33 protein-coding genes and 2 pseudogenes are annotated in these 42,979 nt (G+C 41.7%); 22 read left to right on the top strand and 13 right to left on the bottom strand.

Annotation, left to right across the window (positions count from 1 at the left end):
* From O9316_RS07370 to glyA, 3 genes and pseudogenes are all read right to left on the bottom strand, one after another.
* Nucleotides 1-2,667 (bottom strand): annotated as a pseudogene (locus O9316_RS07370) (hypothetical protein); the annotation flags it as partial.
* A gap of 89 nt (nucleotides 2,668-2,756) precedes the next feature.
* Nucleotides 2,757-5,135, bottom strand: a complete 2,379-nt coding sequence (locus O9316_RS07365; RefSeq protein ID WP_298205508.1) for a LysM peptidoglycan-binding domain-containing protein — start codon at nucleotides 5,133-5,135, stop codon at nucleotides 2,757-2,759.
* 188 nt (nucleotides 5,136-5,323) lie between these two features.
* A complete protein-coding gene (gene glyA / locus O9316_RS07360; protein ID WP_298205506.1) occupies nucleotides 5,324-6,598 on the bottom strand; it encodes a serine hydroxymethyltransferase in 1,275 nt (424 codons plus the stop codon).
* A 113-nt stretch (nucleotides 6,599-6,711) separates the two neighbouring features.
* Between glyA and fahA the strand changes: the two genes are divergently transcribed.
* The 4 genes from fahA (at nucleotide 6,712) to O9316_RS07340 (ending at nucleotide 11,461) form a co-directional block, all read left to right on the top strand.
* Nucleotides 6,712-7,992 carry a fumarylacetoacetase gene (gene fahA / locus O9316_RS07355; RefSeq protein ID WP_298205504.1) on the top strand — a complete coding sequence of 427 codons (1,281 nt, stop codon included), beginning with the start codon at nucleotides 6,712-6,714 and terminating at the stop codon, nucleotides 7,990-7,992.
* Nucleotides 7,993-8,003: 11 nt separating this feature from the next.
* Nucleotides 8,004-9,188, top strand: coding sequence for a hypothetical protein (locus O9316_RS07350; RefSeq protein ID WP_298205503.1), 1,185 nt, complete (start codon nucleotides 8,004-8,006; stop codon nucleotides 9,186-9,188).
* 322 nt (nucleotides 9,189-9,510) lie between these two features.
* Nucleotides 9,511-10,386: a carbon-nitrogen hydrolase gene (locus tag O9316_RS07345; protein ID WP_298205502.1), complete on the top strand. Its 876-nt coding sequence runs from the start codon at nucleotides 9,511-9,513 to the stop codon at nucleotides 10,384-10,386.
* Nucleotides 10,376-11,461 carry an agmatine/peptidylarginine deiminase gene (locus O9316_RS07340; protein WP_298205501.1) on the top strand — a complete coding sequence of 362 codons (1,086 nt, stop codon included), beginning with the start codon at nucleotides 10,376-10,378 and terminating at the stop codon, nucleotides 11,459-11,461. Before O9316_RS07345 ends, O9316_RS07340 begins: the two co-directional genes overlap by 11 nt.
* A gap of 146 nt (nucleotides 11,462-11,607) precedes the next feature.
* Here the strand turns inward: O9316_RS07340 and ytxJ are convergent, their stop codons facing one another.
* Nucleotides 11,608-11,991, bottom strand: a complete 384-nt coding sequence (ytxJ, locus tag O9316_RS07335) for a bacillithiol system redox-active protein YtxJ (RefSeq protein WP_298205500.1) — start codon at nucleotides 11,989-11,991, stop codon at nucleotides 11,608-11,610.
* A 207-nt stretch (nucleotides 11,992-12,198) separates the two neighbouring features.
* Between ytxJ and clpB the strand changes: the two genes are divergently transcribed.
* The 3 genes from clpB to O9316_RS07320 all read left to right on the top strand — a co-directional run bounded on the left by clpB (nucleotide 12,199) and on the right by O9316_RS07320 (nucleotide 15,935).
* A complete protein-coding gene (gene clpB, locus O9316_RS07330) occupies nucleotides 12,199-14,787 on the top strand; it encodes an ATP-dependent chaperone ClpB (RefSeq protein ID WP_298205499.1) in 2,589 nt (862 codons plus the stop codon).
* Between the two features lie 97 nt (nucleotides 14,788-14,884).
* Entirely contained in the window at nucleotides 14,885-15,340 is a 456-nt protein-coding gene (locus O9316_RS07325) for an RDD family protein (RefSeq protein WP_298205498.1), read from the top strand.
* Nucleotides 15,341-15,416: 76 nt separating this feature from the next.
* A complete protein-coding gene (locus O9316_RS07320) occupies nucleotides 15,417-15,935 on the top strand; it encodes a DUF4199 domain-containing protein (RefSeq protein ID WP_298205497.1) in 519 nt (172 codons plus the stop codon).
* 41 nt (nucleotides 15,936-15,976) lie between these two features.
* Here O9316_RS07320 and O9316_RS07315 read toward each other — a convergent pair whose 3' ends face one another.
* Nucleotides 15,977-18,220, bottom strand: coding sequence for a M1 family metallopeptidase (locus O9316_RS07315; RefSeq protein ID WP_298205496.1), 2,244 nt, complete (start codon nucleotides 18,218-18,220; stop codon nucleotides 15,977-15,979).
* Nucleotides 18,221-18,304: 84 nt separating this feature from the next.
* On the opposite strand from O9316_RS07315, the gene O9316_RS07310 reads away from it, so the two are divergent.
* Genes O9316_RS07310 through O9316_RS07300 form a run of 3 tightly spaced genes read left to right on the top strand, consistent with a single transcriptional unit; the run spans nucleotide 18,305 to nucleotide 21,572 of the window.
* A complete protein-coding gene (locus O9316_RS07310; protein WP_298205495.1) occupies nucleotides 18,305-18,868 on the top strand; it encodes a GNAT family N-acetyltransferase in 564 nt (187 codons plus the stop codon).
* Nucleotides 18,865-20,025 carry an ATP-binding cassette domain-containing protein gene (locus O9316_RS07305; protein ID WP_298205494.1) on the top strand — a complete coding sequence of 387 codons (1,161 nt, stop codon included), beginning with the start codon at nucleotides 18,865-18,867 and terminating at the stop codon, nucleotides 20,023-20,025. The genes O9316_RS07310 and O9316_RS07305 overlap by 4 nt, the downstream gene beginning before the upstream one ends.
* Before the next feature lie 14 nt (nucleotides 20,026-20,039).
* On the top strand, nucleotides 20,040-21,572 hold the full coding sequence (locus O9316_RS07300) for a hypothetical protein (RefSeq protein WP_298205493.1): 1,533 nt from the start codon (nucleotides 20,040-20,042) through the stop codon (nucleotides 21,570-21,572).
* Between the two features lie 53 nt (nucleotides 21,573-21,625).
* On the opposite strand, the gene O9316_RS07295 is transcribed toward O9316_RS07300, so the two are convergent.
* Complete coding sequence (locus tag O9316_RS07295) at nucleotides 21,626-23,134, bottom strand: S8 family serine peptidase (RefSeq protein WP_298205492.1); 1,509 nt, start codon at nucleotides 23,132-23,134, stop codon at nucleotides 21,626-21,628.
* A 133-nt stretch (nucleotides 23,135-23,267) separates the two neighbouring features.
* Nucleotides 23,268-23,888, bottom strand: a complete 621-nt coding sequence (locus O9316_RS07290) for an outer membrane beta-barrel protein (protein ID WP_298205491.1) — start codon at nucleotides 23,886-23,888, stop codon at nucleotides 23,268-23,270.
* 137 nt (nucleotides 23,889-24,025) lie between these two features.
* Here O9316_RS07290 and smpB point away from each other — a divergent pair, with 137 nt between their 5' ends.
* Together smpB and O9316_RS07280 are read left to right on the top strand one after the other, a co-directional pair.
* A complete protein-coding gene (smpB, locus tag O9316_RS07285; RefSeq protein WP_073362598.1) occupies nucleotides 24,026-24,478 on the top strand; it encodes an SsrA-binding protein SmpB in 453 nt (150 codons plus the stop codon).
* 1 nt (nucleotide 24,479) lies between these two features.
* Nucleotides 24,480-24,845: a helix-turn-helix transcriptional regulator gene (locus O9316_RS07280; protein WP_298205490.1), complete on the top strand. Its 366-nt coding sequence runs from the start codon at nucleotides 24,480-24,482 to the stop codon at nucleotides 24,843-24,845.
* Nucleotides 24,846-24,883: 38 nt separating this feature from the next.
* On the opposite strand, the gene O9316_RS07275 is transcribed toward O9316_RS07280, so the two are convergent.
* A complete protein-coding gene (locus O9316_RS07275) occupies nucleotides 24,884-28,630 on the bottom strand; it encodes a transglutaminase domain-containing protein (protein ID WP_298205489.1) in 3,747 nt (1,248 codons plus the stop codon).
* Nucleotides 28,631-28,684: 54 nt separating this feature from the next.
* Nucleotides 28,685-29,326, bottom strand: a complete 642-nt coding sequence (locus O9316_RS07270; protein WP_073362602.1) for a protein-L-isoaspartate(D-aspartate) O-methyltransferase — start codon at nucleotides 29,324-29,326, stop codon at nucleotides 28,685-28,687.
* Between the two features lie 156 nt (nucleotides 29,327-29,482).
* Between O9316_RS07270 and O9316_RS07265 the strand changes: the two genes are divergently transcribed.
* From O9316_RS07265 to O9316_RS07220, 10 genes are all read left to right on the top strand, one after another.
* The gene (locus O9316_RS07265) at nucleotides 29,483-30,454 is read left to right on the top strand and encodes a Gfo/Idh/MocA family oxidoreductase (RefSeq protein WP_298205488.1); all 972 of its coding nucleotides are present in this window, start codon (nucleotides 29,483-29,485) and stop codon (nucleotides 30,452-30,454) included.
* A gap of 48 nt (nucleotides 30,455-30,502) precedes the next feature.
* The gene (locus O9316_RS07260; protein ID WP_298205487.1) at nucleotides 30,503-31,393 is read left to right on the top strand and encodes a 3-hydroxyacyl-CoA dehydrogenase NAD-binding domain-containing protein; all 891 of its coding nucleotides are present in this window, start codon (nucleotides 30,503-30,505) and stop codon (nucleotides 31,391-31,393) included.
* Between the two features lie 134 nt (nucleotides 31,394-31,527).
* Nucleotides 31,528-32,745, top strand: coding sequence for a DUF1015 domain-containing protein (locus O9316_RS07255; protein WP_298205486.1), 1,218 nt, complete (start codon nucleotides 31,528-31,530; stop codon nucleotides 32,743-32,745).
* An 11-nt stretch (nucleotides 32,746-32,756) separates the two neighbouring features.
* Entirely contained in the window at nucleotides 32,757-33,425 is a 669-nt protein-coding gene (locus tag O9316_RS07250; protein WP_298205485.1) for a YggS family pyridoxal phosphate-dependent enzyme, read from the top strand.
* Nucleotides 33,426-33,538: 113 nt separating this feature from the next.
* On the top strand, nucleotides 33,539-34,900 hold the full coding sequence (locus O9316_RS07245) for an exonuclease domain-containing protein (RefSeq protein ID WP_298205484.1): 1,362 nt from the start codon (nucleotides 33,539-33,541) through the stop codon (nucleotides 34,898-34,900).
* 46 nt (nucleotides 34,901-34,946) lie between these two features.
* Nucleotides 34,947-35,438, top strand: coding sequence for a hypothetical protein (locus O9316_RS07240; RefSeq protein WP_298205483.1), 492 nt, complete (start codon nucleotides 34,947-34,949; stop codon nucleotides 35,436-35,438).
* Nucleotides 35,439-35,592: 154 nt separating this feature from the next.
* Nucleotides 35,593-36,534, top strand: a complete 942-nt coding sequence (gene miaA / locus O9316_RS07235) for a tRNA (adenosine(37)-N6)-dimethylallyltransferase MiaA (protein ID WP_298205482.1) — start codon at nucleotides 35,593-35,595, stop codon at nucleotides 36,532-36,534.
* Between the two features lie 34 nt (nucleotides 36,535-36,568).
* A complete protein-coding gene (locus O9316_RS07230; RefSeq protein WP_298205481.1) occupies nucleotides 36,569-37,195 on the top strand; it encodes a hypothetical protein in 627 nt (208 codons plus the stop codon).
* Nucleotides 37,192-37,803, top strand: coding sequence for a hypothetical protein (locus O9316_RS07225; protein ID WP_298347095.1), 612 nt, complete (start codon nucleotides 37,192-37,194; stop codon nucleotides 37,801-37,803). The genes O9316_RS07230 and O9316_RS07225 overlap by 4 nt, the downstream gene beginning before the upstream one ends.
* A 1-nt stretch (nucleotide 37,804) precedes the next feature.
* Nucleotides 37,805-38,533: an acyl-ACP thioesterase domain-containing protein gene (locus O9316_RS07220; RefSeq protein ID WP_298205479.1), complete on the top strand. Its 729-nt coding sequence runs from the start codon at nucleotides 37,805-37,807 to the stop codon at nucleotides 38,531-38,533.
* Between the two features lie 189 nt (nucleotides 38,534-38,722).
* Here O9316_RS07220 and O9316_RS07215 read toward each other — a convergent pair whose 3' ends face one another.
* The 4 genes and pseudogenes from O9316_RS07215 to O9316_RS07200 form a co-directional block, all read right to left on the bottom strand.
* Nucleotides 38,723-39,427, bottom strand: coding sequence for a response regulator transcription factor (locus tag O9316_RS07215; protein WP_298347093.1), 705 nt, complete (start codon nucleotides 39,425-39,427; stop codon nucleotides 38,723-38,725).
* Nucleotides 39,428-39,433: 6 nt separating this feature from the next.
* Nucleotides 39,434-41,017: a HAMP domain-containing sensor histidine kinase gene (locus O9316_RS07210; RefSeq protein ID WP_298205478.1), complete on the bottom strand. Its 1,584-nt coding sequence runs from the start codon at nucleotides 41,015-41,017 to the stop codon at nucleotides 39,434-39,436.
* Between the two features lie 68 nt (nucleotides 41,018-41,085).
* Nucleotides 41,086-41,679 (bottom strand): dephospho-CoA kinase, encoded by a 594-nt coding sequence (coaE, locus tag O9316_RS07205; protein WP_298205510.1) that lies wholly within the window; start codon nucleotides 41,677-41,679, stop codon nucleotides 41,086-41,088.
* Between the two features lie 132 nt (nucleotides 41,680-41,811).
* A pseudogene (locus O9316_RS07200) lies at nucleotides 41,812-42,798 on the bottom strand (glycosyltransferase); the annotation flags it as partial.
* Nucleotides 42,799-42,979 lie beyond the last annotated feature (181 nt).

The following is a 42,979-nucleotide window of genomic DNA, read 5'->3' as shown; positions in this document are numbered from 1 at the left end:
AGGATTAAATAAGCCCGTGCCACTAGCCAAAGCCGGTGTCCACGTTCCTCCTGCTTGAGGCGCTCCTCCTAAACTTAAAAACAAATCGGTCGGGGTAGCATTCGAACATATCACTAATGTGCCGTCCGTTCCCGCATTGGGTTGTGGTACAACTGTAATTGTCATTGTTGCAGTGACTTCACAGTTTACACTTGTACTTGGGGTAAACGTATAGGTGGTCGTAGCCGTATTGTTTAATGCCGGTGACCAAGTTCCGGTAATGCCATTATTGGACGTGGTTGGTAAGGCCGTTAGTGGTGCGCCTTGACAAATTGGAGGCACTTGGGTGAAGGTGGGAACGATATTCGGGTTCACCGTAATGGTCATCGTGGCCGTGGTCGCACACTGTCCTGCTGTTGGAGTAAACGTATAGGTAGTTGTAGCTGTATTGTTTAAAGCGGGGGACCAAGTTCCGGTTATGCCGTTGTTGGACGTGGTGGGTAAAGCCGTTAGTGGTGCCCCTTGACAAATCGGGGGCACTTGGGTGAAAGTGGGAACGATATTCGGGTTCACCGTAATGGTCATCGTGGCCGTGGTCGCACACTGTCCCGCTGTTGGAGTAAACGTATAGGTGGTGGTTGTTGTATTGTTTAAAGCGGGGGACCAAGTTCCGGTAATGCCGTTGTTGGACGTGGTTGGTAAAGCCGATAGTGGCGCGCCTTGACAAATCGGGGGCACTTGGGTGAAGGCGGGAACAATATTCGGGTTCACCGTAATGGTCATCGTGGCCGTGGTCGCACACTGTCCTGCTGTTGGAGTAAACGTATAGGTGGTTGTTGTTGTATTGTTTAAAGCGGGGGACCAAGTTCCAGTAATGCCGTTGTTGGACGTGGTTGGTAAGGCCGTTAGTGGTGCACCTTGACAAATTGGAGGCACTTGGGTGAAGGTGGGAACAATATTCGGGTTCACCGTAATGGTCATCGTGGCCGTGGTCGCACACTGTCCTGCTGTTGGAGTAAACGTATAGGTGGTCGTAGCTGTATTGTTTAAAGCGGGGGACCAAGTTCCGGTAATGCCGTTGTTGGACGTGGTTGGTAAGGCCGTTAATGATGCCCCTTGACAAATTGGAGGCACTTGGGTGAAAAGAGGGGTTATACCGGGTGTCAATGTTACTGTAACATTTGCAGAAGCATTCGTACAAGGAGGTATTCCTGTTACAGTGTAAGTGTAAGTTCCTGGCGGATCCAGTAAAGGATTAAAAACGCCTGTACCACTTGCCAATGCAGGTGACCAAACACCACCTGATTGTGGAGTTCCACCAAGAATAGTAAAAAGATTCACTGAAGGACCTAAAGCACAAACGGTTGTATTGGCTGAAGTACCAGCATTAGCAGCTGTATTTACGGTAACCGTAACAATCGCTGTATCATTACCACAGGCGTTGGGACCTGTAACGGTGTAGGTATACGTTCCCGATGGATCTACGGCTGGATTAAAAACACCGGTTCCACTTGCTAGCGGCGGAGACCAAACACCACCGGCTTGTGCCGTTGTTCCGAGCAATGGAAACAAATTAACAGAAGGGTTATTAGAACAAACCGTTAGTGACGCATCATTCCCAGCATTTACAGGATTAGAAACCGTGATGGTAACGGTTGCTGTATCGGGCGGGCAAGCGGCATTGGTAACTGTATAGGTGAAAATGTACGGACTTCCTGCTGCGGTTAATGTACTAATATTCACCGTTCCGAGATGACCATTGGTGGTAGGTAGAGGTCCACTCCATGTTCCTGTCGTTTGTGGACTTCCTCCTAAAATTGAAAATAAATTACGGTTGGGATTTACGGTCAAGGCATTGGAACACAAAGCTAATGTTCCATCTGTACCTGCATCGGTAGGTGGCAATAATTGTACCGTAATTTCTAAACGGTTAATACTTTCACAGGGTGGATCCACAGTAGTCGCATAATAGGTCTCACCGTTTATAAGAGGTGTAGCCGGATCTAAAACCACCGCTGAAGAGACCGTTGCATACCAATTGTTTGTCCCACTCGCTTGCAAATTAGCAACGGTCGGTGTGTTTCCTAGCGAAAGACAAAAAGATTGTATTGCAGGTCCTGTTGGAACAGGCACCACACCAACATTGACAAAAACCGCCAAACGTGAAGTCTCACATCCCGTATCAGGATTGGTTTGACTCGCATAATAAATGGTGTTGTCTGTTAATACAGTGGTCGTTGGCAGTGGCGTGCCTCCCGCTGGAGTTGTGTACCAACGAATATTATTCCCATTGGCAATCAAGTTGGCAATAGTCGCTTCAAGTGGATTATCAACACAAACCCCTTGAAAATTTTGTCCTGTGGGCGCCGCAAAGATCGTTACTGTAACAGGTTGCCGTGTGCCGCAATTGCCAGCTGCATTATCGGCATAATAGGTTGCACCATTAACCAAACCTGCCCCGGGCGAAAGGGGTGTTGTTGATGTGGTCGAACTGAACCATGCGACCCCTCCTCCATTATTAATTGCATTTAAATTAGCAATGGTGGGCGATTCTGTATTACAAAAAGATTGGGAGGTATTGGTTACCGTAGGACATTGGGCGTATACCCATTGGGAAAAAATGAATATAAAAATCCCAAGCCCGTTATAGAGAGATTGTAGTAAAAAACGTTGTAAAGAACGATTCATAGGCGAAATCAAATTAGGGTATTACTACTTCTTTTTGATTTTTCCCTTTCCGAGTTCTTCAAAGATACAAAAAACAATCATCGCTTTCATCAAGGATTAATTACTTTTAGAGTACCATTGATTTCTCGTTGCAAAAGAAAAAAAGTACGATTCTCATAGTGATCTAAACTTTTTGAATCGTATTCAAATTGAAGGAGTGTTTGTTTTGTTTTATCGTGTTGCAATGAATGGGACAACCCTTGAGCTTGCGCCATTCGTAGAGCGATATCAAATACAATATCAAATCCTTGCATGTAAACCAAATCGGGTTCATCGCGATATACCTTTCGATAATGGGTCACAAAATTTATATAGGATTGATTTTTTTCAATAGGTGCATAGGTTGGATATACTGTTCGCAATATGTTCATGCGAAGTGGGGAAACATTTTTATAATAATCAATCAAGTTGGGTTCCAACAAAGCCACTTGAATATTGTAATCGGTTACGGCATTGAGCAAGGTATTGGTTGCACTGATAATCATACTATTCTTGGTCGTTTCCAAGATAATCACATTCATTTTGCCTTTCACCAGCAAGCGTTTTAAATCTTCATTATCCAATCCTGTTCGTTCAGACACCAAAGCATATTGTGCTTGCGGTATTTTTTTGAGTATTTGCTGTTTTTTATTTTCATCGGTAAAACTACTCACCACAATTACATTTGCATTTAAAGGCACCAACACATCCAGTACGCGATCTCTCACTTTCATTTCAGGCTGAATAGCTACGACTTTTTTGGATTTCAACCCTTCTATGTCTACTGCTGTAATTAATGGCAACGGTAAAAATGGCATCTTTTCAATGGAGCAATTTCCACTTAAAAAGGCTGCATCCATTCCTTTCCACACGCGATTAGCTGTCATTTTCTTCAAATCAAACGATTTTTTTGTCCCTTCGGCATGAATCATTTTTGAAGAAATCGTATAACCTAACGTGTTTAAGGAATCCAATGCTTTTTGAACCCCCATATGATACATAATCTCGAGTCGGGAACTCTCATCAGCAATTTGAATATCGGGGAATGTTTGTTGGGCACGTTGCCAATCGGCTTCTGAAAAAGAAACCATAAAGGCAAATCGCTTTACCGAGGTAAGATCAGCTGTTTTTAGCACATCCTTAAACTCCATCACAGAAGGAGTTGCACTTTCACGCTCTTTTGTTGCGGTCGGCTCTTCTTTTGATACCACCACATCGGTGGTAGGAACAACGTCAACAGCTGTAGTGGCAAGTGTATTGGAAGTTTCAGGCACAAAGGCTTGAGCGTCTTTTGGCATTTTTATTACCATTCCAATTTGCACGCCTTTGGAAAGCATCGGATTAAGCTCTAAAAAATCTATGATTTTCATATTCGCCCGTTTCGACAAACCAAACAAGGTCTCTTTGGGCTGAATGGTATAATCTACCAAATCATCCCTATTTAGGCGCGCTGAAGCATCCCTACTTTGAGCCACAGATTCTGCTGGAACCGACTCAGGAGTTTTAACCGTTTGGGGCGTTTCTTTCGTTTCTGATGATACTGAAATCGGATTTTCAGCAACGATGGCTTTAGCTTTTGGGGAAACAACATCCTTTTTAGAATCTTGTTGTACAGTTTCAACAGCTTTATTTTCTTTTGCTTCTGCAACCCCTGTCGCTGATTCAACCGGAATACGTATACGCTGTCCCGTTTGCAACATGCGAACAATTTGCGGATTAGTTGACTCGAGCGCATTTATAGTCACCTTGTAACGCCGCGACAATCCAAACTTGGTTTCGCCAGCGACTACTTCATGCCAAATCGCTTTATCATTGGTATATTGGTCCGCAGGAACATGCAATAACTGCCCTTCTTTTAAAACCCCCACAATCCGCTCCTGATTCATCGCCATCAATTCGGCCAAAGAAATACCAAACCGCTTCGATAAGCCAAACAACGTCTCTCCCTTCATTACCGTATAATCGCGAAGATTTTTATTTAATACCTGACGTCGATACGAAGACAAATCCTGCTGATAAGCCGTTGTTCCTTTAATTTTTAATACATGTCCCGCTTGGAGTCCCAAAACGATATGCGGATTTTGCTCCTCCAATACTGGAATACTTATCCCATACAATTTCCCTAATCCAAACTTAGTTTCACCGGGCTGTACAATATGAGTTTTAAATTCACTCGAGAAATTTCGAACCTTATCCGTAGCAGTCGCTGGTTTTTGTGAAAGAATATTCTTGCTTTCTTCGACACTTGTTGCCTCTGTGACACCCGCAACAACAACCGATTTTGGAATAACCAACACATCATTAGCTTTCACCCCTTGCGCAGCATTGGGATTCAATTTGATAATATCATAAGGGGTCACTTTATACTTTTGCGCTACTTTAGCAAGCGTCTCACCCTCAGCAACTACATGGGTTTTTTGGCCTTCTTGCGCTAAAAGCAATTGGCCCACAAAAAGCAATGTTATTAACAACCTATGAAGTGTGTTTTTTACAGGGTTTTTCATCAATAAAATAATGTGAAAATCACCCTAAAATTAAAGAAAAAACCGCTGTCGGACATCCCCAACAACGGTAGTTATTAACACGTTATTAACACTAAATTAAAAGTTATTAATAAATTTAGGCTAGTTATTAAAAGTTAGAAGACAAACATAGCACGTTCTCCCATTAAGGCATTGACTTCTTCAGTCACTTGCGCAATAACCGCTTCATCGTTGGGATTCATCAAAACGCGATCGATAAAATCAACCACCGTCTCCATATCCGCTTCGACCAAACCACGGGTAGTAATTGCAGGTGTTCCCACGCGTATTCCAGAAGTCACAAAGGGCGATTTATCATCAAATGGTACCATGTTTTTATTGACCGTGATATCTGCTTTTACCAAGGCATTTTCAGCGTCTTTACCAGTAATCCCTTTGTTGCGTAAATCAATCAACATCATGTGATTATCGGTACCGCCAGAAATCAAATGATAGCCTCTTTTTACAAAGGCATTGGCCATGGCTTGGGCATTTTTTTGGACCTGTAACGTATATCTAAAAAATTCATCGGTCAACGCCTCTCCAAAAGCCACGGCCTTAGCGGCTATAATATGCATTAAGGGGCCGCCTTGATTTCCTGGAAAAACAGACATATCCAAAACATGCGACATCATACGAATCTCCCCTTTGGGAGTCGTTAATCCCCAAGGATTCTCAAAATCATTGCCCATCATTATCATTCCCCCACGCGGTCCACGTAAAGTTTTATGCGTTGTGGTCGTCACAATGTGGCAATGCGGAATCGGATCGTTTAGCAAGCCTTTGGCAATCAAACCCGCAGGATGTGAAATATCGGCCAACAATAAAGCGCCAACGCTATCGGCGATTTCACGAAACCGCTTGAAATCCATATCTCTCGAATAAGCCGAAGCTCCAGCGATAATCATTTTGGGTTTTTCCCTCAGGGCGATCTCTTGAATTTTATCGTAATTCAACAATCCTGTTTCTTGGTCCACACCATAAAACACAGGGCGGTATAACTTTCCTGAAAAGTTCACTGGAGAGCCATGCGTCAAGTGGCCTCCGTGCGAGAGGTCAAATCCTAAAATGGTATCTCCAGGCTTTAAACAAGCGGCAAAAACTGCAGTATTCGCTTGCGAGCCCGAATGCGGTTGCACATTCACATAGGCGGCACCAAACAGGGCTTTGGCACGATCAATTGCGATTTGCTCAACAATATCAACGACTTCACAACCTCCATAATACCGTTTTCCAGGATATCCCTCGGCATATTTATTGGTCAAACAGGAGCCTGCTGCTTCCATCACTTGATCACTCACGAAATTCTCGGAAGCAATCAGCTCAATTCCATGTATTTGTCGGTCCTGTTCGTCCAGGATTAAATCGAAGATTTGTTCGTCTCGTTGCATTTTTTAAGGGTTTTTCATTAAAGCTCCCCAAAATTACAAATTCTGTTGGTCAAATAGATTGGAACGTCTATATTTGGTTGTAATTTTTTCAACAACAAATCAACAACGACCCTATGCCGCAATACGCAAATAACCCCGATCGAAAAACTTGGCTTACTGTTCCTGAAAACAGCGACTTCCCTATTCAAAATATTCCTTTTGGTGTTTTTTTAACCAAAGAAGATGTGATCACTATTGGAACACGAATTGGTGATTTCGCAATTGATATGGGCGCTTTACAGCAATTAGGTTATTTTGACGACTTGGGACTCCCCGATGATATGTTTCTACAAGATTCCTTAAATGACTTTATTGCTTACGGGAAAAAAACTTGGCGCCAAGTGCGCAACCGTCTCTCTGATTTGTTTGAAATCAACAATCCGACTTTACGCGACAATATGGAGCAGCGTAAAATTGTGATTTTCCAAATACAAGATGTGGAAATGTTACTTCCTGTACAAATTGGCGATTACACCGATTTTTACAGCAGTAAAGAGCATGCTACTAATGTGGGAAAAATGTTTCGCGATCCCGAAAATGCTTTGCTTCCCAATTGGCTTCACATTCCAGTAGGTTACCACGGACGCAGTTCGACCATCATCCCTTCTGGAGTACCCGTACACCGCCCTTTGGGGCAAACCTTACCTGCTGACGCCACTTCGCCGGTGTTTGGCCCCTCCAAATTGGTTGATTTTGAATTGGAAATGGCATTCATTACTACCGATGCAAATGTTATGGGGGAACCCGTACCTATCCATGAAGCGGAAGATTACATTTTCGGAATGGTACTCTTCAATGATTGGAGCGCGCGTGATATCCAAAAATGGGAATATGTCCCGCTAGGTCCGTTTTTGGCTAAAAACTTTGCCTCCTCCATCTCCCCTTGGATTGTGATCATGGATGCGCTTGAACCCTTTCGCGTAGCCAGTCCTGCGCAAAACCCAAAACCGTTACCCTATTTGCAGCAAGAAGGAAATCATGCTTTTGATATTCATTTGGAAGTGGCTTTACAACCCGAAAACAGTACCGAAACAGTGATTTCCCGATCCAACTTTAAATACATGTATTGGACCATGGCACAGCAACTCGCGCATCATACCATCAACGGATGTCGTGTCAATTCGGGCGATATGATGGGAAGTGGAACTATATCTGGCCCCACAGAAGACAGCTATGGTTCGATGCTGGAACTCACTTGGGGCGGGAAAAATCCGTTGCGCCTTACCGATGGCTCCGAACGAAAATTTATTGAAGATAACGACACTGTCATCCTACGCGGGTATTGCCAAAATGATCGGGTACGAATAGGCTTCGGTGAATGCAGTAGTAAACTTTTACCGGCGTTACCTTTTTAATGTAAACTACCATGAAAAAAATTAATGTATTCTTCATAGCTTTATTTTTTGTTGCAAGTTGTGGTGTCCGCCAAACACAGAACGCATTAGCCGAAGGAAATTACGATCAAGCGATTCAAATCGCAATCGATAATTTACGCCAACGAAAAGACGCTAAAGGAAAACAAGAGTATGTTCTTTTTCTTGAAGAGGCCTTCGCCAAAGCCAAAGCACGCGATTTACAACAAATTGAACTTTGGTTTAAGGACGCCAATCCCTCCAATACGGAAAAGATTTACAATACCTATGTCGCCTTGCACCAACGGCAGGAACGCATCAAACCCTTATTGCCACTTCGGGTTATCAGTCAAAACCGTAAGGCTACCTTTGATTTTGATAATTATAGTGACCAAATCGTAAGTAGCAAAAATGCGCTAGCCAAACACCTGTATGATAATGCCAAAGCACTGCTTGCTACTCGGGATAAAATGAATTTTCGCCGGGCTTTCGACGACCTTAATTACCTACAAGAACTTAGCCCAGGGTTCAAAGACACCGCCCAATTAATGGATGAGGCCCGTCAAAAAGGAACCGATTACGTTCATGTGTACACCAAAAATGAAACGCAAATGGTTATTCCCATTCGCTTGGAAAATGATTTACTGGACTTTAGTACCATGGGACTCAACGATCCGTGGACCGTTTACCATAGTAATCGCGTCAAAGGAATTACCTATGATTATGGAATTTTGGTCAATTTTAGAGCCATCAACATTTCTCCAGAACAAGTGAAAGAACGCGAATTTGTGAAGGAAAAACAAGTCAAAGACGGACAAAAAAGACTTTTGGATGCCAATGGAAATCCCGTGAAAGATCAACAAGGAAATTTCGTAATGGTTGATAATATGAAAAATGTATCGATTACCATTTTTGAATTCCGTCAGTTTAAAACAGTTCAAGTCACTGCCAAAATTGACTATTTGGACCTAAAAACCAATCAATTGCTCAACACCTATCCGTTGAGTAGTGAATTTGTCTTCGAACATATCTATGCACGTTACAAAGGCAACAAACAAGCGTGTGAAAGCAATTATCTACCCTTTTTCGATCGGGTGGCCGTTCCTTTTCCAAGCAATGAACAAATGGTCGCCGATTCGGGACAAAATCTTAAAAATAAATTGAAAGAAATCATCAGCCGCCATCGTTTGCGAAACTAAACCAAATAAATCATTGATACGAAAAATCATCATCAGCGGCATAACTTTCTCCGTATTACAAGTACTAAATTTTGTACTATGCACGGAAGTTTTTTGTAGCAGCTGTGCTTATGATGCTACCCATTTCTTATTTCAATTCTTTTTTGAAATCGATGCCCTAAACGAGTTCAGCGTTTCTCCTTCTCCAATGAATATTATTGTGTGCTTAGCGGTTAGCTTGCTGATGGGACTCATTTATCCCGATCGAAAATAATCACAAAAGGAAAGCTTCCCCAATTCACGTTTTATTTTTAGCTACTTTTGCAAAAATTTTTCAAATACTATGGCAAATGTAAATGTAGGTTTGGTACAAATGTCGTGTACCCAAGACAAAGCCGCTAACCTTGAAAAAGCAATACGCGAAATACGCGTGGCCGCCGAAAAAGGCGCACAAATTGTTTGTCTTCAGGAATTATTTACTTCCTTATATTTTTGTGATGTCGAAGATTACGACAACTTCCAACTCGCAGAAGCGATACCCGGGCCCAGTACCGATGCGCTTTCTGCTGTAGCCAAAGAATTGGGTGTAGTCATCATCGCATCGCTATTTGAAAAACGCACCCACGGCATTTACCACAATACCACAGCTGTTTTGGATGCCGATGGAACCTACCTCGGGAAATACCGCAAAATGCATATCCCCGATGATCCGGCATTCTATGAAAAATTCTATTTCACACCCGGTGATTTAGGTTATAAAGTATTCCAAACCAAATTTGCCAAAATCGGGATTTTAATTTGTTGGGACCAATGGTACCCCGAAGCCAGTCGTATCACAGCTTTGATGGGCGCAGAAATCCTATTCTACCCCACGGCAATTGGTTGGGCCACCGATCAAGACGAAGAAACCAACCAAGACCAATACAATGCGTGGCAAACGATTCAACGTTCCCATGCGGTCGCCAATGGTGTCCCTGTTGTGAGTGTTAACCGTGTTGGCTTTGAACAAAATGGCGCCATGAAATTCTGGGGCGGTAGTTTTGTTGCCAATGGTCAAGGGAAATTATTGTATTTAGGAACTCACGACCAAGAAGAAACCACTGTCGTGCCCTTAGATTTAAATCAATCCGATTATTTCCGTATGCATTGGCCTTTCCTACGGGATCGCCGCATTGATAGCTATGCTCCAATCACCAAACGTTTTATTGATGAAGACTAATTTGGCGACTCCCCAAGCTTTAGGTTATTATTTCCCAGCTGAATTTGCACCCCAAGAGGCCCTTTGGCTCTCATGGCCACATAAAGAAGAATCATGGCCGGGTAAAATTCATACCATTTTTGATCCGTATGCCGAATTTATATTGCAAGTGGCTTCGCACCAGCGCGTATGCATTAACGTAGCCGATGCGGCCATGCAAGCTTTCGCCGAACAAAAAATTAAAACTTCCGCGTACGCCCAAACCATCAGTGATTTCGCCAACCGTTGGACACGTATCTCTTTTTACCATCATCCCACCAACGATGCGTGGTGCCGCGATCACGGTCCGGCCTTTCTTTTGCATAAATCAGAAGCGAAAAAAGCCATTGTGGATTGGGGGTACAATGCCTGGGGCGGTAAATATCCTCCGTTTGATTTGGACGATGTGATTCCGACGAAAATTGGTGAAAAATTAGGCTTACCGGTATTCAATCCCGGTATTGTCATGGAAGGCGGTAGTGTGGAATTCAACGGACGTGGCACATTAATGACGACCACCGCTTGTTTATTAAACGAAAACCGTAATCCGCATTTAAACCAAGCGCAAATTGAAGAATACCTTCACAACTTTTATGGCGTTGACCATATTCTTTGGCTGGGCGACGGTATCATTGGTGACGACACCGACGGCCATATTGACGACATCACGCGCTTTGTCAATGAAGATACCGTATTGACCGTGGTGGAAGAAAATAAAAACGATGCGAATTACGAAATTCTGCAAGAGAACTTGAAACTGTTACACCAAATGCGTTTGGAAAACGGTAAGCAGTTGAATGTGGTCGAACTCCCCATGCCGAAACCGGTGATTTATGAGGATCAAATTCTACCCGCTTCGTACGCTAATTTCTACATTTCCAACGAAACAGTGATCGTACCTACGTTTCAAGACTTGAAAAACGACGATCGCGCGTTGGATACCATTCAGCAGTGCTTCCCTACCCGACGCGTGGTGGGCATCAACTCTGTCGACCTGATTTGGGGTCTCGGAAGTTTCCATTGCTTGAGTCAACAAGAACCCTCGATTATAGTATAAAACGAAAGCCCTTCATTGGGCTTTTTTTTGGAGCAAGAACTGTAGTGCTTTTAGCGCGTCCCACCCGCTTTCCGTTCTATCCCCGATAGCTCGGGGGATGCCACTTCAATCGGGGCTAAAAAAGAACGCATGTACTTCGAAACCACTTACCCAAACGGTGCCAAAGCCACTACGGCTATGCCTTCATGCGAAGCATCATACACCGCTTGCCCGTCTTTGATTACAATCACTTGCGGCGATTGGTGAACAACACCCAACCGCTCTGCAATGGCATTAGATATCGGTCGGTATTCCAACAAATCCAAAAAGTAAGGGGTGATTTTACCCTCCAAATTCCAATCGGCCTCAAATTGACGCAACGCCATCCGACTGATACTGCATCGGGTACTGTGCTTGAAAACGACTACAGGATGTTGGAAAGATTCTTGGATCATCGACTCTAAATCGTTTAAATCCGTTAACTTAAACCAATTGATATTCGATGAAGATTCGGAGGTGTTTCCGCTAAATAAAGATCCCAATAGACTCATTGTTCTTTTTTTTTCAAAATTACAAAAATAAGGTAAGCCACATGCAGTCAATGGAGTCAGGATTTCACGACAAAAGGTCAGCAAAAGTAATGTGAGATCATTGATTTTCAGCCAATTTGACAGCCTAACCCAAATGGAATGCTTATTGACAAAATCTATTTGACGTTTTCAAAACGTTTATTCCACAACACACAAAGGAAAACAAAAATGAATTTAAAAAACTTAACCATCAAGTCTCAAGAGGCGCTGCAACAAGCCCAACAAATTGCACAAGCCTACGGACACCAGCAACTCGAAAACGAACATCTTTTCAAAGGAATTTTGGAAGTTGATGAAAACGTAACGCCTTTTCTCTTGAAAAAGCTCAACGTCAATGTCGAGTTGTTTCAACGCATTTTAGACAGCACACTACAGAGCTTCCCAAAAGTTTCAGGGGGTGACATCATGCTGTCCCGTGAAGCCAATAACGCTTTGACCGAAGCCGGTATCCTCGCTAAGAAAATGAACGATGAATACATTTCGATCGAACATTTAGTCCTCGCCATCTTTAAATCCAAAAGTAAAATCGCCCAAATCTTAAAAGACCAAGGTGTTACCGAAAAAGGCTTGGAAGCCGCTATTGCTGAATTACGCAAAGGCGAACGCGTTACTTCGACTTCGGCAGAGGAAACCTACAACGCCTTAAATAAATACGCTAAAAACCTCAACGAATTAGCCCGAACTGGGAAACTCGACCCTGTCATTGGTCGCGATGAAGAAATTCGACGCGTATTGCAAATCCTCACCCGCCGCACCAAAAACAACCCGATGTTGATTGGCGAACCCGGTGTAGGGAAAACTGCCATCGCCGAAGGGCTCGCCCATCGTATTGTCGATGGTGATGTACCCGAGAACTTAAAAGATAAAATCGTCTTTTCACTCGATATGGGTGCCTTAATTGCGGGTGCAAAATACAAAGGGGAATTTGAAGAACGTTTAAAATCTGTGGTGAAAGAAGTCACCTCCGCCGAGGGAGATATCGTTTTGTTTATTGACGAAATCCATACGCTAGTCGGAGCTGGTGGCGGTGACGGTGCTATGGATGCGGCCAATATTTTAAAACCGGCCTTAGCCCGTGGCGAACTCAGAGCGATTGGTGCTACTACTTTAGACGAATACCAAAAATATTTTGAAAAAGATAAAGCACTTGAACGCCGTTTTCAAAAAGTCAATGTAGACGAACCCGATACGGAGAGTGCCATTTCAATCCTAAGGGGGATCAAAGAGAAATACGAAACCCACCACAAAGTGCGAATCAAAGACGATGCGATTATTGCGGCGGTCGAACTCTCACAACGCTATATTACCAATCGTTTTCTTCCCGACAAAGCCATTGATTTAATGGACGAAGCCGCTTCCAAACTGCGTATGGAAATCAATTCCAAACCCGAAGAATTGGATGTACTCGATCGTAAAATCATGCAGTTGGAAATCGAGATCGAAGCGATTAAACGCGAGCAAGATGAAACCAAGTTAAAGTCGTTAGGATTGGATTTGGCCAACTTAAAAGAGGAGCGCAATGAGATCTTTGCTAAATGGAAATCAGAAAAAGAAGTCGTAGAAAACATCCAAAATGTAAAACAAAACATCGAGGACTATAAACTGGAAGCCGAGCGTGCCGAACGGGAAGGCGATTATGGAAAAGTAGCCGAATTGCGCTATGGAAAAATCAAAGAAGCCCAAGAACAACTCAATGCACTACAAAACCAATTGCAAGAAAATCAAAAGGGCGATTCCTTAATCAAAGAAGAAGTGACCCATGATGATATCGCCGAAGTGGTAGCCAAATGGACGGGAATTCCTGTGACCAAAATGCTGCAAAGCGAACGTGAGAAGTTGTTGAAATTAGAGGACGAACTCCACAAACGTGTAGTGGGTCAAGAAGAAGCCATTGCCGCCATCAGTGATGCTGTACGCCGCAGTCGGGCTGGATTACAAGACGCCAAAAAACCGATTGGTTCCTTCCTGTTTTTAGGAACTACCGGTGTCGGGAAAACCGAGTTGGCAAAAGCACTCGCCGAATACCTTTTTGACGATGAAAATGCCATCACCCGTATCGACATGAGTGAATACCAAGAACGCCACAGCGTGAGTCGATTAGTAGGTGCGCCTCCCGGTTATGTGGGGTATGATGAAGGCGGTCAATTGACCGAAGCCGTGCGCCGAAAACCCTACAGTGTGGTTTTGTTGGACGAAATTGAAAAAACGCATCCCGATACGTTTAACATCTTGTTGCAAGTCTTGGATGAAGGGCGTTTAACCGACAATAAAGGACGCTTAGCTGACTTCAAAAACACGATCATCATCATGACTTCGAATATGGGTAGTGCGATTATCCAAGAAAAGTTCGAGAACCTCAAAGGTAACGTCGAAACAGCCGCCGAATTGGCCAAAGTGGAAGTGCTGGGCTTACTCAAACAAACGGTACGACCCGAATTCCTGAACCGAATTGATGAGATCGTCATGTTTACGCCGTTGACCCAAGATAATATTCGTCAAATCGTGCATTTGCAATTGAAACAGGTCACCAAAATGTTGGCACAACAACACATCACCATGGATGCCACTCCTGAGGCAGTTGATTATTTAGCGGCCAAAGGCTACGATGCCGAATTTGGTGCGCGACCAGTGAAACGAGTGGTACAACGCGAAGTCTTGAATCAATTATCCAAAGAAATATTAGCCGGAACCATCACCACCGACAGCATCATCCTATTGGATAGCTTTGATGGGAAATTGGTCTTCCGCAATCAATAAAACATAATTTAAAGGTTGGTTTAGTTGATAGCCTAGCCTGCACTTCGGTGTGGGTTAGGTTTTTTTGCATTTAATTTGTACTTTCAACCTAAAAAAAATGGACTATTCCCTCTATGCCACTGCTACCCCTGGGAAGCGACTTGCAGCCTACTTGGTTGACATGGTTCCTATTATAATCATTGTTTTATGTTATTACTATTGGGTTCATGGATTTTCGATTTGGGATGTCCAATTGAAAAAAGAGAATCCTGAAGGTTACGCGACCCTTCGAAGTGCTGTTCGCCTGCACGCTTTTGGCTTTTGGGCCTTACTTTGTTTTATTCTCGAAGCTTCTCCTTGGCAAGGAACGTGGGGCAAAAGATTGATGGGCATCAAAGTCGTCAATGGGATGAATGAACCCTTGAGCTGGGAGCAATCTCTCAAACGAAATGTATTAAAAGTTCCAGCTTATTTGCTTTTTGGACTTGGATTCATTTGGATACTCCTCAACAAAAATCGCTCGGGAATTTATGATGCATTTGCCCATACCAAAGTGGTAAACCGTTGGGAATAAATTCATTTAGGATCGCACTTTGTCTAAATTATTTTTTTTGTACGTTTACATGACCTAACCAAAAAATAAACAACGTATGAAAAAATATGTTTTACGCTACAGTTTAATCGCCTCCCTGATTATCGTAGTATGCATGATCATTTCGACGGTTTTGTATGCGCATTATAATCAAAAACCAGCCTCCATGGCTATAGGTTTCGCAGGCATGTTGCTGGGTTTTTCGGCCATTTATTTTGCATTAGAGCGTTACAAAAGAGACCATTTAGGACATCTCCCTTTTTGGGAAGCGCTAAAAATCGGACTCACTATTGCAGTTATTGCTTCGCTAAGTTACACGATTGTTTGGATGGTTGAATTTCAGTGGGTATTTCCAAACTTCATGGAACAATTTTCTGCCGATCAAATCGCTCAACTCAAAGCTTCTGGTTTGACCGGTGAGGCGCTTCAAACAGAATTAAATAAAGTTTCAGAAATGGCGGAAAACTATAAAAATCCATTATTTCGTTTTGGGATAACGTTCTCAGAAATATTTCCTTTTGGATTTATGATTGCGTTGTTAGCGGCCTTTATTTTACGAAAAAACAAAACTTCCTAAAAAAAGAAAACCCTCAAAAATTAATGAGGGTTTCTTTTTATTTATTTATCACGTGTGAATCCAAAACTTTGTTTGCCTACCGTGAGTACAAATCCTTGTTTATCTTCGGTGAATTGAATCGATAATTCGGCGGGTTCGAAGGTAAACAAATGATTGCCTTTGTCTTCAAGCGGAATTGAAGGTTGCCCCGCTGCATTCAACATCAAATTGTCATCGTCCTCGGTCAACTCTATTTTCAAAGGTATTAATGCGCTTGAATAGTTTCCGGTGTAAGACGAAAAATCTTTTGTTTTTGCAATTCCATCCTTCTGTAACGTCCAGGTATTGTTTTCTGAATTAACATCGGGATAATCGTGGTCAGGATCCAACGTAATAGAGGCCAAAGCTTCTGTTGAAGGAATACGGAAAGTCCAATACACATTGCGTTTCCAAATCTCAACCGGTAACGAAAGACGCCCTGTGGCCCCCGATTCCGTTTTATACGCTACTACAACAGGCATCGGCATACGCTCTAAGTTAGCGATTGTAACAATGGCTCCGCGCTTGGGATCGTTTTTCTCATAACGTACTTTTTTGATCGCTTGATCGGCACGCCAATTGTTGTAAAACCAACCGCGCCATAACCAACTTAAATCTTCACCGCTTACATTTTCCATGGTACGGAAAAAATCTTCCGGTTGCGGATGCTTGTATGCCCAACGTTGAATGTAGGTGCGTAACGCAAAATCAAATCGCTCTTCCCCCAAAATCTTACGCAATAGGGTCATTCCTGCGCCGGGTTTATAATACGCTAGAATTCCTAAATTATCCTCTTGCATATTATCCGGAGCAGCCATGATGGGTTCCATTCTTGGATTCATCAATACATCAGCGGCGGCATGCATATCCTCTTTAGGTTGACGGTATTCGCCATTATTAAAGTCTTGCGAGCTAATGGAATTGATAAAGGTGTTCAATCCTTCATCCATCCAAGCGAAAAGACGTTCGTTGGACCCGACTATCATAGGGAACCAAATATGACCAAACTCATGATCGGTCACGCCCCAAAGATCGGCACCTTTTGATTCCCAACTACAAAAGACAATTCCAGGATACTCCATCCCACCTTCATTTCCGGCGACATTGATGGCCGTAGCATAGGGATATTCATACCAACGTTTGGAATAATTTTCAATAGAGGCTTTGGTATATTCGGTTGAACGTGCCCAAGCGCCTTGTCCATCACTTTCAACAGGATAGGCCGAAATGGCTAACGATTTTTTACCACTAGGCAAATTTATACGTGCCGCATCGATGATAAAAGCCGGGGAGGAAGCCCACGAAAAATCGCGGGAATTACTGATTTTAAATTTCCAAGTAAGTTGTTTTTTTGCAGTAGGTCGCGATTCGGATTGGCCAATTTCACTGGCGCCTCTGATAATTACCGTAGCATCACTGTTTTTGGCTGTATTCCATCGCTTTACTTGTTCGGGCGTGTATACTTCACTTGGATTGAGCAATTCCCCTGAGGCTACCACGATATGGTTGGAAGGTGCAGTAATGGAGACTTCAAAATCGCCATACTCCAAGTAAAACTCGCCCGCGCCTTGGTAAGGATGGGTATTCCAACCGCGAACGTCGTCATACACACACATGCGGGGATACCATTGCGCCATCGTAAAAATGCGACCGTTTTTGGTTTCGAGAACACCCATACGGTCCGAACCATAGTCGGGGGAAACAAAGGAAAAGTCCATTTTCAATTTAATCTTCGTTCCGTTTCCAGCCAAACCTTGGGGTAATTTGATTTGCATGCGGGTATCGGTGATGATAAAGGGCAACTCTTTTTCCGACGTTTTACCGTTGATTTGGGTAATCATTTTTAGCGATTTGATTTGAAAACCGCCGTCAAAATCCTGACCTTTTGCACCGTTTCGGCTTCCTTTCATGGGAATAACCGCATTGCCCCGGGAATCTTTTTTAAATAAATTTTGATCCAAATTCATCCACAAAAATTCCAATTTGTCAGGACTGTTGTTTGTATACGTCAAAAACTCAGTTCCCGAAACTTCTTTGGTGTCTGCGTTGAGTGTAACTGCAATTTGATAATCGGCACGGTTTTGCCAGTATTTAGGGCCGGGTTGCCCACTCGCTGATCGGGTATCGGTTCCATTCTTGGTGTAAAAATGATTTCCGAATGCTTCATTGTAATCATAAATAGATTCAGGACGTTGCTGCTGGGCTAGGGTCACTGTAGAAAACAATCCCAAAAGTCCTAGAAAAAAGGGTTTCAATACGCGTTTCATGTTTGTAAAAATTAAGTACAACAAATAAATGAAAAAAAGTGCCATTTTCCTTGGGATTTAACTAATTTCACACAAAGCAAAACTATGGCCTCGCTATTTGATCCTTTCCCTTATCTTGAAACCCCGCGTTTACGACTTCGGCCACTACTCCCTACCGATTGGGAGGCGATCGTTGCGCTGCGAGGTAATCCCGAAAGTATGCGCTTCATACCACGTCCAATAATCTCTGATAAAGCCAGTGCCTTGACAATGGTTGAAATGATACAACAAAAAGTCGACGAGGGAACAGGAATTAACTGGGTGATTACAGAAAAAGAAGCCGATGAAATGTTGGGAATTATTGGCCATTATCGCATAAAACCCGAACATTTTCGCAGTGAAATTGGGTATATGTTGCTTCCTAAAGCGCAAGGAAAAGGGTATGCATTAGAAGCCGTTCAAGCCATGCTTATCTACGGATTTGAACAGCTTCATTTCCACTCTGTAGAGGCAGTGATTGACCCCGAAAATGAAGCTTCCATCAAGGTAATAGAAAAACTAGGTTTCGTCAAAGAAGCCCATTTTATAGAAAACGAATACTTTAACGGACGTTTTTGGGACGCTTTGGTATACTCTTTGTTAAAACGTAATTTTAAGCCTATTGTATGAATGAATTTGAAAAACAATTTCAAGAAATCGAGGATTATTTGAAATTTGAAGACTATCCTTTGGTTATCAAGCGATTAATTGATTTTACTTTGGATACAGAAACCCTGTCGTTCTATCAAGAGATGAATCAATTTTTGGATTGGTTGGATCTCAACGGAGCAGATACTGCAGGACAAGCGACACGTTTACGACAATTGATTGACGCGTTGTATGTCTTTCTAAAAGAAAAACCACAAGCGCCCCGTGAGTTATTGGTATCGTTAAAAGACGTTGTTAAAAGTTACGGCACTGGTCGCTTTGGGTTGGGACCAATTCACTTGGAATTGTATACAGGCCAAATTGTTGGACTCGTCGGAGAAAATGGCAACGGTAAAACTACGCTCTTACGCAGCCTTTGTGGTGAATTACATCCCTCAGGAGGCACGATTACCTATCATTTTACCTATACCGATCGATACGATTTACGGACGCAGCTGGTCTATATTCCCCAACGAACCGATACATGGTATGGCTCGATGTATCATAACCTTGTATTGACCGCTTCTTCTTATGGGTATGCTCCTGAGATGATTGAACCGTTGACACATTTGATTATCAAACGATTGGGATTACGAAAATACCGTTTACATTCTTGGAACAGTTTGTCGTCAGGATATAAAATGCGTTTTGAATTGGCCCGGATGTTGTTGCGAAAACCTAAGTTATTGTTGATTGACGAACCTTTGGCGAACTTAGACATCTTGGCCCAACAAACGATATTGGAGGATTTCAGAGCCATTGCTAAGTCCCCTTTTCGCCCGATCGGCATAGTGCTAAGTTCACAACAATTGTATGAGGTGGAAAAAACCTCTGATCAAGTCGTGTTTTTGAAACAAGGAATCCAAAAAAACCTACGACAAGAGTCGCCTTCAACGGCAGAGACCTCCGAAAATTTCTTAGTCATTGAATTTGAAAGTACCTTCACACAAGGGGAATTAGGGAATTTACTGCAACCTCTAGGTTTAGAAAGTTTACAATTCAATGGCGGTACATTTATCGCTACGTTTCCCGAATCAGTAACGCGCTTACAATTTTTGGAATGGGTGACCCGTCACGAAATTCCGATGCCTTACTTCAGAGATATTTCACAATCTACCCGTCGCTTTTTTGTTTCTTAAAATCCCTTACATTTATGTTCAAATCGATTCAACAACGCCTTTTACTTCGTCATCCTTTACTTTGGAATACCAAAATAGTACCCATGGGTGTGCTATTGTTGACGTTAAGTTTGTGCTTTTTTATATTAGGTTTTGCCCTCAACGGAATCTCATTCGAGGAGAGCCATCGCAATTTTTTCGATTTCGATGCCACGCTTGTCTTACTCGCTATTGTAATTTCGTTACTCGTGCTGATTTTATGGCTGGTGCATTATTTTAAAAATAATGTACTGAAATCCTTTTACCCTACTTCAAAATACCATGTGTTTAAGGAATGGGGATTGATTTTTGTGCTTTGCTTTGGACTCACTACTCCCATTTTTTGGTACAATCTAGGGAAAGAAACGCGCTACCGCAGTTATTTTTCACGCGAAGAATTAGAAAAACGATGCGCTACGTTACGCGCAGGATCATTCTTTCTGGACGGGTCGTATTCCTACCATGAGATTGATAATAATGCTGTGGTAGAAGCAGCAGCAGCAGATACTGTGATTGTTGACAGTGTAGAAACGAATAGTGAAGTGCGAAATTATTTCATGTACCGTGGAAAAAAATACAAGAACACTTCACTACTCAATAAAAACGTCAATAGTTATACAATTTTTGATAAAAAAAGTGATTCATTGGCCATTGAAAAATTGAAGTTCTGGTTGGTTAGCCAGCAAAAAGATTCGTTAAAACAACTTTTTACGGATTACTTGAAGATTGCCAAAGAACACCAATTGGAATCCAATATTAATGCTGAAAAGTGGCTCACTTTAATCAACGACTACCCTTTATTTGAAAAAAGTCATACCATAGGGCCGCAAATGACCAATGACGAATATTTTCCCGAAATGTATAACAATCAAACGGTGGTGCGCGATACAATTGATCGTTATATAGCGCGCGACAAAACGGGAACTGAACAAGAATTTTACAAATACTATGTACCAGAGAAGCAATTGAATTTTAACTATGGTCGGATGGCCGATGCTTATATAGATCCTGATATAACTATAGAAACCCTAATTATCCCCGTGTATTTTGCGTTGGGCCTTTCATTGCTCATTTTATCGTTTCGGGTCACTTCGGGTCGTTCGTGGTTGATTGGTTTGATTGCTGTAATCATACTCAACATTATTTTGGGAATTTGTAGTGCCATCATTACCTCTTCCTTTACCTATGGCATTGGCTATTGCATCGCGTTTATCATTGTGAGTGTGTTATTTTTTAACACCGTAGGACAAAACCGAACCAAAGGCTATTCGGGCGTTGTGCTAAATCTCTTTTTGTGGTTACTTCCAGGATTAATTCCCCTACTTTATGAACTGATTAATTCCTATTTAAGTATGCAATACAGCGCTGATTATGCAGTTAATTTTCATAACTCAAAAGCGTACCTATTTGTACAATGGATGGAAGACCACGTTTTTGAAATCAATTGGGCGAATATTTTTCTAATAGGTATGGCGATGCTCCTTATCGGAAAAAAAATAAGGCTATGGCGCGGCATCGCCGAAGCATAAAAAAAGGCTGTCTTTTTATGGAAGACAGCCTTTCTTTTTGAAACTTTATCTATTTATTGAACGGCTAAGGAAGCATTGATATTGCCAAATCCGTATTGACTGTTACGTGTTGGGAAATAGGTAGCTGACTGACGCATTTTGGCCAAAACCTGATCGCGGTTCCACGATGGATTTTTAGACCAAACCAAAGCGGCAATGCCCGCCGTAGTGGCTGTAGCTACCGAAGAACCTCCCACATAATCGGATAAATTCTCATAATAACTGCCTACAGGAACGGTATTCCCTGAAGTTGAACGTTGCATTTGTACCGTAAATTGAATTTCACTTCCGCTGTGGCAAACATCGCATTTCTGATTGGATGTTCCCTCTTTTACACCGGTCACAGCGACTACTTCGGGCATCCAAGCGGGAAAAATGACCCCCACAAAATTGGTAAAGCTCGTTGAAGTTCCACCCGCACAGAAAATTAATTTTCCACGACTGTGAGCATAGCGAACGCCATCTTCAATGCGACCCACCGAAAAAATATGTCCCATTGACATCGAAATGATGCGCACGGCGGGATTATTCCCTAAAGCGGTAAATGCATTTTTCACCCCATTTTGTTCATGGTACCCATCAAGCACCACATTGGAAGCAGCGCGGTAGGTTATTAAATTGGCATTGTATGCAACGCCTACTGGTAATCCGCGGTCATTTCTTGGTGCAGCGGCTACCCAAGCCATACTGGTTCCGTGGCCACAGCGGTCGTTGGGTCCATCGGTAGTCGTGCTCCAGGGCCATATTGAGTCGACAAAGGTGCCAAATTTTTGGATGGAACGCCCTGTAGATACGCCGTTATTAAAATTAGACCCCAACAACGATTGTGAAGGAGAGGTTCCTGTATCAACAATTCCGATAGTGATACCACGGCCTGTTGATTGTGCCCAAGCTGCTGGAATTTGATGCTGGTTGAAGGTCCAAGGTACACGAGCATTGGGCGTAACGGTTGTAAAATCTGCAGAATTTAAGGTTTGAGCATCATATCCACAACCCGAACTCGTTGAACTCTCAGGAGCCATTTGGGTATCGGATACCGAAAAATATCGAAAATCTGCGGGTTCCACGTACCGAACCAAACTCGAACGACGAAGGGCTTCGACGGTTTCTTGTTTTTCGATATACACATCAAAAAGATTCAAAAATGGATCGCTGTACATCAATACTTCTTCTTTGCTTTTTCCTTCATAGTGTGCAATCATTTGTACCAATTGCTCTTGTAAACTTTGGGCTTGCGAAGTCTTCGTACGATCAAATTGTTGCGCTGTCATTCCAAAACCGATGGTAGCGAGTTTATTGCCTTTTAGGATGGCACTCCACACCATTCGCGTCGAGGCGGCACTCCATGTAAAATGTACTCCCGCTTGTACGGATTCATCAATTTTAGTTTTAATTTCTTGCGCCGTCATGGGTTCCCGTTGCGTTTCGGCAATGGTAATGGCGTCAGAGCCTTTATCGTCAGAGCACGATGTAGTAGCTAAAACTAAGGCCACAAAAATGAGTGGAATAATTTTTCGAATCATAATTTTGTTTGTTGGTTACTCTACGAAGTTACTAATTTTAAGTCAATTGTATAAAAAAAAGGTCACCCCATTAAGCGGTGACCTTTTCGTCCGATTGCTCGGAACTAACCAATAACTCTAAACTATTAGGGAACTAGAATAAAAACTTCACTCCTACGCGTAATCCTCCAACGGTGCGTGTACCGGGATTTAAGTCAAATGGATTAAAATTCACTGAAAAATCACTAGTACTGTCGCCCACATTGGGTTTGTTGGACGTAGACGTAGCATTGAATAACGAGAATGATGTTTCAACGGTCATCCATTTATTGACGAAAAAGTCAAACCCTGGCGCGATGTCCAATCCCACGGAAGTAATTTTATCGTCCGAGATTTTGTCCTTACCAAAGGTCATCGGTAAAGAAGCCTGTCCGAAGAAATAGAATTTGCCGCCTAAACTCCAATACTTACGTACCAAAGGCTGAACAATGAACGTGCTGGTTTCGGCTGTGGTTAATGAAGGTGTGCCTGTAGTTTCGGTTTTTGAACTAATTGAACCTATCCCGATACCCAAGGTCACATCGGGTGAAATGAAATACCCTACCACAGGAACAAAAGTTGACGAAGTGGTTTCAGAGGTACCGTTATCATCTTTAGCGAATGATACTTGACCTCCGGCCCACCATGCGCCTTCTAGTCCTTTGTTTTCTTTATCCTGTGCATTTCCGTTCCAACTCATTAAGGCTACTGCTGCTACTAAAAATAATTTTTTCATTTTGTTTTTTGTTAAAGATTTACAGGACAAATGTACCCGCATCATAGCAGTAAAAACCTGACATTAATCATTGTTTCCCTTTTTTTTTCCATGTAAAATAGCTCCCTTTTAATTGGGTTTTATTGTACCTTTGCTCCATGATTAAAGAAGTTTCGATACAAAATAAACGCGCCCGTTTTGACTATGAAATCCTGGAAACCTATACGGCTGGGATTGTGTTGACAGGAACCGAAATCAAATCGATACGATTGGGAAAAGCGCAAATTGCAGAAAGCTTCTGCGAGTTTCATGGGCACGAACTTTTTGCGATCAATACATACATAGAAGAATACGCTTTTGGCACTGCATTTAATCACCAGTCGCGTAGTGAACGTAAATTGCTTTTGAATAAAAAAGAATTAAAATCACTCGCTCGAAAAGTAGAAACCAAAGGATTAACCATTGTGCCGCTTCGATTATTTACCAATGAAAAAGGCTTGGCCAAATTGGACATCGGTTTGTGCCGCGGTAAGAAAAACTACGACAAACGGGAAACCTTAAAAGACCGCGATACACAACGGGATATTGACCGTTTAAAAAAGGCGTTTTAGTATGCTGGATCAACTTTTGAAACAGGGTCGCGAAGCTTCAGGCTTATCTACACGAGCATTGGCCCACCAATCGGGAATTGATCAAGCGCTAATCAGTAAATTTGAAAATGGCAACCGGATTCCCACCCAAGCACAAGCGCGTTTATTGGCCGCACTGCTTGGTATAGAACTTCAACCCGTGCTCGTTGCTTGGTACCGCGTTAAACTTTTACACCTCATTGATTTTAACCCTGAAGCCATTGAAGCCATCACAGGAATTTTGGAAGAAAAAGGATTGAACCTTGCCAAAAGTGCCGAAAAAGAAGCGCAGATTGCTTCCATTCTTTCAGAGATAGACCTTCTAAAAAATCGCTTGCAAAACCTATAAAAAAATCCGGAGTAAAAATTAACTCCGGATTTCTTATTTTATTTAAAACCAACGATTTGTTCTTCGGCGGCAATCACATCTTCAACATACTTTTTATAGTTGAGATATTCTGCCGTATCGATATCATTCCAATCTAAGGTCACATCACGCGTTACTTTTAACACATTCGGACTCACACTTTCAAAGCGTAAACTATACGAATGTCCTTTATATTGGAAGGTTTTACTTTCAGGAATCTCCGAAAACTTCTTCCCTGTAGGAATGGTCAAAATAACCTCGCTGTGGTAGGCATTGGAATTTTCATACTTAAAGTACTGAATTGGATAATTCCGTTTATCGAGTGCCACGATATCGCGGGTATACACTTTATCCAAAAACGGAATCTCAGTAATTTTTAAGTTCCCTACATTTTGCAAACGCTCGGCAATGGTGAAACGCGTTTCAAAAGTGATTCCTTTTTCGTAGGTATCGTTTTGAATGGATTTTGCGCTTTGGAACGTTACATTCTTTTTCAACTTATTATTGTAATCCTCTTCAATACGTTTTTTACGAATGTCTTCGGTAGTGGCATCCGAGAATAACTCGTTGTAATACGACTTGTTGGCTCCTTCAACCGTAAATGTATTGACAAAGGTTTTTACATTATCATCCAAAGTTACTTCCGTTTTGGCGCGTGCCACATTGCGAAGGGCATTGTCGAAAGGAATGCGAATAATCTGCGCCTTTTCATTTTCAGCTTTATCAAAGGAAATAACCAAAGCATTGGCGGTAAACAAACTACTGGGCAAGGCTTTAAATGGTAAATATTTATCGGTCAATTCTAAGAAATGATCTTTACCGTCCAACATTACTTTTACGATACAATGGTTGAACTCATTGGTAGGAAGTGCCATAGAAGAAAATCCGTTGTCATTGGTCATCACCAAAACCAAATTCGCTTTTAGCCCTGCTTGCTCAGCCAAAGCCACAAACAAGGTAGAAACGTCTTTACAATCGCCCAATTTAGTGGTAATGGTTTTGGATGGTTTTTGAGGAACGTGACCACTTTGACGGAAGTCTTGAGAACTGTACTTGATATTGCTTTCAATGTAGGTGTAAATCGCTTTGGCAATAGCTTCCTGTGACATTCCAGCCACTCCTTTTGGGAAAATTTCGGCAAACGTTTTACGCGTCACTTTATCTTGCTTCAATTGTTTTTTTACCAAATCCGAATACCAGTTTGAAATTTCTTTCCAACTTTTAATCGTTCCAATGCGAATCGTATTGGTTAAATCCGAATTATCGGCGGCATACGGCTCTTGCAAAGGCATGGCTGGAACATTGGTACGCTTGTACAAGCTGAGATTTCTTCCGTTGATTTTCTTTTGAATTGGTGTCACATTTCCATTGGAAAAATGCGTTAAAAACTGAACGTCTTGCGGATAAATAATCCCAAAAATCACTTCAACTGCAGGATAAAAGCTATTGAAATAGCAGGAAACATCAAAATCGCGGTAAAAACGTCCATAGGAGTTTTCATAACGTTCATATTGAATAAAAATCACATCACCTACTTTTAAATCGGTAAATACCAACGTTCCACTTCCCTCTTCGGCCGGAACAATGGTACCGTCTTGTTTAATCACTTCCGACTTTAAAAGCGAATTGCGGTACGATTGCATATCGTACTCTTTCATTTCCTCGATGCCTTGCTCGGACGTAATTTCATAGAGGTACGTCACTTTTGACTTGCGCCCGCCTTCAGGAAGCACATTCACAATATATTCGTCCAACAAAACGGTAACCCCAAAATCGCCTTTTAAGGTCGTATTGCGCCGTTTTTTGATAATTTCATAAATGTCTTTGGAGGCCACTTCCTCGATTTCATCGGGAGTTTTGGTCATGTCATACAACTGTTTACGCAAATTACTATTCCCCGAATTGTGGGTCAAGGACTTACGGAAATACACCTCTGCCTCTTTGAGTTTGTTTTGGTTGTTGTAAATAGTTCCTTTTTGTTGCATCAAACGAAATGAATAGGGGAAGTTTTGCAACGCCCGATCAATTTCTACCATCGCTTCATCGTAGCGTTTTTCCTTGATTAACAAATCGGCATAATCATCGCGCAATCCATTATGAAAAGGATAACGATCCGATACTTCTTTGGTCAAACGCATCACGTCTTCCTTGCGGTTGGCATCGTCATAATAGGAAATCAAATTCTTTAACGCAGTAAAATTCTCACGCTTGGCCAGCATTTCTTCCATCATAGCGATAGCTTTACTTTTATCATTTTTCAAGCGTTCGTATACATTGACGAAAGAGGTGATGTAAAATTCATTATAGTTAGAATTTGAAAATAGCTCCTCTAATTTGGTGGTCATCTGATTTAAATCGGATTTCCGTGAGGCCAAAATAAAATCAAAAACGGTATTGATGGCTTCTGATTTTACCGATTTCAATTTCTCTCTAAACTTTTCCAATTCGATAATTGAAGTGGAACGCAACCAATCGCTGTCTTGAACTTTCATCAAGAAATTGTAGTAATATCCTTCATCATTGACCTCAATGTTTTTGGCTACCTCTTCTGATTTTTGATTTTCATCGCGATTGTTCAAATTGGCAATTTGCATCACTTGAATCAAAGAAGATTTTGGATAAAGCTTGGTCAATTCTTCAATGATATCGGTCGCTAACTCGTTTTTACTATTGTTGTTGTAGGCTTCAAAAAGTAAAATTTTATACAAGACATTATCGGGATTCTGGGCTATTTTTTGTTTAAAAAAGGCTTCGTGTTCCACTTCCAATTCAACAGGATTGAGTTGTTCAAACGTAGATTTTTGATACGGTTTATACGTATTGTATTTGTTTAACCCCTGAATTTCATTCCCTTGAGCATCCAAAAGGGATACAAAGAAATTGTCGTTGGAGCCATCCGTAGATAACTTCACCAACAACCGATTCATTCCTTGGGGCAAGGTAAACTTTACCCGAAACGCATTCATATCGGTTGCATCAACATCATTATTGCTGTAAATTTCGGTATCGTTCAGGAAAAACTTTATGGAACTGCTTGCGCCAAAATTGAGATATACTTCTTGCGTTTTGGGATTGTCCAAAAACAATTGGGCGTACATGATTCCGTCGCCATATTCTGCTTCGTTATTAAAAATGTGATACCCTTCACGATCGCGATCAACAGGGTTGTACCAGCCTACTTTTCCGTTGCTGTTGGCATCAAACAATTTGTCGTTATTGGCATAGGTTTCGGGTTCATATTCCGTATCAAAACCACTGTCATTCAAGTTTTCAAATACCCCGCAGTATTGCCAAGAATCCAGCGCTTTCAATTGGGTAATTGCTTTTTCAAAACCTGCATAATCACGACGACGACGGTCGCAAATAGCCTTGAAATAAATCACCATAGGATCGGTTCCAAACAAAGGATGGGCTGCGAGTAAATCAATCTTTTTGTACGTATACTCGTTGTAACCATTCCCATTGGGACTGTCCATCACATAGGGTTTGTAGAAAATAGGGTACAAATACGCACGATCTTTACAAGTCGCTAGGAATTGTTTTAGAAAGGTGTCATCAAAGGACATTTGCCCCATTTCGTGCGTTAAAATCGCATCAAGAATTAAATACTCCGTTTGCGTTTCTTTCTTGGATTTCAACTCTTTATCAAAGAGTTTTCGAGCTTCTTCACGCTTGTTGGCGAGTAGTAAATCCCATACTTTTTTTTCTGAAGTTTGGGCCACAAGACCTTGGACCAATACCAGGCAGATAATTACAATTTTTTTCATAAAATAGTTTGGTTTCTAATCAAACGACAATATAGAAAGAAAATTGAATATCTTTTAATTTTTATTTTCGAGTAAGGGGACAAATTTAAACTCACCCAATTCGTGCTTTTCAAACTGGGTTTCATTTTTACGAATCAACAAGGTCATCACCTGCTCTTTTTCACCTACAGGAATGACAAGTCGACCGCCAATTTTTAACTGCGCCATCAAAGCTTGCGGAATCGAAGGTGCTCCAGCCGTAACAATAATGCGGTCAAAAGGCGCATGTTGCGGCAGTCCTTTGTAGCCATCCCCAAACGACAGGTGCTTGGGACGAATGCCTAATTTGGGGAGCAAGAGGGAAGTCGCTTTAAACAGTTCGTTTTGACGCTCTACCGAATACACTTTGGCGCCCAATTTACAAAGCACGGCGGTTTGGTACCCACTCCCCGTCCCGATTTCAAGCACCTTATGTTCTTTTTGCACTTGCAGCACTTGCGATTGAAAAGCGACGGTGTAAGGATGGGAAATGGTTTGCCCTGCTCCAATGGGAAACGCCTTGTCTTGATAGGCAAAATCTTCAAAAGAAGAGTTGAGGAATAAATGACGTGGTATTTGTCGTATAGCTTCCAAAACGGCAGTATCACTAATCCCTTTGGATTGTAATTGGGTAACCAATTGATTACGCATGCCTTGATGTTTTGGGGTGTCTTTCACAAAAAACTTTTTTTCGAGCGTAAAAGTACACGGAAATGTGTCAAGTTGCAAGTAGAAAAGCACCTTAAAAATGGGGTAAAAAATCGAGAATATTTTCTGGCTCTTGCCCATGATTGTTTTTTGATTTATTGCTACTTTTGATAAAAATATCAAACTATGCTGAAAGTAGGCGTTCTCGGTGCAGGCCACTTAGGAAAAATTCACTTGCGACTTTTACAACAATCTGAAAAATATGAATTGGTAGGCTTTTATGATGAAAATGCTGACTATGCTGAAAAAATAGCTGCCGAATTGGGGTACCACCGTTTTGACACCATCGCCAAACTGATTCATGCGGTGGATGTTGTAGATATTGTCACACCTACCTTATCGCATTACAAATGTGCCAAAGTGGCCATAAAATCGGGGAAGCATGTTTTTATCGAAAAACCCATTGCTACTACCGTGACCGAAGCCGAAGAAATTATTGCCTTAGCACGGGAATATGGGGTACAAGGACAAGTGGGCCATGTGGAGCGCTTTAACCCTGCCTTTCAAGCGGTTCGGGATAAAATTGAGCATCCCATGTTTATCGAAACCCATCGTTTGGCCGAATTTAATCCGCGGGGAACTGATGTGCCCGTCGTTTTAGATTTGATGATTCACGACATCGATGCAATCCTCAGCGTCGTAAAATCAAAAGTGGTCGCTGTACATGCCAGTGGCGTATCGGTATTAAGTCAGTCGCCCGATATTGCCAACGCCCGTTTGGAATTTGAAAACGGTTGTGTCGCCAATATTACTTCAAGCCGCATTTCGATGAAAAACATGCGTAAGTCGCGCTTTTTTCAGAAAGATGCCTACATCTCCGTAGATTACCTCGATAAGGTTTGTGAAGTGGTAAAAATGAAAGAAGCCCCTGAACATCCTGGGGATTTTGATATGATTTTGCAAAATGCGGAAGGCGAGCGGAAACAGATTTACTTCGATAATCCCGCTGTGGCTCCAAACAATGCTATTTTGGAGGAATTGGAAACATTTGCAGATGCCATTCAAAACCATACCACGCCCGTTGTTACCCTTGAAGACGGAACCGAGGCATTGCGGGTTGCTTACCAAATTATTGAAGCAATGGAGCGTCAGCAATAAGTGGCTCATTTTAAACAAAAAAACAAAACAAACTAAGATAAAATACGAATGAAAACAGTTGCAGTTATCGGTGCAGGAACGATGGGAAATGGCATTGCCCATACGTTTGCACAAAGCGGATTCACCGTAAAATTGATTGATATTTCTGAAAAGTCTTTGGAAAAAGGCATGCAAACCATCGCTACCAACTTGGATCGCATGGTGGCTAAAGGAAGTATTTCGGAAGAAGATAAACACAAAACTATTGGCAACATAATTACCTATACCGACATGAAAGACGGGGTGGTAGGGGTTGATTTGGTAGTTGAAGCCGCTACGGAAAATGTAGGCTTGAAATTGAATATATTTAAGCAATTGAGCGAATACTGTGCCCACAACGTCATTTTGGCAACCAATACCTCTTCTATTTCTATTACGCAAATCGCAGCACAAGTCGTGCACCCAGAACGTGTCATCGGGATGCATTTTATGAATCCCGTGCCGATTATGAAATTGGTGGAAATTATTCGCGGGTACAACACCTCCGATGAAGTCACCAAAATCATTATGGATTTATCGGTGCAATTGGGTAAAATCCCCACCGAAGTCAATGATTACCCTGGCTTTGTGGCCAACCGAATTTTGATGCCTATGATCAATGAAGCCATTGAGACTTTGTACAATGGTGTAGGCGGCGTCTATGAAATTGATACGGTCATGAAACTAGGAATGGCACACCCAATGGGTCCCTTGCAATTGGCTGACTTCATCGGATTGGATGTGTGTTTGTCCATTCTGAATGTGATGTATGACGGCTTTAAAAATCCGAAATACGCTCCCTGCCCCTTGCTTGTCAATATGGTAATGGCGGGTAAATTGGGCGTGAAATCCGGCGAAGGCTTTTACGATTACAGTGAAAGTAAAAAAGCGGAAAAAGTGGCCAAGCAGTTTTTGAAGTAGACGTTAGACTTTAGACTTTAGTCGTTAGACTTTAGACTTTAGTCGTTAGACTTTAGTCGTTAGACTTTAGTCGTTAGTACTACCAACTCATAACTCATAACTCATAATTCATAATTTAAAATTCAAAATTCAAAATGTCCACCCTGCTCCCATTTAAAGCGGTTCGACCCGTGGCGGATAAAGTTGCCTTAGTGACGTGCCGCAATTACGACGATTACAGTCCGGCTGAATTGGCAGCGTGGCTCAACTTCAATCCGTATTCGTTTTTGCACGTCATCAATCCGGCCTATATGTACGCGCAAAAAATTACCTTAGACAAACGGTTTAAAGGCGTGGCGCATAAATACCAGGACTTCAAAGAGGATGGCATTTTCGTCACCGAAAACACACCCGCTTTGTATTTGTATGAGATTCAAACGAAAAATCAAACCTTTACGGGCATCGTAGGGGGCACTTTGATTGCGGAATACAAAAAAGAGGTCATCAAAAAGCACGAGGATACCTTGCAATACCGTGTGGAACTGTTCAAAGATTATTTGCATCAAACCGGATTTAATACCGAACCCGTATTGATAACCTATCCCGACAGTCAGGCGTTAAATTCTTGGATTGCACAGAAAAAACAAGAAGCACCGCTGTACCATTTTTCGACGACCAATAAAGAAAAACATACGCTTTGGCGCATCGATCAACCGGAGGAAATCCAATGGATTCAAACGCAATTTGAGGCCATTCCCGAACTTTATATCGCGGATGGGCATCACCGTTCGGCTTCGGCTGAATTGCTTTATGATGAAGTTGGCGATGAACATCATCCCAATGCAAATGCCTTTATGAGTTTTTTAATCGCCGAAAGCAATGTCAAAATCTATGAGTTCAATCGCATCATCCGCGACTTAAATGGCCACTCTCGCGAAGCCTTTTTGGAAGCATTGGAGACCCATTTTATCCTTAAACCCAAAGGACAAGAATTGTGGAAGCCCCAAGATAAATTTGAATTTGGGATGTATTTGGATGGCAATTTTTACGCTTTATTTTACAAACAAGAGCATCCCAATGCTGCACTTTTAAAAAATTTGGACGCGCAAATTTTGTACGATTATGTCTTGCATCCCATTTTAGGCATTGAAGATCTTCGCAATGATGAACGCATTGAATACTTACCGGGAAAACAATCGCTCCTTACCTTGAAAGAATTGGTTGATGAAGGAGAGTTTGAAGTAGGATTCATGCTCTACCCTAGCGATATTTCTGAAATCAAAGCCTTGGCCGATCAAAAATTAATTATGCCCCCCAAGAGTACGTATATCGAACCCAAGTTTCGAAGTGGCCTTTTGGTCTATGAATTATAACATTATACAGCATGAGCATCGCCGAAAATATCCAAAACATCAAAGCCACGCTACCTCCTGAAGTTACGCTGGTAGCGGTGTCTAAAACGAAACCTGTAAGCGACCTGCTAGAAGCCTATCACGCAGGGCAACGTGTTTTTGGTGAAAATAAAATCCAAGAAATGACCGATAAATGGGAACAATTACCCAAAGATATCCAATGGCATATGATCGGACATGTACAAACGAATAAAGTGAAATACATGGCTCCTTATGTGGCTTTAATTCACGGCGTAGATAGTTTTAAACTGTTGGAAGAAATCAACAAACAAGCCGCCAAAAACAACCGAATTATTGATTGTTTACTCCAAATACATATTGCCGAAGAGGAAACTAAATTTGGCCTCGATCCCGAGGAATTAGCTTCACTATTGCATTACGAAGCATTAGAAACATTGAGCAACGTGCATATCGTGGGATTCATGGGCATGGCGACATTTACCGAAAATACAGTGCAAATTGAAAAGGAATTTAGGTACTTAAAATCCCTTTTTGATCAATACCAATCGTTAAAAAGATCAAATGTCTCGCTACAAACTCTTTCCATGGGGATGTCGGGCGATTATCAATTAGCCATAGACTGCGGTAGTACCATGGTGCGTATTGGGAGTAGTATTTTTGGTGTTCGTAACTATGGGTAAATCCTTGAAAACTAATATTCCTGACGACGATCATCCTTCACTAGAAAACTGTACTTTTGTTTGAACTTGTAATCACTCTAAGTTTATAAAATTGTAAATTTGTAACCCCCACATTGTACTGTATTCTCGACATAGAAACCACCGGCGGCCAATACAACGAAGAGGGCATTACCGAAATTGCTATCTACAAATTTGATGGCCATGAGGTTGTCGATCAATTCATCAGTTTGGTCAACCCTGAAATTCCCATACAACCCTTTGTGGTCAAGTTAACGGGCATCAATAATGCCATGCTTCGCAGTGCTCCTAAGTTTTTTGAAGTCGCCAAACGCATTATCGAAATCACCGAAGGCTGTATTGTCGTGGCGCATAATGCCTCTTTTGATTACCGTATTCTCCGTACCGAGTTTCAGCGATTGGGGTACGAATTTAAACGGCCCACTTTATGTACGGTAGAGTTATCCAAGAAATTAATTCCCGACCAAATATCCTACAGTCTCGGAAAATTAGTACGCGCTTTGGGCATCCCAATGGCCGACCGACACCGTGCAAGTGGTGATGCGATGGCTACGGTGAAATTGTTTAAACTTTTGCTCGCCAAAGACACGGAAAAAGAAATTCTGAGAGGATTGGTGAAAACCGAAATTAAGTCGGGACTTTCCCCAAAACTCCTCGATATCGTGGAAGCCTTGCCTACCAAGACTGGGATTTACTACATCCACAATGAAAAAGGGGATTTGATTTATATCGGGAAAAGTAAAAACATCAAAAAACGGGTCAACCAACATTTTACGGGTACTACCAGCAAAAGCAAAAAAATTCAACGCGAAGTATTTGCCGTAACCTACGAAGAAACGGGCAGTGAACTGATTGCGTTACTTAAAGAAAGTGAAGAAATCAAGATTAATAAACCCATTTACAACCGTGCGCAACGCAAAAGCATTTTTCAGTGGGCCTTGTATGAAGTCCTTAACGACCAAGGGTATTTAAGTCTTCAACTTCAAAAAGCCGACGGGCGAAAAAAGGAAATCACTGCTTTTAGTAGTATTCAAGAAGGCAAAAACTACTTATTTCGCATTACCGAAAAATTCCAACTCTGCCAAAAAATCAATGGGCTGTATGAAACCCAAAACAGTTGCTTTCAATACAAAATCAAAGAGTGCGCTGGGGCCTGTATTGGGGCCGAATCTCCCGATAGTTATAACGCGCGCGTCGAAGCCTACCTTGAGGAAACACAATTGGGCAACCAAACGCTAGTGGTCATCGATCGCGGGCGACGTACCGACGAACGCAGTGCTGTTTTGATTGAAAATGGCATTTACAAAGGGTATTGTTTTTACGATTTAAACTACCAAATTCACAACCTCGAGATATTAAAAAATCTGATCATTCCGATGCAAAACAATCGGGATACCCGCTCCATTATTCAGGGCTATTTAAGCCGTAACAAAGTCTTGAAAGTGCTCACTTTTTAATTTTTTTGAAGTCCAATGCACAAATTTTAGTTGTACCACAACAACCATGAAAAAAATACTTTTAGAAACAATTCACATATTTGTACCAATTGTAATTGGAATAATTGCATTCCATTTTGTTTTTGATTTGTCAAATATAAAAACTGAAAGTGTTATAGATATTAATGTTCATGATACCTATTTCATTGTGGAAAAGAGTGAAATTTTACCTGTTTTCTGTATAACCATCATTTACTTGTTTTATTTGATAAAAGTTTGCTTTCAAAAATTTGAAAATTACCTTTCACTTTGTATTTTATCAATTATTAGTTTGATCTTAATTTTGATTTTACCAGCTATTATAAGTTTCATAAAATCACTTGCAACACAACCAGGTTGGACAATCTATCCTCCGCTTTCAGCTAAAAAAGTAGAATTTAAAGAGAATCTTTTCAGCAGAATTTACCCAAAAATTTACATTTTATATTGTACAGTGACATTGTTTGGTTTTTTTGTCTTTTATAAACTTGGAAAATTACATAAACGACAAAGCTCTTAATTCATCTATAACCAGTTAGTTTAAAATAAGCGAGTTATTAACTGGACCAATCTGTATCAAATGTGGAGAAAACTTATGGTTTGAAGTAAATGTTGTTAATCGCATACATATTTAAATTACCCATCAATACAACCAATTTGCTACCTTTGGCCTTATGCAAACGCCCCCTCTTTTACTTACGGTAATCGGACCCACCGCCATCGGGAAAACAGCGCTAGCTATAGCATTGGCAAAGCATGTTGGTTGTGAGATCCTATCATGTGATAGCCGTCAATTTTACCACGAAATGCACATCGGCACTGCGGTTCCTTCCCCCGAAGAACTGGCAGCCGTGCCACACCATTGCATCCAGCATATATCGATACACGATACGTACAGTGTGGGTAACTTTGAGACGGAAGCTTTGCGTTTGCTGAATCAGCTGTTTCAAAAGAATCCAATGCAAATTATGGTAGGCGGCTCGGGCCTCTATGTCGATGCCGTCTTGCGTGGCTTTGATGAATTTCCAGCCCTTGACGGCTCGGTCCGGGACACCATTAACCAACGATTTAAGGAAGAAGGTTTGACCTATTTGCAAGAAACATTACAAAAATTAGATCCGCACTACTTTGCCAAATTAACGGCCGAGAATCCGCAAACCCTACTAAATCCGCAACGCATGAAACGCTTTGTAGAAGTTTGCTTAGGTACGTCAAAACCTTACTCCTCCTTCATTGGAAAAAAAGGAAACACGCGTCCTTTTCAGTCGATTTGTATCGGATTGGAAGCAGAGCGCCACGAATTATACGACCGTATCAATCGCAGAGTGGATCAAATGATGGCCGACGGACTCTTGGAAGAAGTTCGCGCCCTCTACCCGCAACGCCATTTAAATGCCCTTCAAACGGTGGGGTATCGCGAACTGTTTGCTTACATTGAAGGCGAAGTGGACTTGCAAACGGCCATTGAAAATATCAAAATGAACACCCGCCGTTTTGCGAAACGACAACTAACCTGGTTCAAACGCGACCCTAATACGATCTGGTTTCATTACGCAACCCCATTTGAAGAAATTGTTAATTCGTTACCTTTTTTCGCGGGGCAACGCAACCAATAGCGTTTGAATTCATCATTCATTTAAATCCTCTTTTATGCGATTATTTAGTGGCTTACTGCTGTTGTTCCTTTCGAGTTGTGGTATTCCGTATGACGGTGAAACAATTATCAATATCGAGGGACGCGTTGTCGATGCCTACAACCAACCACTCCCTAACCAGCGGGCCTATCTCGGAGCCCAATATGATGATGGCTACGACACGGCTACTTACCAAACCGCAACGGATGGACAGGGTGCCTTCCGTTTAACATTATTTCGACCGAATGAGTCGGCGGAACTGATTTTTGAGGAAAACAGTACTTATTTGCCGCTGATTTGCACGGGGTTGCAAGCATCCAACTTTAGTGGATTGCAATGGAATTTGGGGACGCTTGTTCGGTATAAAGCTTCTGATTTGGTTTCGTTGAATATCGTAATCAACTCGGTGAATCCCAATAGCATTCTGGAGGAGATCAATCTTACGGGAATGATTTATACTCCCAACTATGATTTTCATACCCTCACCGCTGGAGATCCCATTTTGTTGGATTATCAAGTGCGAAAAAATCAAACCTGTACGTTACAGTATAAAGTCAAAAATGGACTTACCCAACAAGTATCCGAATTATCCGTCCCTATTGTAATCGCTGAAACGGCACTAACCTATACCCTTAATTTATGAAAGTGAAGAATTTAATACTTGTTATTCTTGGGTGTTTTAGTCTTGCGGTGCAGGGTCAAAAAATTAAAAAAGAACCCTGGATTGATTTTTATCCCGCTTTTCGTTTTGGATTTCAGTATCCTAAGCTGGTTGGATCCAATTTTTTTGCCGACGATTTAACCGAGTCCATGGGGTTTCACAGCAGTTTGTCACTGGTCAAAATTGCCAATTTTCGGGCAACTGTGGGTTGGGAATTGCAAGGCTACCGCAACACCAATCCAAATCGGATCGGAAATTTTAGTCACATTCAATCAAGTACTGCGCTGTTTCAAGTTGAATATGAACATCCTTTGAAGGGCGCATGGGTATTGAATCCTACGCTGGCGTACGGCCAAAGTCGCATGACCTATCGCGCCACACGCAGCGGTAGTACCTTAGCCCGACAAAGTTGGGAGGAAATACGACTGGGTTCGTATGTCAATTATAGTTTCAGTAAAACCTATGTAGGGTATGCTGGATTGCATTATGCTTTTTTATACAATGACGATTTAAAGGCGTCACCTGCCGACGAAGACTATTTTGGAAGCGGAAATAAACTCGTACTTTCGCTGGGTATTTTAATTCACTAATATGGCTATATCGCCTCATTTTACATCGCGCTATTCACAAGAATGGACGATTAATTTTTTACAATGTTACCCTAACGGTATGTTGAAATACACCGATTTATGCAATTTATTGCAACTCACAGCCGGGGCACATGCCGATCTTGGCGGATTGAGTTATCGGGCCATGCAGCGCCACCATCAAGCATGGGTTTTGAGTAGGATGCGGGTGGAAATAAACGCCTTACCCCGTTGGCAAGACACGGTGACGGTGAAAACGTGGATACATGCCTTGGAAAACTCCCGGTCAACACGTTGTTTGGAGTTGTGGCACGGCGATGAGAAATGGGTAGGTTGTGAAACCTATTGGGCAGTTTTGAATACCCAAACCCGACGCCCTGATACCTTGGCTTTACCCAACGATCATTTTGTACGCTATGACGATCGAGCTACTGCTTTACCAACCCATAAAATAGCTTTACCGAACACCATTGAAACGGTTGAAACTTACCGCATTCGGGTATCGGATTTGGATATTGTGAATCATGTCAATAATGTAAAATACTTGGAATGGTGTTTGAATCATTGCGATCCACATCATTTGTTTGAAGGACGTTTGCGCGCCTTTGACATGAATTTTATGCGGGAAATGCATTTAGGTCAAGAGGCCGAAATCGGGCAAAACGATGGTGTCTTTGTGGTAGCGCAGGAAGGTAAAAATTGTTTCGCCTTGGCGATGGACTGGGCCGATTGATGCAGTAGGGAGCGCCGGGATAGTCGTGGAAAGCCCGCCTTGACGGCCCAACTAGCAAAACCCCGAAAACAAGGCGACCTTGTGAAGCCCTTGTTTTCGGGATTTTTTGCTTTGGGGCGGTGGGCGGCTTGGAACAGATAGCCCGAAAAGCGCCCAAAAAAAATCCCCGTCGCAGGACAGGGATTGAAATTATTTTTTCACCACCAAACGGAAACCTTCGCCGTGGATGTTGAGGATTTCTACATTGGGATCGTCTTTTAAATATTTACGTAATTTGGCGATATATACGTCCATACTTCGCGAGGTGAAGTAATTGTCATCGCGCCAGATTTTGGTTAGTGCCAATTCGCGCGGCATCAAGTCCTCGACATACAAAGCCAAGAGTTTCAACAACTCATTTTCCTTCGGTGTTAGTTTGATGGGTTCCTCGCCGGGGAAGGTAAGAAAACGCAATTTGGAGTTCAAGTGAAACTTTCCGATAGTGAATTCGAACTGCGTATTTTCAGCCTTTGTTTCGGACGATTTTCGTTGCATAATCGCTTTGATTTTCATCAACAGCACTTCTGAATCGAAGGGTTTATTGAGGTAATCATCGGCGCCCACTTTATAGCCTTTAAGAACATCCTCTTTCATGGTTTTGGCGGTGAGGAAAATCAGAGGAATTTCTTTGTTTTTCTCGCGAATTTCTTTGGCCAAGGTGTACCCATCTTTGTAGGGCATCATCACGTCCAATATACAGAGGTCGTAGGTATCTTTTTTAAATTTTTCGAAGCCTTCCATACCGTTTTTGGCCAGCGTCACTTCAAAGTCGTTGAGGGTTAAGTAGTCTTTGAGGATGGCGCCAAAATTTTGGTCGTCTTCTACAAGTAGGATTTTTTTTGTCTCTTTTTCCATGGTAATCTAGTTTATCAGTGGGACTTTAATGATGAATGTACTTCCTTTTCCTTTTTCGCTTTCCACGAAGATTTGACTGTTGTGATCGTCCACTATTCGCTTCACATATGCCAAACCTAACCCGTGTCCTTTTACGTTATGCACGTCACCGGTGTGTTCGCGATAGAATTTTTCAAAAATTCTTTTTTGAGCGGTTTTGCTCATTCCTATCCCATTATCCTTTATTTTAATCAGTATAAAATCCTTAATATTTTCAGTGCGTATTTCTATAACGGGTTCTTCCGAAGAATATTTTATCGCGTTGTCCAAAATATTAACAATTACATTTGTGAAATGTACATCGTTGAGCAACACCGTACTTCGAGTAGCTTCACAATAACTTTGAATGCTTCCGTTACGATCTTCTACGATTAAATTCACGTGTTCAATAGCATCATCAATAATTTCATGAATGTCACGAGGTTCTTTGCTAATATCGAGTTCTTTCTTTTCGAGCTTAGAAATTCGTAGCACGTTTTCTACTTGAGCATGCATTCGTTTGTTTTCGTCACGAATCATTTGCAGGTATCGAAAAACTTTTTCTTTATCTTCGATTACTTTGGGATTTCGAATCGCATCGAGGGCCAAATTGATGGTTGCAATAGGAGTTTTAAACTCATGCGTCATGTTGTTGATAAAGTCCGTTTTGATTTCGGAAATCTGTCGTTGTTTGATCAACTGATGCAATGCATTGGCATACGCAATAATGATGATGAGTGTAAATACGATGGACAAAAGGGTAATGGCTAAAATTTCGGAGAAGAGGAACTTCTTCTTTTGGGGAAAATTCACCAGAAGGTTGTACCGATTGTGACCGTCATTATCGATAAGAATCGGAATGGAATAGGTGGAATATTTATCGTAATTAAAATGCTCCGATTTGATTTTGGTTGCCAAGCCGTTGCTGTAAACATCAAATTCAAAGGGGGTATTGATACCGTATTCTTTGAGTTCGGCATTAAGCAAATTCCGGAGTTGCGCTACCGTTATCCGCTCTTGAATGGGGCGTTGTGCGGCCACGTCTTTATAGGCAATTTCAAACTGAACATCTTGAAGAATATCCACGGTTCCGTCGCGTTCGATGGAAATATCGGGCGTCAACTTATTCTGTAAGCCTTTGTCTTCGAATTCTTTACCATTGAAAACAGCGGTTTTCCGCTTGGTGGTAAAGTTTTTTACGGTTGTACTATCATCATTTTTATCAAAGAACGACTGCATGATATAATAATCCTCCATCGTGATACTGTTGGAGTAGATTATCGTTTGGTTTGTTTTTTTGTTTCGCTGTACGTATTTATACTCCAAAAAATCTTCTTTTTGAGGGAGTTTACCTGTACTGTCCTTGAGTTGATTGTAGCGATTTAGAAACGAGTATTTTTCTTGTTTTTCAAGCTTTTCAGCTACGTTCCCGAGGACTTGCTTCACATGAAATTTAAATTGCTCTTCGCTTTTTTCTAGGGAACTATTAAACCAGTATACCTGTACCAAAATGATTCCCAATAGGGAGATACTCATCAAGAAAACCAGGAGGCGAAAAACAAATTTATTCATCACCTCAAAATTAAGATTTTAACATTTGGGATGTTAATGTATTAACCAAACATTAACACAGACGTGTTTTATTGCTTTTTTTTCAAAGAAAAGAGGATTTCCTCGATTTGGCGCTTGGTTTCTTCAAAATTTTCATTTTGAATGACATACTGACTTCGGGCGGCACGCTCTTCATCGGAGAGTTGGTTGTTGATTCTTTGTAGAATTTTTTCTCGGGTAGTTTGATCGCGTTTTAAAACACGGGCGATGCGTAATTCTAAAGGAGCCGTTACGGTAATCACAGCGTCGCAGTCTTTATAGCTTCCGCTTTCAAAAAGAATGGCCGCTTCTTTAAATACAAAAGGTTCGCGTTGGTGTGTGATAAGCCACTCCTCAAAATGTTTTTTTACCGCGGGGTGTACGATGGCATTGAGTTGTTTGAGCTTTTCGGGATTATTAAATACAACGGCTGCCAACTGCTCACGGTTTAATTTTCGTTCTTCATTATAAATTTCAGGACCAAAACAAGTCGCAATTTGGGCCACAATTTCGGGAAAATCCATTACTTTTTTGGCCTCGAGGTCAGAGATATATACGGGATATCCTTTGGCAATGAGATACTGGGCAAGTGTTGTTTTGCCGCTTCCGATTCCTCCTGTTAAACCGATGATTTTTGTTTTCACAGGGGTGGTATCTACGATTTTCTGCAGGGGAGCTATGAATTTATCCAATGCCTTTTCAACCGACTTATGAATAGGTTCTTCGGCTTCTTTGTGAATATGAATTTCTTCGGTGAGTCGGGCTTCCTTGGTAGTAAAAAACAATTCAGGGAAAGCTTCCTGCGGATTTTTTTTAAGCCAATGGATTCGATACTGGGATAAAAGAAAACCGCTACCGTATCCTTTAAACTGTTTCCACACTGCAATAATTGAGAGCAGACCGATCCATGGATTACGGTTTTGAATCGAAGACACTAGAAAAATTAGGCCAAAATACCCCATATACATTCGCATTCCCCAATCCCATAAAAATAGCAACCCCAAAAAGGAAACCAAGAGACCGGCCATAAACAAGGTAGGAAACCAAAAAGTTATCTTGGCATACTCGGGATACCAACGGTTTAAAATGGGGCGTGCTTTACCGAATTTATGGACTTGTAGGCTAAATTTATCCCAATCAATTCGCCGTTTATGAAAAACGTAGGCTTTTTTAAACAAACGTGTTTTGAATCCCATTTTCCACAAACGTATGGACAAATCAGGATCTTCTCCTGGATGAATATTTCCAAAACCGTGGGAGGCTTCGAAGGCTTTTTTGGAAATCCCCATATTAAAACTTCGGGGCTGAAATTTATCAATTTTCTCCGAACCGCCTCGAATTCCGCCTGTAGTTAAAAAAGAAGTCATGGCAAAATTGATGGCCCGCTGAATCGAAGAAAAGGATTTCAAAGCTTGATCGGGTCCTCCAAAACAGTCAACATAATTCGTATTTAATTCTTTAACTACTTCAGACATGTAGTGTGGTGGTATGATGCAGTCGGAGTCAAAGATGATAAAATAATCTCCCTTGGCCACTCGCATCCCAAAATTTCGGGAGTCGCCCGGACCTGAATTGGTTTTGTAATAATAGGATAGCTGCAATTTTTGCGCATATTTTTGTACAACGGCTTTACAATCGATGCTGGATCCATCCTCTACAATTACGACTTCAAATTTGGAATAGGTGGATTGCACCAAACTCGAGAGAAGTTCATCGATTTCGTCAGGACGATTGTATACAGGGATAATGATCGAAAACTGCATTCCTATTTTTTTGGCAAATATACTCGATACCAAAAGAAAATGAAGCCGTCTCACAACTTGAGACGGTTTTTTTTTACGTTTTTTCTTGCATAAAAGAGTTGCAATTTGTATATTTATATCTGATTTACAGATGATTAGACATGAATTTCAAACACTACAATCAACGTCAAACCACACTTTT

It is taken from the genome of Flavobacterium sp., assembly GCF_027533505.1.
Lineage (GTDB): Bacteria > Bacteroidota > Bacteroidia > Flavobacteriales > Flavobacteriaceae > Flavobacterium.
The sequence above is the reverse complement of the archived record's forward strand: the minus strand, read 5'-3'. Positions and strand labels throughout refer to the sequence as shown.

Excerpts from the sequence above, each read along its gene's own strand:
- smpB (WP_073362598.1), top strand. The coding sequence starts at position 24,026 with ATGATTAAAGAAGTTTCGATACAAAATAAACGCGCCCGTTTTGACTAT.
- glyA (WP_298205506.1), bottom strand. The coding sequence starts at position 6,598 with ATGCAACGAGACGAACAAATCTTCGATTTAATCCTGGACGAACAGGAC.
- O9316_RS07255 (WP_298205486.1), top strand. The coding sequence starts at position 31,528 with ATGTCCACCCTGCTCCCATTTAAAGCGGTTCGACCCGTGGCGGATAAA.
- O9316_RS07225 (WP_298347095.1), top strand. The coding sequence starts at position 37,192 with ATGAAAGTGAAGAATTTAATACTTGTTATTCTTGGGTGTTTTAGTCTT.
- ytxJ (WP_298205500.1), bottom strand. The coding sequence starts at position 11,991 with ATGAGTCTATTGGGATCTTTATTTAGCGGAAACACCTCCGAATCTTCA.
- clpB (WP_298205499.1), top strand. The coding sequence starts at position 12,199 with ATGAATTTAAAAAACTTAACCATCAAGTCTCAAGAGGCGCTGCAACAA.
- O9316_RS07215 (WP_298347093.1), bottom strand. The coding sequence starts at position 39,427 with ATGGAAAAAGAGACAAAAAAAATCCTACTTGTAGAAGACGACCAAAAT.
- O9316_RS07220 (WP_298205479.1), top strand. The coding sequence starts at position 37,805 with ATGGCTATATCGCCTCATTTTACATCGCGCTATTCACAAGAATGGACG.
- O9316_RS07230 (WP_298205481.1), top strand. The coding sequence starts at position 36,569 with ATGCGATTATTTAGTGGCTTACTGCTGTTGTTCCTTTCGAGTTGTGGT.
- miaA (WP_298205482.1), top strand. The coding sequence starts at position 35,593 with ATGCAAACGCCCCCTCTTTTACTTACGGTAATCGGACCCACCGCCATC.
- O9316_RS07265 (WP_298205488.1), top strand. The coding sequence starts at position 29,483 with ATGCTGAAAGTAGGCGTTCTCGGTGCAGGCCACTTAGGAAAAATTCAC.
- O9316_RS07320 (WP_298205497.1), top strand. The coding sequence starts at position 15,417 with ATGAAAAAATATGTTTTACGCTACAGTTTAATCGCCTCCCTGATTATC.
- O9316_RS07240 (WP_298205483.1), top strand. The coding sequence starts at position 34,947 with ATGAAAAAAATACTTTTAGAAACAATTCACATATTTGTACCAATTGTA.
- O9316_RS07290 (WP_298205491.1), bottom strand. The coding sequence starts at position 23,888 with ATGAAAAAATTATTTTTAGTAGCAGCAGTAGCCTTAATGAGTTGGAAC.
- O9316_RS07325 (WP_298205498.1), top strand. The coding sequence starts at position 14,885 with ATGGACTATTCCCTCTATGCCACTGCTACCCCTGGGAAGCGACTTGCA.
- O9316_RS07340 (WP_298205501.1), top strand. The coding sequence starts at position 10,376 with ATGAAGACTAATTTGGCGACTCCCCAAGCTTTAGGTTATTATTTCCCA.
- O9316_RS07345 (WP_298205502.1), top strand. The coding sequence starts at position 9,511 with ATGGCAAATGTAAATGTAGGTTTGGTACAAATGTCGTGTACCCAAGAC.
- O9316_RS07280 (WP_298205490.1), top strand. The coding sequence starts at position 24,480 with ATGCTGGATCAACTTTTGAAACAGGGTCGCGAAGCTTCAGGCTTATCT.
- O9316_RS07275 (WP_298205489.1), bottom strand. The coding sequence starts at position 28,630 with ATGAAAAAAATTGTAATTATCTGCCTGGTATTGGTCCAAGGTCTTGTG.
- O9316_RS07295 (WP_298205492.1), bottom strand. The coding sequence starts at position 23,134 with ATGATTCGAAAAATTATTCCACTCATTTTTGTGGCCTTAGTTTTAGCT.
- O9316_RS07350 (WP_298205503.1), top strand. The coding sequence starts at position 8,004 with ATGAAAAAAATTAATGTATTCTTCATAGCTTTATTTTTTGTTGCAAGT.
- fahA (WP_298205504.1), top strand. The coding sequence starts at position 6,712 with ATGCCGCAATACGCAAATAACCCCGATCGAAAAACTTGGCTTACTGTT.
- O9316_RS07260 (WP_298205487.1), top strand. The coding sequence starts at position 30,503 with ATGAAAACAGTTGCAGTTATCGGTGCAGGAACGATGGGAAATGGCATT.
- O9316_RS07305 (WP_298205494.1), top strand. The coding sequence starts at position 18,865 with ATGAATGAATTTGAAAAACAATTTCAAGAAATCGAGGATTATTTGAAA.
- O9316_RS07250 (WP_298205485.1), top strand. The coding sequence starts at position 32,757 with ATGAGCATCGCCGAAAATATCCAAAACATCAAAGCCACGCTACCTCCT.
- O9316_RS07310 (WP_298205495.1), top strand. The coding sequence starts at position 18,305 with ATGGCCTCGCTATTTGATCCTTTCCCTTATCTTGAAACCCCGCGTTTA.
- O9316_RS07210 (WP_298205478.1), bottom strand. The coding sequence starts at position 41,017 with ATGAATAAATTTGTTTTTCGCCTCCTGGTTTTCTTGATGAGTATCTCC.
- O9316_RS07300 (WP_298205493.1), top strand. The coding sequence starts at position 20,040 with ATGTTCAAATCGATTCAACAACGCCTTTTACTTCGTCATCCTTTACTT.
- O9316_RS07315 (WP_298205496.1), bottom strand. The coding sequence starts at position 18,220 with ATGAAACGCGTATTGAAACCCTTTTTTCTAGGACTTTTGGGATTGTTT.